Source organism: Luteimonas deserti (assembly GCF_013425765.1).
GTDB classification, from domain to species: domain Bacteria; phylum Pseudomonadota; class Gammaproteobacteria; order Xanthomonadales; family Xanthomonadaceae; genus Luteimonas; species Luteimonas deserti.
In genome coordinates this window covers 1-57073 of sequence record NZ_JACCJZ010000014.1, presented here as the reverse complement: position 1 = coordinate 57073, position 57073 = coordinate 1, and the positions used below count along the sequence as shown (strand labels likewise).

The following is a 57073-nucleotide window of genomic DNA, read 5'->3' as shown; positions in this document are numbered from 1 at the left end:
CCGAGCGAGGCGGCGTAGACCTCGGCCCGCTGCTGCGCCTTCTTCAGCGCCGCGGCGCGCGCCTGGTCCTGCATGCCGTCGGCATCGGCGATCTCGAACGTCGGGCCGTTGATCTGGTTGGCGCCACTGGCGACCAGTGCGTCGAGCACGGCGCCCAGACGGGCCAGGTCGCGCACCCGCAGGTTGACCGTGTTGCTGGCCTGGTAACCGGTGATCGTGGGCGGCTGGTTTTCCGCGTAGCGGTATTGCGGATTGAGATTGATGCCGGAGGTCTGCACATCGCGCTCGGCGATGCCCGCGGCGCGGATCGCGGCGGTCAGCCGGGTCATCTGATCCGAATTGGCGCGCATCGCAGCGTTGGCGTCCGCGGCCTGGGTCACGACACCCGCCGACAGGGTGGCGATGTCCGGCGTCCGGCTGGCCTCGGCATTGGCGGAGATCGACAGCAGCGTGCCGTCGCCGGCGGCCGTCAGGGCGTTTGGGGTCTGCGCGACGGCGCTGGTCATGGCGACGAGTCCTGGAACGAGGCAGGTGGCGAGCAGCAGGGGGCGAAGCCGGGTGATGCGCATGGAGGTCTCCGGAAGGTGGCGACGAGGGTCGTCAGGATCCGGTGAACGGGTCGTGAGCCGGAACGGGGTTACGCCGATCGCCGTCCGGGCCGTCCCGGCCGTGCACGGTATCCTTGGACCATGCTGCTTCTGGCTTCGCAATCCCCCCGCCGTCGCGCCCTGCTGGCCCGCCTCGGACTGCCGTTCGAGGTGGTCGACGTGACCGTGCCCGAACAGCGGGAGCCGGGCGAGGCCGCGGCCGAGTATGTGCGCCGGGTCGCGCGCGAGAAGGCGGGCGCCGGCCTGCTCGCGGTCGCCGCGGCGGCCGACGCGGTGGTGCTCGGTGCCGATACCGAAGTCGTGCTCGACGGCGAGGTGTTCGGCAAGCCGCGCGACGACGCCGATGCCGCGCGGATGCTGCGCCGGTTGTCGGGTCGTACCCACGACGTGATCTCGTCGGTGGCGCTGGTCTCGGCCGGGCGCGAGGCCTGGGCGACCGTGATCACCGAGGTGACGTTCGATGCACTGGACGCCGCCACCATCGCCGCCTACGTCGCCAGTGGCGAGCCGCGCGGCAAGGCCGGCGCGTACGCGATCCAGGGCGGCGCGGAACTGTTCGTCAGCCGCATGGCAGGCAGCCATTCGGGCGTGGTCGGACTGCCGCTGCAACAGACCGCCGCGCTGCTGCGCGGCTTCGGATTGGAACCGCGGCCCTTCGCTGCGCATGACGGGGCCTGACAGCGCATGTCCGAGGAGATCCTGATCAACGTGACGCCCCGCGAAACCCGCGTGGCGGTGGTCGAAAACGGCATGCTGCAGGAGCTGCACATCGAGCGCGGCTGGCGCCGGGGCGTGGTCGGCAACATCTACAAGGGCAAGGTGCAGCGGGTGATGCCCGGCATGCAGGCCGCTTTCGTCGACATCGGCCTGGAGCGTGCGGCATTCCTGCACGCCAACGATGTCGTCCGCCCGCCGCAGGCGACGGGCGAGGGGGACCACCTGTTCCCGGCGCCCGCACCGACACTGCCGGTCGCCGAGCTGTTGCGCGACGGCCAGGACATCATCGTGCAGGTGGTCAAGGACCCGATCGGCAGCAAGGGTGCGCGGCTGACCACGCAGATCAGCATTCCCTCGCGCTACCTGGTGCTGTTGCCGCAATCGCGCGCGGTCGGCGTTTCGGCGCGGATCGAGGACGATGCCGAGCGCATGCGGCTCAAGACGCTGGTCTCCGAACTCGCCGCTGCGACCGGAGGCCACGGCTACATCGTGCGCACCAATGCCGAAGGGCAGAGCGCCGAGGCGCTGGCGGAGGACATCGCCTATCTGCAGCGCGCGTGGGCGTTGATCGAGCACACCACCACCGAGGCCCGGGTGGGTGCCCGGGTGTACGAGGACCTGACCCTGCCGATGCGTGCGGTGCGCGACCTGATGCGCCGCGACGTCGACAAGGTCAAGGTCGATTCGCGGGACACCTACGAAAAACTCTGCCAGTTCGCCGCCCAGTACCTGCCGGCGCCCGGCCCGGCCGAGCAGGCACGGCTGGTCGACCGGATCGAGTGCTACACGGGCAACCGGCCGATCTTCGATCTCTACGGGGTCGAGGACGAAATCCAGCGCGCGCTCAACAAGGACGTTCCGCTGAAGTCCGGCGGGTACCTGGTGATCGACCAGACCGAGGCGATGACCACGGTCGACGTCAACACCGGCTCGTTCCTGGGCCAGCGCAACCTGGAAGAGACGGTCTACCGGACCAATCTCGAAGCGGCGCAGGCGGTGGCCCGGCAGCTGCGGCTGCGCAACCTCGGCGGCATCATCATCATCGACTTCATCGACATGGTGGATCCGGAGCACCGCCGGCAGGTGCTGCGGACGCTGGAGAAATCCCTGTCGCGGGACCACGCCAAGACCACGGTCTACGACTTCTCGCCGCTGGGGCTGGTGGAGATGACCCGCAAGCGCACGGTCGAAAGTCTGCAGCGCCAGCTCGGGGAGACCTGCAGTGCCTGCGGCGGGCGTGGCATCGTGAAGACGATCGAGACGGTGACCTACGAGATCTTCCGCGAGATCGTGCGCGCGGTACGCCAGTTCGAGGCGGAACGCCTGCTGGTGATCGCATCGCCGCGGGTGGTGTCGATGATCACCGACGAGGAATCCGCGGCCGTGGTGGAGCTGGAGGAGTTTCTCGGCAAGACCATCCGCTTCCAGGCCGACGAGCAGTATCTGCAGGAGCAGTTCGACGTTGTGCTGCTCTGAGCGCGGCTGCCGGGTGTCGCGATGAGCGCCGCCTGGCCCAGGCGTCTGCGCCGCGTGCATGCGGGGGCCTGGTACACCGTCGCCGCGAGCCTGGTGCTGGTGGCGATCGTCGCCGTCGTGCTGGCGCAGCTGGCCTTGCCGTGGGTGGAGCGCAATCCGCGCGCGGTCGAACGCTGGCTCAGCGAGCGCAGTGGCCGGCCGGTGGCGTTCGACACCCTGGACACACGCTGGACCCGGCGCGGTCCGCTGCTCCAGGTGACCGGGCTGCGGATCGGCGAGGCCGGCGCCGGCGTGCCCGTGGCGCGCGCGGAGATCCAGGTCTCGCCGTACACGGGTCTGTGGCCGGGTCGCTCGCTTACCGAACTCCGCCTGCACGGCCTCGATCTGACGCTCGTACGCGCCGACGACGGCCGCTGGCAGGTGCGGGGCTTGCCCGGCGCCTCGGAGACGGACGACGATCCCCTCGCGGCGCTCGAAGGCCTCGGCGAACTGCAGGTGATCGGCGCGCGACTTGCGATCGATGCGCCCTCGCTGGCGCTCCGGCACACCCTGCCGCGGGTCGACCTGCGGCTGCGCGTGGACCGCCGACGCGCGCGTGCAGCGGCGCGGGCGTGGATCGAGGACGGCGCCGCGCCGCTCGACCTGCGTTTGAACCTGGACCGCCGGGAGGGCACGGCGCGCGCCTACGTCGCGATGCCGCGCAACGATCTCCAGGTCTGGTCGCCCTTGCTCGCGCCCACCGGGGTGGCGATCCACGCGGGGCACGGCCGGGTCGCGGTCTGGCTGGAGCTCGAGGAGCGCCGGGTGGTGGCGGCGACGGCCGACGTCGCGCTGGACACGCTGGTGCTCCAGCGCGCGGACACCGCAGAACCGGCGGCCGCCGACACGGTGGGATTCGACGGGGTGCAGGCGCGCCTGCGCTGGAGCCACGCCGATGGCGACTGGCGCATCGACGCGCCGCGGCTGCGCATCGTGCAGCAGCGACGCGAGCAGGTCCTCGACGGACTGGTGGTCGCGGGTGGTGGCCGCTGGGCGATGCAGGCGGCGCGGGTCGAGATCGCGCCGCTGCTGGCGCTGCTGGGGCTCGGCGATCGCGTGCCGGAGACGCTGCGTGCGTGGCTGAACGACGCCGCCCCGCACGCCGTATTGTCGGACGTCGAGTTCGCCGCCGTGCCCGGCGGGCCGATGCGCCTGTCGGCGCGCGTCGACGCCCTCGGATTCGCGCCGGTCGATACCCGGCCCGGCATCGACGGGCTGGCCGGTACCCTCGCCGGCGACGGGCACGGCCTGGTGTTCCGGCCCGATCCCGCTGCGGCGATCACCTTCGACTGGCCGGTCGGCTTCGGCGATCCGCACCGGGTGCGTCTGCATGGCGATGTGGTCGCCTGGCGCGACGGGGGCGACTGGCAGGTCGCGACTCCGGGCCTGCGCGTCGAAGGTGAGGGCTACGCGGCCGATGCCCGCGGCGGCGTGACCTTCCAGGGCGACGCGTCCCGGCCGCGGATGGACCTGGCGGCGCGGGTCGACACCTCGGCGATACCGGTCGCGCGCCGGTTCTGGGTGCGGCACACGATGCCCGAGGCTGCGCGCGAATGGCTGGACATGGCGCTCGTCTCAGGCGACGTGCAGGGCGGGCGTGCCGTCGTCGCCGGCGATCTCGACGACTGGCCGTTCAGCGCTGCCGATGGCGACGATCGCAAGGGCGTCTTCACCGCCGAGGCGCGCCTGTCCGGCGCATCCATCCGGTTCCAGCCCGACTGGCCGGCGATGGACGCGCTGTCGGGACGGCTGCGTTTCCTCAACGACGGCTTCGTGCTGGACGAGGCGAGCGGGGAGCTCGGCGGGGTGCCGGTGCGCGATATCGAGGCGAGCATGGCGCGCTACTCGACGAGCCCGGTGCTGGTCCGCGCTTCGGCCGGCACCGATGCCACCCGCCTGCTCGGGTTGCTGCGGCGCAGTCCGTTCCACGCGCGGCATGCCGAGATCCTCGACAATCTCGACGTGCGCGGACCGGCGCGCGCCGCCGTGACCGTGACGGTGCCCCATGGTGCGCCGGTCGTGATCGACGGCAGCGTGAGGCTCGATGGCGTCGCGGTGCGCGAGTCGCGCTTCCATCTCGCCTTCGCGGAGGTCCGTGGCGAGGGCCGCTTCGACAACGACGGGTTCGCCGCGGAGCGCCTCGCAGTGCGTCGGGACGGCGAGACCGGCACGCTCGGCCTGCGTGCCGGCGACGGACATGTGCGCGACCGCGCGCAGGCCTTCGAGGCCGAGCTCGACATGCGTCTGTCGGCCTCCGAACTGCTCGCCCGCGCCCCCGATCTCGACTGGCTGCGTCCGCACGTCACCGGCAGCGCGCCGTGGCGGGTGCAGGTGACGGTACCCGACGGCCCCGATGGCGCGCAGCCCGCGCAACTGCTGTTGCGCTCTGACCTCGCCGGCACCGCCCTCGCCCTGCCGGCACCGCTCGACAAGCCGGCCCAGCAGCCCCTGCGCACGACGATCGAGACCGCGCTCCCGTTCGATGCCGGTGACATCTCGGTTGCGTTCGGCGACCGTCTCGCGGTGCGCGCCCGGACCCGGGGCGAACGCACCGGGGTGCGGGTGGCGTTCGGGAGCGGCCGGGTGCTCCAGGCGCCGCCGGCAACCGGGCTGGCCGTGGGCGGGCGCACGCCGGTGCTGGATCTCGTCGACTGGCTGGGCTTGCGCAGGGGCGGAGACGGCGAGGGCCTCACGCTGCAGGCGCTCGACCTGACCGCCGGCGACCTGCGGCTGCCGGGTGCGCGGCTCGGCCAGACCCGCCTGACCGCGGCGCGGCGCGACGGCGGCACGGCACTGCGTCTGGACGGTGCGGCCCTGGCCGGCGACTTGCACCTCCCGGACGCCGACGGCGCGCCGGTGATCGTGGCCCTGCAGCGCCTGCACTGGCCCGCGCCCACGCCGAAGCCCGAGGCCGCCGCAGCGACACCGGCTCGCGTGGCGGAGGCCGGGCCGTCGCCTGCCGACGCGATGGATCCGTCCGCGCTGCCGCCGCTGCAGCTGCGGGTGGACGAGCTGCGCGTGGGCGCGATGGCGCTGGGTTCGGCCACCGCCCGCACGCGGCGCATTCCCGGCGGCCTGCAGGTCGAGACACTGCGGATCCGGGCGCCCCAGCACCGGATCGACGTCGACGGACGCTGGACCGGGCGCGGCGCGTCGGCACGCACCGCGCTGGAAGCGGGCGTGGAGAGCGAGGATTTCGGACGCCTGCTGTCCGGGCTCGGGTTCGCCGGCAGCATCGTCGGTGGGCAGGGCCGGGTCGATCTGCAGGCAGGTTGGGGCGGAGGGCCTGCGGCCTTCGATGTCGCCTCGCTCGAGGGCGTGCTGCAGCTCACCATCAAGGACGGGCAGCTGGTCGAGGTGGAGCCCGGCGCGGGCCGGGTGCTCGGCCTGCTGAGTCTCACCGAACTGCCGCGACGGCTGACCCTCGATTTTCGCGATTTCTTCAACCGCGGCTTCGGCTTCAGCCGGATCGCCGGCGACGTGCGTTTCGCCCGCGGGCAAGCACGCAGCGACGGGCTGACGATTGACGGCCCCGCCGCCGAGATCCGTATCCGCGGCAGCGCCGATCTGGCAGCGCGGACCCACAACCAGACCATCGAGGTGCTGCCCAAGACCGGCAATCTGCTGCCGGCGGTCGGTGCCCTGACCGCAGGGCCCGTGGGCGCGGCCGTCGGCGCAGTGGCCAACGCGGTACTGCGTCGGCCGCTGGCCGAAATGGGCGCGCGCAACTACCACGTCAGCGGTCCCTGGCAGGACCCGAAGGTCGAGGTGGTCGAACGCCGCGACGGCGCGCAGGCCGCGCCCGGCCGGCCACCGGCGCCACGACCGCAGGCGGCGGACTAGCGGCTGACAGCGCGGTTCCGGGCCCCCGCAGGGCCGATGTCGGCGCGTCGCGCCGGGCATCCATTGTGCGGGGGAGACGACGTCGACGATCCGCGTGACCGCGATTCCGCAGCACGTGAGGCGCCTGGCATGGCTCGCGGTCTACCGCGACCACCGCATCCGACGGTGCGGTCGTCATCTGCGGCCGGGGGTGACGACCGTGGATCGATCGGCACCGATGCCGCGTCCCGTTCGACCGATGCGCGGCGCGCGGAGACGCGTTGACGCCATCCGACGCGGCGACGCCGCGAAGACGCGCGGGCTGGCGTCAATGCGGCCCGGCTCCGGCCCGGATCGGCTTGCCATTCGGGCCCATGCCCCCACACTGGACGGATGACCGAATCCCAGATCGCCACCGGTGACGCGCTGACACTCGCGCAGAGCCGCCTGCTGCTGCCCGCCGGCCTCGACGCCGTGAACCTCGACCGCACGTTCTCCGCCCTGCTCGGGCCCGGGATCGATTTCGGCGACCTGTATTTCCAGCATTCGCGACGCGAGAGCTGGTCGGTCGAGGACGGCATCGTCAAGAGCGGCTCGCACGCGATCGAGCAGGGCGTCGGCGTGCGCGCGATCAGCGGCGAGAAGACCGGCTTCGCGTATTCCGACGACATCGATGCGGTCGCGCTGCTGGGCGCGGCGCAGTCGGCGCGTGCGATCGCGCGCGACGGCCGCGCGCATGCACCGCAGGCGCTGGCACGCGGCCGCACGCACGACCTGTATCCCGCGAGCGACCCGATCGACGCGCTGGGCAGCGCCGAGAAGGTCGAGGCGCTGCGCCGCATCGACCGCCTGCTGCGCGCCGCCGATCCGCGCGTGCAGCAAGTGATGGTGAGCCTGTCGGGCGGCGTGGACACGGTGCTGGTCGCGCGCAGCGACGGCGTGCTGGCCGGCGACGTGCGCCCGCTGGTGCGGCTCAACATCCAGGTGCTGGTCGAACAGGGCGGCCGCCGCGAATCCGGCTATTCCGGCTACGGCGGGCGCTATTCCTACGCCGAACTGCTCGGCGACGGGCGTCCGGAGCATTTCGCGCGCGAAGCGCTGCGACAGGCGCTGGTGAACCTGGACGCGATCGATGCGCCCGCCGGCGTAATGCCCGTGGTGCTCGGGGCCGGCTGGCCCGGCGTGCTGCTGCACGAGGCGGTCGGACATGGGCTGGAAGGCGACTTCAATCGCAAGGGCACCAGCACCTACGCCGGTCGCCTCGGCCAGCGCGTGGCCTCGCCCGGCGTGACCATCGTCGACGACGGCACGCTCGACGGCCGCCGCGGCTCGCTCAACGTCGACGACGAGGGCACGCCCACGCAGTGCACCACGCTGATCGAGGACGGCGTGCTCACCGGCTACATGCAGGACACGCTCAACGCGCGGCTGTCCGGGGTTGCGCCCACCGGCAACGGCCGCCGGGAATCCTTCGCGCATCTGGTGATGCCGCGCATGACCAATACCTACATGCTGGCCGGCCAGGACGATCCGCAGGACATGATCCGCTCGGTCAAGAAGGGCCTGTACGCGGTCAATTTCGGGGGCGGCCAGGTCGACATCACCAGCGGGAAATACGTGTTCTCGGCGACCGAGGCCTATCTGATCGAGGACGGGAAAATCACCGCGCCGGTCAAGGGCGCGACGCTGATCGGCAACGGCCCGGAGACGATGCAGCGCGTGCGGATGATCGGCCACGACATGGCGCTCGACGACGGTGTCGGCGTCTGCGGCAAGGACGGACAGAGCGTGCCGGTCGGCGTCGGCCAGCCATCGCTGCTGATCGATCAGCTCACCGTCGGCGGCACGCAGGCTTGAGAGCCGGCGTGCGGGATTCGGGCGCCGCGACCCGGCGTGGCGTGATGCTGCGAGCGGTCAGGTCCATCGCTCCCGCCTGTGCGGCCAGGACGGGGCGTGACACTCAACGCTGGTCGGCGTCCGCGTCGTCGGGGCTGTCGTCGACGCCGCCGTCGTTGTACGCATCGTCGGCAACGGCGTCGTCCGGCACAGACGATGCCCCGGCGAACACGTCGCGCAACTCGCGGAACAGCTCGCGGAAGCTCGCAGGTGGCTTGTTCTTCGCGCGCTCGGCCAGCGTGTTGCGGACCAGCTGGCGCAGGCGCTGGCGGTCGGCATTGGGATATTCGTCCAGCAGCGCGGCCAGCGCGGTGTCGCCCCCGTCGAGCAGGCGCAGGCGCCACTGCTCGGCGCGGTGCAGGCGCGCGGTGTCGACACGAGCCGCTTCGCCGCCGGCATCGAGCGCATCGCGCAGCGCATGCAGGGTCTCGTCGTCCTCGCGGCGCATCTGCTTGGCCAGGAACGCCATCTGCCGCTTGCGCGCGATGTGGGAGGTGATGCGCCGGGTGTCGGCGATGTGCGGCATCAGGGTGTCGGGCACCGGCAGCCTGGCCAGCCGGCCGTCGGGTAGATCCACCAGGGCCTCGGCCAGGGCCAGCACTTCCAGGGCTTCGCGCCGGTTCTGCTTGCGGCTGGGGCCCAGGTACTCGCCGCTGTCTTCGTCTACGCCTCTCATTGCAACAGGATAAGCCATTGACCACTTCGATATTTCCCGAGATGGCGCCGGCCGCCGACGATTCGGCCGCCCGGCTCGACGCGCTCGCCGAGGTGTCCCAGCGCCTGCTGGCGCATTGCCGCGCGCAGGGTGCGAGCCAGGCGGAAGTCTCGTGCTCGGAAGACGCGGGCCTCAGCGTGAACGTGCGCATGGGCGAGGTGGAGACGGTGGAATCCACTCGCGACCGCGGGCTCTCGGTGACGGTGTACTTCGGCCAGCGCAAGGGCAGCGCAAGCACCGCGGACCTGCGCGAGGCCAGCCTGGCTGCAACCGTGGAGCAGGCCTGCGCGATCGCGCGCTTCACCGAGGACGATGCGGCGTCCGGCCTGGCGGATGCGGCGCTCATGGCGCGGCCTGGTCCCGACGGCCGCTTCCCCGAGTTCGACGGCTGGCATCCCTGGGCGCTCGAGGCCGATACCGCGGTGGACCTCGCGCTCGCCTGCGAAGCCGCCGGCCGGGACGGCGACGCGCGGATCCGCAATTCCGACGGCGCCTCGGTGTCGACCTCGCGCTCGCTCGCCGTGTATGCCAACAGCCACGGCTTCGTCGGTGTCGAGCGCGGCGCCTACCACAGCCTCGGTTGCGCGCTGATCGCCGGCGAAGGTGACGCGATGCAGCGCGATGGCTGGTACAGCATCGCACTGGCGCCGGGCGACCTCGAATCTCCGGCCTCGATCGGCCGGCGCGCGGCCCAGCGCACGCTGGCCCGGCTCGATCCGCGGCCGATCCCCACCGGCCGGTACCCGGTGCTGTTCCAGGCCGAGGTGGCGCGCTCGCTGATCGGTCACCTGCTGGGCGCCGTGTCGGGCGGGGCCCTGTACCGGCGTGCGTCGTTCCTGCTCAACAGCGTCGGCACCACGCTTTTTCCGGACTGGTTCTCGATCCACGAGCGTCCGTTCCTGCCCCGCGGCTTCCAGTCCGCGGCGTTCGACGCCGAGGGTGTGGCGACGCGCGAATCCCCGCTGGTCGAGGCCGGCGTGCTGCGTCGCTACGTGCTCGGCAGCTACTCCGCGCGCCGGCTCGGCCTGGAGACCACCGGCAACGCCGGCGGCGTACACAACCTCGAGATCGCGGCCAATGCCGGCAGTCTCGACGACATGGTCCGAACGATGGGGCGCGGGCTGCTGGTCACCGAGCTGATGGGCCAGGGCGTCAACGCGGTCACCGGCGATTATTCGCGGGGCGCGGCCGGATTCTGGGTGGAAGGCGGCGAGATCCGGCACGCCGTGGACGGCATCACCATCGCGGGAAACCTGCGGCAGATGTTCGCCGACATCCAGGCCGTGGGCGACGACGTCGACCTCCGTTCGCACGTGCGCACCGGCTCGATCCTGCTCGGCGGCATGACCGTTGCCGGCACGGATTGACGGTATCCTCGACGGGCGCCGCGAGAGCGGCGATCGACTGCCATCATCAAACCGGGGAAAGTTCCATGAACGAGTTCAACGAAGCACCCGTCGTCGGCGTCAGCCAGGACGACCGCACGCTGGCGATGCTGACCCACCTGTCGTGCATCCTGTTCAATTTCGTGGTGCCGCTGATCGTCTGGCTGGTGCACAAGGACAAGGCCGACAAGGCGTTTCTGGTCGACCAGTCGAAGGAAGCACTGAACTTCTGCATCACCACGATGATCGTCTACGTCGGTCTCTTCATCCTGACCATCCTGACCCTCGGCCTGGCCAGCCCGTTGTCGTTCCTGTTCTGGATCGTCACCATCGTGTTCTTCGTGATGGCCGGCCTGAAAGCCAATGCCGGCGAGACCTACCGCTATCCCTTCGCGTTGCGCCTGATCAAGTAAGCGCAGGCGGTGCTCCCACGGGCCCCGGCGTTCGCGCCGGGGCCCGTCGCGTTTGGGGGGGCGCGTCCGGACACCGCGGCCCCTGTCTTCGGTTGGGTTGCATGCGTCGGCGGGGGCGCCATAGTGGACCGGTCGCCACACGATCCGTCCCGAGGAGGCTGCCATGTCCACCACGCCCGTCCCGTTGCACACCGTCTCCGACAGCGAGCGCCAGTGGGCGGCCGGGGTCCACGTCGGCGCCTTGGTCCTGGCGTTGCTGACGAGCTGGGTATCGGGGGCCGCCGGAGCGGCGGTGGCCGGTGTCGTCTACCTGGTCAAGCGCGACCACAGTCGGTTCGCCGCAGCGCATGCGCGCGAGGCGCTGAACTTCAACATCAGCATGTTTCTTTACGCCTGCGCGCTGGGTGTGCTCGGCGTGGTCCTGCTCGGCGCCACCGTGCTCACCCTCGGGCTCGGCGTCCTGGTGACCCTGCCGCTCGGCCTGGTGCTGGTGGCCGCGGCCTGTGCGCTGGCGCTCGCCTGGCTGGTCTGCAGCATCGTTGCCGCGATCCGCGCCTGGCATGGCGAGATGTACCGCTATCCGTTGACGATCCGCCTGATCCGCGGCTGAGTCGTACGCCGGGCGCGCTGCCCGGGTTCAGTGATCGCGTTCGATCGCCCGCCGGCCGAGTTCGGCAAGGGGGGCGGCGGCTTCGCCGAAGGGCGCGAGTGCCTCGCGCATGCGCAGCGCGAGCGTCTCGAGCCGGGCGCGCGATGCGTCCAGGCCGAGCAGCGCCGGGAAGGTGGCCTTGTCCTGGGCAGCGTCCTTGCCGGGGGTCTTGCCCAGCGTGTCCCGATCGCCTTCGACATCGAGCAGGTCGTCGCGGATCTGGAACGCGAGTCCGAGCGCCGCGGCGAAGTCGTCCAGGCGCGCCCGGGTGGGCGTGTCCACGCCGGCTGCCAGCGCGCCCAGCGCCACCGCCGCGCGCAACAGGGCGCCGGTCTTCAGCGCGTGCAGACGTTCGAGGGCGGCGACGTCGCGGATGCTGCCGTTGCCCGTCGCCGCGAGATCGAGCGCCTGTCCACCACACATGCCGCCGGCGCCGGATGCGCGCGCCAGCACCTCGACCATTGCCAGGCGTGTGAGTGGCGGCACCGGGGTCGCCTCCGCCGAGGTCGCCGCGAGCAGCGAAAACGCCAGTGTCTGCAGGGCGTCACCGGCGAGGACCGCCGTCGCCTCGTCGAAGGCGACGTGCACCGTCGGCTGGCCACGGCGCAGGGCGTCGTCGTCCATCGCGGGCAGGTCGTCGTGGACCAGCGAATAGGCATGGACCAGTTCCACTGCTGCCGCGGGTGCGTCGGCAACGCCCGCAGCCGCGCCGAAGGCCTCGGCGGTGGCGTGCACCAGCAGCGGGCGCATGCGTTTGCCGCCCAGCAGCACGGCGTGGCGCATGGCGGCCAGCAGCCGCGGCTCGCTGTCGCGGCAGCCGTCCAGTGCGCGCTGGAGCGCGTCGTCGGTGCGTACGCGCCAGGAATCGATCCGCTCCGCGATTGCCCGGGCGTCCACTGCGGGGGCGGCCTCAGGCATCGGCGGGATCGACATCAGCTGCGCCGAAGGGCTGCGCGCGTTCCGGAGTCGACGGATCGCTGAGCAGGCGCACGCGCAGTTCCGCATCCTCCAGCGCCTGCTGGCAGCGCCGGTAGAGGCCGACGCCGCGCTCGTAGGCGCCCAGCGAGTCCTCGAGTGTCATCTCGCCGCCCTCCATGGTCTCGACCAGGGCTTCGAGCTGGCCGAGGGCGCTTTCGAAATCGGCGACCGGGGACGGGGGTTTCGCAGGTGTCTTGGGCATGCCCCGATTCTAAGCGATCGTCCGCTCACCGGGCCGTGGCGCCATCTCCCAGACCAGGCGCCGCCCGCCTGCGCGCAGCCAGGCGTCGAAGTCGCGATCGAAGACGAGGTCCCCGGCCGCGAGCAGACGCCCTTGCGGGTCGGACAGCAGCGGCAGTCGGGTGCGCACCCACGGCGGAATCTCCAGCACCTGCAGCACGTGTTTGAGCGCATGCGTGTGCGCACGGCCGGGCAGGGCGATACGCTCGCCACCCCGGCGGGCATGCACGCGCCATGCAGGCGCCGCATCCACCGGGCCGTCGAGGAGCAGCCGGTCGCCGCCCGGCAGCACGAGCGGCGCGCTCGCGGTCCACGCCAGCGCGAGCCCGGCGGGCAGCGGCGCGCGGATCGGCGCCGCATGCAGCAGGTCACGCCAGCGCTGCAGCCGGCAGCCCGCCCAGTCGAACCTGGGCGCACGATCGAGCCGGGCTTCGAGCGCGCTGTCCAGCCAGCGCACGCCCTCGCGCGGCAGCGGTGGCAGTCCGAGCGCGGCCAACCAGCGACGCAGCACGCGCGCGCGTCGGGCGGCCGGTTCCGCGCACAGTCGATCGAGCCGCAGCACGTCGGCCTGCAGCGTGCGCGCATCCGCCAGCGCCGTCGCGTCCGCGCCCTCGAGCAGATCGACGGTCTCGCGCTGCAGGGCAGCGGTGGTCGACAGGGCCGCATCCGCGCCGGGCCAGCGCGTGCGCAGCAGGGGCAGCACCCGGTTGCGCAGGAAATTGCGGTCGGCCGCATCGCAGTCGTTGCTCGGGTCGTCGATCCAGCGCAGGTCGTGCACCTGTGCGTAGGCGCGCAGCGCGGCGCGCGGCGTGTCGAGGAAGGGGCGCCACAGCCAGCCACGGCCGAAGCGCCGTGTGGCCGGCATCCCGGCGAGGCCATCCGGGCCCGAGGCCCGCAACGCGCGCAGCAGGACCGTCTCGGCCTGGTCGTCGCGATGGTGGCCGAGCGCGAGGCAGCCCGCGGCAGGCACCCGCGGCGCGAAAACGCCGTACCGGGCCTCGCGGGCGGCGGCCTCGGGCCCGTGCCCACGGTCCTCGACGGTGACGCGCACGATGTCCAGCGGCACGCCGAGCGCATCGCAGACGGCGGCGCAATGCTTGGCCCATGCGTCGGCATCCGCGTGCAGGCCATGGTTGACGTGCACCGCGCGCAGGCCGTGCGCGCCGGATTCCCCAGCACGCAGCAACCGGTGGAGCAGGACGGTGGAATCGAGTCCGCCGCTGAAGCCGACCAGCACGGGCCCGTCCGAAGGCGGTGGGATCAACAGGGGAACGGGCGGTGCGGCGGACATCGGGGCATGGTGCCATGCGGCGGATGCTGCGATCCGGTGGCGGCATCGCGGACGCGGCCGCCCGCGCCTACAGTCGTCGCTCCTGCGTCTCCGGTGTCCTGCATGTCCGCCCTGTTCTCGCCCTTGTCCCAGCGCGGTCTCGTGTTGCGCAACCGCATCTCGGTGTCGCCGATGTGTCAGTACAGCTCGGTCGACGGCCTGCCCGACACCTGGCACCTCGTGCATCTGGGCAGCCGCGCGGTCGGCGGCGCCGGCGTGGTGATGACCGAGGCCGCGGCAGTGTCCGCGGCCGGGCGGATCTCGCCCGACGATGCCGGCATCTGGAACAGCGCCCAGGCCGAGGCCTGGGCGCCGATCGCGCGATTCATCCGCGCGCAGGGCGCGGTACCGGCCATCCAGCTCGCGCACGCCGGTCGCAAGGCGAGCACTTGGGCGCCGTGGCGCGGACGCGGCGCCGTCCCGGTCGGGAACGGCGGCTGGCAGGTCGTGGGCCCGTCGACACGGGCCTACGACGCGCATCATCCGTCGCCACGCCCGCTCGACGCCGCGGGTATCGCGGACGTGGTCGACGCGTTCCGTGCGGGGGCGGTGCGCGCCCGCGAAGCCGGGTTCGAGCTCGCGGAAATCCACGCGGCCCACGGGTACCTGCTGCACCAGTTCCTGTCGCCGCTGGCGAACGATCGCGACGACGCCTGGGGCGGCAGTTTCGACAACCGGGTGCGGCTGCTGCTCGACGTCGTCGACGCGGTGCGCGGTGTCTGGCCCGAGCGCCTGCCACTGTGGGTGCGCGTCTCGGCGACGGACTGGGTGGACGGCGGCTGGGACCTCGCGCAGACCCTCCGACTGGCGCACCTGCTGAAGGCCCGCGGCGTGGATCTCATCGACACCTCGAGCGGTGGCCTCTCGCCGCTGCAGTCGATCGACGTGGCCCCCGGCTACCAGGTGCCGTTCGCGCGGCGTCTCCGTGAGGGGGCGGGAATCGCCACGGGTGCAGTCGGATTGATCACCACGGCCGCCCAGGCCGAAGGCATCGTCGCGAACGGGGACGCCGACATCGTGCTGCTGGCACGCGAGCTGCTGCGTGATCCGTATTTCCCGCGCCGCGCCGCGCGCGAACTCGGCGCGGACATCGTCACGCCGGACCCCTACCGCCGCGCGTGGTGAACCGGCTCGGCGCGCCAGTGCTTCGGCGGTGCGCCGATCGGTGTCGGTGACGTCGAAGGACACCTCGCGCGGGCCGGCGTCGGCCATCGTCAGGATCAGCGCGTCGTCGTGACGATCGCCCACGCGCAGCAGGGGCGGTCGCGTGACGTCGCGCGCACCCGGCACCTGCGGTACGAATGCGTATCCGGTGCCGACGGGGGGCGGGCGTCGCGCCGTCGCCGCTGGCGTCGATCAGACGCAGCCAGGGCGACCGCGAACGCGCGGCCTTCAATCACGCGCGCGGTGTCGCCCGCGCCGTGCACGGGCGGACTGCGCAGCATCTGCAGCGACACAGCAGGCACCGTGTCGAGATCGCCGATGCGTCCGGCCGGGGCGGCCAGCATCGGGGCGGTCGCCGACGCGGTCGCGTCCGACACCCCGGCCCGGCTCGCGGCCGCGTGCATTCGACGGATCTCGTGTTCGAGTTCGACGAGGACGGGCGCGTTGCACGCGGCCTGCGCGGCCGCGGCGAACGCAGGTGCGCGTATCGCCACCTCCCGCTTCAGATCATCAGCGGCCACGAACACGCCGGCGGACGCGAGCGCCGGGCCGACGGTCAGGGCGGGAGCCGGGCAGTGGAGGGGATGCGGCGCGGGATCGACCTCAGCGAGCCATCCATTCGTCGAGGCGGCCACGCGTCTGCCGTGAGGCAGGAACCGCCACCGTCGCCCGAGCCCCGAAGCGCTGTCGTGGGCCTTGCTACGCCGCCTCGTAGGCGCCGTAGCTGCGCAGCCGCTCGTAGCGCCGTTGCAGCAGGCTGTCCACCGGCAGCTGCTCGAGCTGGTCGAGTTCGTTCATCAGCACGGCCTTGAGGCGCGTGGCCGTCTGGCGGGGATTGCGGTGGGCACCGCCGATCGGCTCGCGCACCACCTTGTCGATCAGGCCGAGCGACTTCAGACGCTTGGCGGTGAGCCCCAACTGCTCGGCCGCATCGCGCGCCTTGGCCGCGTCCTTCCACAGGATCGAGGCGCAGCCTTCCGGCGAGATCACCGAGTAGGTGCTGTACTCGAGCATCAGCGTGCGGTCGCCGACGCCGATCGCCAGCGCGCCGCCCGAGCCGCCTTCACCGATCACGGTGCAGATGATCGGGGTCCGCAGCTCGGCCATCTCCAGCAGGTTGCGTGCGATGGCTTCGGACTGGCCGCGTTCCTCGGCGCCGATGCCCGGATAGGCGCCGGGGGTGTCGATGAAGGTCAGCAGCGGCAGCTTGAAGCGCTCGGCCATCTTCATCAGGCGCAGCGCCTTGCGGTAGCCCTCCGGGCGCGGCATGCCGAAGTTGCGACGCACCTTGGTCTTGGTGTCGCGGCCCTTCTGGTGGCCGATGATCACCACGCTGCGGCCATCGATGCGCCCGAGGCCGCCGACGATCGCGGCATCGTCGGAATAGGCCCGGTCGCCGGCCAGCTCCTCGAATTCGTCGCAGAAGACCTTGATGTAGTCCAGGGTGTAGGGCCGCTGCGGGTGGCGCGCGAGCTGCGAGACCTGCCACGGGGTGAGATCGCGGAAGATGTGCGCGGTGCGCTTGCGCAGCTTGTCGCGCAAGGTGGCGAGTTCGGCGTCGATGTTGACCGCGGGGCCGTCGCTGGCCTTGCGCAGTTCCTGGATCTTGGCTTCCAGGTCGGCGATGGGCTGCTCGAAATCGAGGTAGTTCGGATTCATGCGTGGGACTGCCGGGATGGGGCGGTGGCGCGTCCGCGGTGCGCGGATCGGGCCTGGCCGAAAGGGCGACAGTCTAGCCGACCGGGCCGGGGGGCGCCGTACGTGGGCGTCTGGACTGGAGATCGCAGCACGTTGACGGATGTTGCAGACCGCGCTCCGTCGCGCTCAGTGCGCCCAGGGCTTGGCCATGTCGAGCCGCGCGATGCGCACGCCCGGCTGGGCGCGCAGGGTGCCCGGCAGCTCGGCATCGGCCCGGATTGATTGCGTGCCGTTGACGTCCAGCGTGCCTGCAGCGCCTGCCGGCAGCAGCAGATCGAGCCGCAGGGCGGTCTTGCCCGGCCGGTGCTGGGCCAGCACCTGCTCGACCCGGGCGAGGGTGCCGGGCACCCCCAGATCGAGCCGCAGCGACAGCCGCCGCGCATGCTCGGGACACACCGCGTGGAAGTCCCAGCAGCGCTTCACGCGCAGCGCGAAGCCGCCGCTGAACTCGTCCTCGCGCAGGCCGCCCTCGACGATGAGGATGCGATCGCGGGTGAGCAGGTGGGCGTATTCGTTGGACGCCTCGGCGAAGAAGCCGCATTCCAGCCGGCCCCGGCCGTCCTCCAGCAGGACGAACGCCTGCGAGTCGCCGCGCTTGCGCAGGGAGGTCACCTGCCCGGCGATGATCACCTGGGTCTCGGGGCGCCAGCTGTTGCCGCCACCCTTGGTGTCGCGCGCGGCCCACAGACTGTCGAGCTGGCTGAGGTCGGTGCCGACCAGCGCCTGCAGCTCTTCGCGGTAGGGATCGAGCGGATGGCCACTGAGGTAATGGCCGAGGGTCTCGCGCTCGCCTTCGAGCTTCTGCCGCAGCGGCCACTCCTCGCATTCGGGCAGGTCGATGTGCAGGCCGTCGTCGCCGCCGGCACTGCTGCCGAACATGTCGACGATGCCTGCGCTGCGGTTGCGCGCCAGCTGGTCGGTGGCCTTCAGCGCTTCGGGCAGCTGCAACATGAGCGAGGCGCGGTTACGTCCCAGGCCATCCAGCGCGCCGGCGTTGATCAGGGCTTCGAGCGTACGCTTGTTCATCCGCGCCGAATCCACCCGTCGGCAGAAATCCAGGATGTCGGTGTAGGGGCCGCCCTGGCGGCGTGCCTCGACGATGTTCTCGCAGGCGCCGCGGCCGACGCCCTTCACCGCACCGAGCCCATAGCGGATCGTCTGCCCGCGGTTCGCGTCCGGACCGGATCCGGACCCGCCGATGGCCTCGAACATGAAGGCCGACGCATTGACGTCCGGCGGCAGCACCTCCAGGCCCATCGTCCGCGCCTCGGTCAGAAAGCCGGTGACCTTGTCGGTGTTGTCCATGTCCGACGACAGCACCGCGGCCATGAACTCGGCCGGGTAGTGCACCTTGAGCCACGCGGTCTGGTAGGCCACCAGCGCATAGGCGGCCGAGTGCGACTTGTTGAAGCCGTACTCGGCGAACTTCTCCATCAGGTCGAAGATCTGTGTCGCGACCTTCGGATCCACGCCGTTGGCCGCCGAGCCCGCCTCGAACTTGGCGCGCTCCTTGGCCATTTCCTCGGCCTTCTTCTTGCCCATCGCGCGACGCAGCAGATCCGCGCCGCCCAGCGAATAGCCGGCCAGGACCTGGGCGATCTGCATCACCTGTTCCTGGTAGACGATGACGCCGTAGGTCGGGGAGAGCACCGGCTCGAGCGAGGGATGCGGGTAGGTGACGTCCGTGCGGCCGTGCTTGCGGTCCACCCATTCCTTGTCCATCCCCGAGCCCAGCGGGCCCGGCCGGAACAGCGCGGCGAGCGCGATGATGTCCTCGAAGGTGTCGGGCTGGGCGCGCTTGAGCAGCTCGCGCATGCCGCGCGATTCGAACTGGAACACCGCGACCGTGTCGCCGCGCGCGAACAGCTTGTAGCTCTCGACGTCGTCGAGCGGCAGCGCGGCGATGTCCAGCGGCGCCTCGCCGGCGGCCGCGCGGCGCGCGTTGATCGCCTTGACCGCCCAGTCGATGATGGTGAGCGTGCGCAGGCCGAGGAAGTCGAACTTCACCAGGCCCACCGATTCGACGTCGTCCTTGTCGAGCTGGGTGACCGGGTTGCGGCCGAGGCCGCCCTCGTCGTGTTCGGCGAACAGCGGGCAGAAATCGCTGAGCGGCGACGGCGCGATGACCACGCCGCCGGCGTGCTTGCCGGCGTTGCGGGTCAGGTCCTCGAGCTGCAGCGCGAGATCGAGCAGGTCGCGGACGTCGTCCTCGTCGTTGTAGCGCGCGATCAGTTCGTCCGAACGCCAGGCATCGTCGCTGCGCGACTTCTCGGTGCGGCCGAGCGCATCGTCGAGGCCGATGCCGAGCGTCATCGGCACCAGCTTGGCGACGCCGTCCACGAAGCCGTAGGGAAAGCCGAGCACGCGTCCGGTGTCGCGCACCACGGCCTTCGCGGCCATGGTGCCGTAGGTGATGATCTGGCTGACGCGGTCGCGGCCGTACTTCGCGGCGACGTAGTCGATGACCTCGTCGCGCCGGTCCATGCAGAAGTCGATGTCGAAGTCGGGCATCGACACGCGTTCGGGATTGAGGAAGCGCTCGAACAGCAGGTCGTAGGGCAGCGGATCGATGTCGGTGATCTTCAGCGCCCAGGCGACCAGCGAGCCCGCACCGGAACCGCGGCCGGGACCGACCGGAATGTCGTGTTCCTTGGCCCACTTGATGAAGTCCGAGACGATCAGAAAGTAGCCCGGAAACCCCATCTTGGTGATGACGTCGAGCTCGACGTCGAGGCGCTCGATGTAGCTCTCGCGCGTGTGGCCGGGCGCCAGCGGGTATTTCGCCAGGCGCTCCTCCAGGCCCTCGTGCGCCTGGGCGCGGATCCAAGTGTCGAGCGTGTGTTCGCTGGGCACCGGATACGCGGGCAGGTAGTACGTGCCCAGCCGCAGTTCGAGATTGCAGCGCTGGGCGAGCGCGAGCGTGTTGTCGATCGCGTCGGGCACGTCGTTGAACAGCGCGGCCATCTCGTCGCCGGACTTCAGGTACTGCTCGCGCGTGTAGAGCTTCGGCCGACGCGGATCGTCGAGTACGCGGCCGGTGGCGATGCACACGCGCGCCTCGTGGGCGTCGAAGCCTTCGGCGTCGAGGAAGCGCGCGTCGTTGCCGGCGACCACAGGCAGCGACAGGTCCGACGAGACCTGCAGCGCCAGCGCGTTGTGCACGGCCTCGTCGTCGAAGCCGCAGCGCGTGAGCTGCAGGAACAGCCGGTCGTCGAACACGGCGCGCCAGTCCGCGTACCACTGCCGCGCCAGATCGTCGCGGCCGCCGCCGAGCAGCTTCGCGGCCGGCCCGTGGCGCCCGGCGATCGCGAACAGGCCGGCATTGGCCTCGCGCAGCCATTCGGGCCGCACCACCACGCCGTCGGTACGGTGGCCTTCCATCCACGCGCGCGTCAACAGCCGCGACAGCGACAGGTAGCCGTCGTGGTCGCGGCACAGCAGGGTCAGCGTGGACGCAGGCCCGTCGCCGTCGGCCAGCGCGATGTCCGCACCCATCACCGGCTTGATGCCGGCGCCTTCCGCGGCCCGGTAGAACTTCACCAGCGCGAACAGGTTGTTGCGGTCGGTCAGCGCGACAGACGGCTGGCCCAGCGCCGCGCACCGTTTGACCAGCCCCTTGATCCGGATCGTCGAATCGGAGAGCGAGTACTCGCTGTGGACATTGAGATGGACGAAGCGCGCGGGCATTGCAGCGGAATCGGAGCCTGTCGGCAGAGGGGCGAGGTGCCGGGTCGCGCCGGCGCGCGCGCCATGCCGGTTCGGCATGGAGGGCAGGTGCGGGGCGGAGGCTCAGGTTAGGGCGGCGCGCAGGCGGGAACAAGGCTTGACAGGCCGGGCTGCGCAGGCGGATGGCTCAGCGGGACAGATGGCCCCGGCGCTCGCGCCAGATCGTGAACGGCACCGGCTCGCCCTCCCCGAGCTGGACGGTTTCGATCCGCAGCGGCAGCGTCCGCACTCGGAGCCGCGCACGGACCGACTGCCCGTCGGCATCGAGCAGCTCGACCAGCGCGAAGGGTGGATCCGGAAGCTCGCACCGGGCATCCGCCCCGCAGCCGTCGTGTGGAACCGCCTGGACCCGGATGGCGGCCGCGCCCGGAGCACGGAGTTCCGGCACCGACTCGACATGGGCACGCACTGCATCGAAATCGGCGTGGACCGCATACGGCGCGACGGCCGATGGCGTGTAGTCGACCAGGGCGTACGCGTCGAAGCGGCTGCCGTCACCGGCTTCCTCGAACGTCTGCGCCTGCCAGCGCGCGGTGAGCATCGCACCGGTCGCGGGCTCCGGCGCATGGGCGGTCATCAACAGCCGCAGGATCGTGCCGTCGGCGGCCAGCAGCTCGTCATAGTGGTAGTCGAAGTTGGACTCCCGGTACAGGAACTGCAGCACCGCGGTCTGGAGCGTATCGGGCGCAGGCGGGTCGGCGGGCGCGGCAGGCAGCGCCGCCGGGTCGGCTGGGGCCGTCTGCACGGACGTCGGCGCGGACACGGCCTGCGCGGCCGGTGGGGCGCCCGGTGCCGCGACGGGCCCGGGTTCGCGTCCGCAGCCCGGCAGAGCGAGCGCGCACAGCACAGCGACCGTCGCGCGCCATGCGCGCCCGTTCACGCGAGCTCCGTGAACAGGTCGGGCATGGCCATCCGCACCGGCGCGAAGCTGCGCCGGTGGTGTTCGCAAGGACCATGGGCCAGCAGCGCCGCGAAGTGCGAAGGCGCGCTGTACCCCTTGTGGCGATCGAATCCGTACGCGGGGAACTGCGCATGCAGCGCGACCATCGCCCGGTCGCGCGCGACCTTGGCGAGGATGGACGCGGCCATGATCGCCTGCTCGCTGGCATCACCGCCGACGATCGCCCGCGCCGGACAGGGCAGGCCGGGAGGCACGCGATTGCCGTCGACCAGCACGCGCTCGGCCGCCGGTGCCAGCGCCTCGACCGCGCGCCGCATGCCGGCGAGGGTGGCGTGGTAGATGTTGACGCGGTCGATCTCCTCGACGCCGACGAATTCGATCCGCCAGGCGAGGGCGCGATCGACGATCTGCGGATAGAGCGCCTCGCGGCGCTTCTCGCTGAGTTTCTTCGAGTCGTCCAGGCCGTCGATCGGCCGGCGGGGATGCAGGACCACCGCGGCGACCACGACCGGGCCGGCCAGCGGTCCACGACCCGCCTCGTCGACGCCGGCCGTGCGCAGGGGCCGCGTCACGACCTGGACTCCGATGTCGTGGGCAGGGGCAGCGCGGGCACGGCCAGACCCGCGACCGCCTCGGCCGCGGTCGCCGATGCGCCCTGGCGCAGTTGCAGGTGCAGGTCCCGGTACACGGGCTGCAGCGCGGCCGCGGCGTCCGGGTCGCGGAGCCAGCGCAGCACCGCCGCCGACAGGTTGTCGGGCGTGCACGCCTCCTGCATGAACTCAGGCACGATCGTGCGCCCGGCCAGCACGTTGGGCAGCGAGAAGCGATCGACCTTCATCAGCTTGAACAGACGCACGAGGAACGCGGTGCTCGGCGCGATGCGGTAGCCGACGACCATCGGCCGCTTCGCGAGCAGCGCTTCCAGCGTCGCCGTGCCGGAGGCGAGCAGCACGACATCGCTGGCGACCATCGCGGTGCGCGCCTGGCCATCGATCACCTGCACGTCCATCGCGGCGAAACGCGGCTGCGCGAGCAGGGCGTCGATCGCGGCGCGGCAGGCGGCGTTCGCGGCCGGAACGACGATGCGCAAGCCCGGCAGGGCGGCGGCGACACGCGCGGCGGCGTCGAGAAAGACCTCGCCGAGCCGCCCGATCTCGCCCAGGCGCGAGCCCGGCAGGACTGCGAGCACCGGTGCATCGTGCGCGAGTCCAAGCGCGTCGCGCGCAGCGGCGCGATCGGGTTCGAGCGCAAGCATCTCCGCCAGCGGGTGGCCGACGAAACGTGCATCGACGTCGTGTGCGGCGTAGATCGGCGGCTCCATCGGGAACAGGCACAGCACCAGGTCGGCGCTGCGCCCGATCTTCGCCGCGCGCCCCTCGCGCCAGGCCCAGATCGAGGGACTCACGTAGTGCACGGTGCGGATCCCGCGGTCTTTCAGCGTGCGCTCGAGGCCGAGATTGAAGTCGGGCGCGTCGATGCCGATGAAGACATCCGGTCGCCAGTCGATCAGACGTGCGCGCAGACCGCGGCGCAAGCCGAGCAGGCGCGGCAGGTGGCGCAGCACTTCCGACAATCCCATCACCGCAAGCGCCGACGCGTCGTGCCAGGTGTCCATGCCCGCGGCGCGCATCGCGTCGCCGCCAACGCCGGCGAATTCGACGTCGGGATGACGCGCCCGCAGTTGCTCGATCAGGCCGGCGCCGAGCAGGTCGCCGGAGGCTTCGCCGGCGACCAGGGCGACGCGAAGCGTGGCGCCGGGAGCGCGATTCGTGGTGGGAGACGGATTCGACAAGGCGGGGTCGTGCTGCAGCCGTTCGCTATGCGCATTCTGCGCCTGCCGGCCGTTGATCACCAATCGCGGACCTAGCGCAGCAGCGGCCGTTCGCCGGCATCGATGAACGCGAGCATCGCGCGCACGTCGTCGCTTTCGCCCGCCAGTTCCGCGAGGCGCGCGCGCGCGGTGTCGAGCGGGTCGCCGGACACGTAGAGCGCGCGGTACGCGCGCTTGATCGCGGCGGTGCGCGCGCTGTCGAAGCCGCGCCGCTTCAGGCCCTCGGCGTTGATCCCGCGCGGCCGGCCGTAACCGTCCTGGGCCACCATCACGAACGGCGGCACGTCGCCGTTGACGAAAGCGCCCATGCCGATGAAGGCGTGGGCGCCGATGCGGCAAAACTGGTGGATGCCGGTGAAGCCGCTGAGGATGACGTGATCGCCGACCTCGACATGACCGGCCAGCGTGGCGTTGTTGGAGAACACGCAGTGGTTGCCGACGATGCAGTCGTGGGCCACGTGGGTGTAGGCGAGGAACCAGTTGTCGTCACCGATGCGGGTGACGCCGCCGCCGTCGCCGGTGCCGCGGTTGAGGGTCACGAACTCGCGGATGGTATTGCGGTCGCCGATGACCAGTTCGACCCGCTCCCCCGTGAACTTCTTGTCCTGCGGCTCGCCGCCGATCGCGGCATGGCCGTGGATGCGGTTGTCCCGGCCGATGCGCGTCGGGCCCTGGATGCTGCAGTGCGGGCCGACCGAGGTGCCGGCGCCGATCTCGACCCCGGCGCCGACCAGCGTGAAGGCGCCGATGCGCACGTCCTCGCCCAGGCTCGCGCCGGGATCGACGACAGCGCTGGGATGGATGGACGGCGCGCCCACGTCAGCGCTTCACTTCGGCGCAGACGATGTCCGCGCACGCCGCCTGCTCGCCGTCGACACGCGCGACGCCCGAATACATCGTCATATTGCGGATCTCGCGCCGGATCGTGACCTCGAGATCGAGGCGGTCGCCCGGCTCGACCATGCGCGAGAACTTGGCCGCATCCACCTTCACCAGATACGACAGCGTGCCGTCGTAGCAGATGCCGCGACTCAGGTGGCTGAGGATGCCGCCGGCCTGGGCCAGCGCCTCGATGACGAGCACGCCCGGCATCACCGGATGATCCGGGAAATGGCCCTGGAAGAAGTGCTCGTTCACCGACACGTTCTTGTAGCAGAGCACGCGCTTGCCGGCCTCGAACTCGACCACCCGGTCGACCAGCAGAAACGGATAGCGGTGCGGCAACAGCTTGTGGATGCCGGCGATGTCGATCGGCAGCGTCACGTCCAACGTCATTCCTCCCCCTTTGCACGGGCGCCGATGCGGCGCGCGAGCGAATCGAGCTGGCGGATCCGCACGGCATTCTTGCGCCATTCCCGGGTGGGCTGGGCGGGAATGCCGGCCGAATACTCGCCGGGCTCGGTAATCGATGCCGACACCATCGTCATCGCATGGACGACGACGCGATCGCAGATCTCCAGATGACCCGCCACGCCGACCTTGCCGGCGAGCAGGCAGTAACGCCCGATGCGCGTGCTGCCGGCGATGCCGACGCAGCCCGCCACCGCGGTGTGCGCCCCGATGCGCACGTTGTGGCCGACCTGGATCAGGTTGTCCAGGCGCACGTCCTCCTCGATCACGGTGTCGTCGAGCGCGCCGCGGTCGATGGTGGTGTTGGCACCGATGTCGCAGTCGTCGCCGATCACGACGCCGCCGAGCTGCGGCACGTTGATCCAGTGGCCATCGACCATCGCCAGGCCGAAGCCGTCGGCGCCGAGCACCGCGCCCGGATGCAGGGTCACGCGCTGACCGAGCCGCACACGGGTGACGAGCGTCACGCGCGCCACCAGCCGGCAGCCCGCGCCGATCACGCAGTCCTCGCCGACCACGCAGCCCGGACCCACGGTGACCCCGGCGCCGATGCGGCTGCGCGCACCGATGCTGACGTGCGGCCCGATCGAAGCGGTGGGATCGACCTCGGCGGATGCGTCGACGACCGCCGACGGATGGATCCCCGCGGGTGCGGCGGCACGGACCTCGAACAGGGCCGCGATCCGCGCATAGGCGACGTAGGGGTCGCGCGCGACCAGGGCCGTGCCGCCGTAGGCTGCGGCATCCGCCTCGCGCAACACCACGATGCCGGCGCGGGTCTGCGCCAGCTGCGGGCGATAGCGCGGATTGGACAGGAACGCCAGCTGGTCGGGACCGGCGCCGGCCAGGGTCGCCACGCCGGCGACCTCGGTCTCGCCGGCGCCGTGCACGCTCAGGCCGAAACGTTCGGCCAGTGCGCTGGCAGTGAAGCAGGTCTGGGACGGGGCGGCCATCGGATCGGCGGTTCCGGCGGTCAGAACGCGCCGCCGAAGGTGAACTGCAGCCGCTCGACCTCGTCGGCCTGCTTGATCAGTTCACCCGAACCGCCGCGCACCTCGTTCTGCTGGCGCAGCGGATACGCGTAGCTGATCGAGATCGGACCGACCGGCGCGCGCCACATCAAGGCCACGCCGGCCGAAGCGCGCAGTTCCTTGGCATCCCAGCTGTCGACGTCCTTGTAGACGTTGCCGAAATCGACGAACGCCGAAATGCGCGCGGCCGGCGACTTGATCAGCTGCGGGAAGAACATCTCCACCGAACCGATCGTCTTCACCGCGCCGCCGATCGGCTGCAGGAAGCTGCTGCCGAAGGCGGTCTCGCGCGGGCCGAGGGTGTTGTCGCGGAAACCGCGCACCGAACGCGGGCCACCGGCGTAGAAGTTCTCGAAGAACGGCAGGCCGTTGGCGGTCAACGTGTTGAGGTAATCCGGGGACGAGGGATCGCACGGGTCGCTCGGCGCCGGACCGGGCACCGCCGTGTCGACGACGCCGTCGCCGTTGCTGTCGACGAACGTGGGCCCGGTGAAGCAGACGTTGCGCACCACGTCGCTGCCGTAACTGTCGCCGTAGCCGAGCTCGGCGCGGGTGTTGAGGACCAGGTGACGGTTGATCGGCCAGTACTTCGAGATCTCGTAGTTGAGCTTGTAATACTCGGCCGTGGAGCCGGGCAGGGTGGTCTCCAGCGAGACGCGCTGCATCATGCCGCGGGTGGGCTGCAGGAAGTCGTTCCGGGTGTCGCGGGCCCAGGCCAGCTCCGCGCGCCAGGCGTGGAAGGTGCGCGAGCCGAACGCGTCGATGTAGTCGACGATCGACTCCGGCGACGAGCCCCGGAACGCGAAGATCTGGTTGCGGTCGACGCCGAACAGCAGCGAGATCGAGTCGTTCTCGGTCAACGGAATGCCGAGGATCGCCTGGCCCGCGGCGCTGGTCGAGGAGTACTGGGCGGTATTGAACTCGGAGTTGTCGAATTCGCGCCACCACAGGTTGTAGCCCAGCGACATGCCGCCGTCGGTGAAGTACGGGTTCATGAAGGAGAACGAGTAGCGCTGCAGGTAGACGTTGCGCTGCGCCTCCACCGACACGCGGTTGCCGCTGCCGAGGAAGTTGTTCTGCGACAGCTGCACCGAGGTGGTCACGCCGGCCAGCTGCGAATAACCCAGGCCGAAGGTGAAACTGCCCGAGGTGGTCTCGGTGACGCTGAACACCACGTCGACCTCGTCGTTGCTGCCCGGAACCGGCTGGGTCTCGACGTTGACGCTGCCCGATTCGAAGTAACCCAGGCGCTGCAGACGGACCTTGGAGCGGTCGACCGCGGCCTGCGAATACCAGCTGCCCTCGAACTGGCGCATCTCGCGGCGCATCACCTCGTCGGAGGTGCGGTTGTTGCCCTTGAACTGCAGTCGGCGCACCTGCACGCGCGGGCCCGGGACCACCTGCAGATTGATCGCCACGGTGCGGTTCTCGCGGTCGACCTCGGGCACCGGATTGACCTGGGCGAAGGCGTAGCCGATGTTGCCGAGGGTCGCGGTGATCGCATCGGAGCTCAGCTCGAGCAGGGCGCGCGAGAACACCTGGTCCTTCTGCACGAACACCCGCTTTTCGATCTCGTCCTTGGGCAGCACCGTGTTGCCGGTGATCTGCACGTCGGACACCTTGTAGATCTCGCCCTCGGTGATGCCGGCGGTGATGAACATGTCCGCCTTGTCGGGGCTGATCGCGACCTGGATGCTGTCCTCGCTGAAGTCGATGTAGCCGCGGTCGAGGTAGAAGTTGTGCAGCTTCTCCCGGTCGCCCTCGAGCTTCTCGCGCGAGTACTGGTCGTCGCGGCGGTACCAGCTGAGCCAGTTGGACTCGCCCGATTCCCAGTTGTCGGTCAGCGTGTCGAGGTCGTAGACCTCGTTGCCGATGATGTTGATGTGGCGGATCTTGGCCGCCTTGCCTTCCTCGATGTTGATCGCGATGTCGACGCGGTTGCGGTCCAGGCGCGACACCGTCGGCGTGATGCGCACGTTGTACTTGCCGCGGTTGTTGTACTGGCGCACCAGTTCCTGGGTCACGCGGTCGAGATCGAGCCGGTCGAAGGTCTCGCCCTCCGACAGGCCGATGTCGTTCAGTCCCTTGGTCAGGTCTTCGGTCTTGATGTCCTTGTTGCCGGTCAGGGTCAGGCGGTTGATCGCCGGACGCTCGGTGACCGTGAACACCAGGATGTCGCCCTGGCGTGCGACCTGGATGTCCTCGAAGAACCCCGTGCGGTACAGCGCGCGGACCGAATCCGAGATCCGCGACGGGGTCACACTGTCCCCGCGCTCGATCGGCAGGTAGGTGAACACCGTGCCGGCGCCGATGCGCTGCAGGCCGTCCACGCGGATGTCGCTGACGGTGAACACGCTGGCCGATGCGGGCGCCAGTGGCGCGAGGGCGGGCGCGGACGCGTTGGCTGCCGTCTGGGCCCAGGCCGGTGTGGCGATCGCCGTGGCGAGGGCAAGGGCAAGCAGTCGGCGGTCGGGGATTCGCGTCATTCGTCGGGTCCGTCAGGGGAAGGGGTTCCGGCGCGATCTGGCGCGGGAATCCGGGTCGGTAGCAGGCTCAGCGCACCAGTTGCAGGATGTCGTTGTAGAACGCCAGGCCCATCAGGCTGGCCAGCAGGACCAGTCCGACGTATTGCCCGGCGGCCATCGTGCGCTCGCTCACGGGGCTGCCTTTGACCAACTCGATAAGGTAATACAACAGGTGCCCCCCATCCAGCAGCGGGATCGGCAGGAGGTTCAGGATCGCCAGGCTCAGCGACAGCAGCGCGAGGATGGTCAGATACCAGGCCGGGCCCTGCTGGGCGTAGGTATTCGCGGCGCGTGCGATGGTGATCGGTCCCGCGACGGTGTTTTCGATCGCCACACGCCCGGTGAACGCGCGACCGATCATTCCCACCAGCTGTGACGTCAGATGGCCGACCTCGCGCACCGCGACCGGCACCGCCTCGAGCGGACCGTGGCGCTGCATGGCGTCCTTGGGCGGCAGCGGCAGGTTGCGCGGCGGCGCGATCCCGAGGGCCCAGTAGCGGCCGTTGCCGTCCGGCCGGTCGACCTGGCGCGGAGCGATCTCCAGGGCCAGCCGCTCGCCGTCGCGGCGCACTTCGATCATCGCCGGACCGCCACGCGCACCGAGCGCCTGCACCAGCGGGCCGATGTCGTCGAACGACCGCACCGGACTGCCGTCCACCGCGGTCACCTGGTCGCCCTCGGCGAGAATCCCCCAGGCAGCGCTCTCCGGCGCGACGCGGCCGATCAGCGGCGGCGCGAGGAAATGCCGCGGGAGCAGCCCGATCGCCTGTGCGATGCGCCGCTGGTCGAAATCGTCGGGCAGCTGCGACAGGGGCAGGGCGCGTACGCTCTCGCGCTCACGCGCGTCGACCACCTCCAGGCGGACGTCGCGATGATCGAGTGCCGCCGGCATCAGGGCCAGCTGCAGCTCGTTCCAGGTCGGCGTGCGGCGGTCGTCGACGGCCGCGATGCGGTCCCCTGCGCGCAGGCCGGCGGCTTCGGCGATGCCGGTGGCCTGGCCGATGACCGGCGCGTAATCCGGCCGGCCGATCACGAACATCGCCCACAGCAGCGCCACGCACAGCACCAGATTCGCGATCGGCCCGGCGGCGACGATCGCGATGCGCTTCCAGACCGACGCCCGGTTGAAGGCCTGCGCGGCCTCGGCCGGCGGGACCGCGCCTTCACGCTCGTCGAGCATCTTGACGTAGCCGCCCAGCGGGATCATGGCGACCTGGTAGACGGTGCCGTCCCTGCCGCGGCGCGACCACAGCGCCCGCCCGAACCCGACCGAGAACCGAAGCACCTTCACCCCGCACCGGCGGGCCACCCAGTAGTGGCCGAACTCGTGGAAGGTGACCAGCACGCCGAGGCTGACGATCAGCCACCAGACCGAGCCCAGGAAATCAGACATCACGCATGCTCAGGCCACGGTTCCGGAATCGATCGCCCGCCCGGCGACGCGACGGGCGTGCTGGTCGGCATCGCGCAACGCATCCAGCGAGGCGGCGGGGCCGGAGGGGAGCGCGTCGAGGACGTGTTCGACCAGCGCGGGAATCGCTAGAAAACCGATCCGCCCCTGAAGAAAGGCTGAAACGGCGATCTCGTTGGCGGCATTGAGCAGGGCCGGTGCGGTGCCGCCGGCGACGAGCGCCGCCCGCGCCAGCGCCAGACACGGGAAGGCGTCGGTATCGGGCGCCTCGAAGTCGAGCCTGCCGTGCTGCAGCAGATCCAGTCCCGAGACGCCCGATGCGATGCGCGCCGGACTCCCCAGGCCCACCGCCAGCGCAGTGCGCATGTCGGGCAATCCCAACTGGGCGAGGGTGGAACCGTCGATGAACTCCACCAGCGAGTGCACGAGGCTCTGTGGATGGACCAGCACGTCCAGCCGGTCCGACGGCATGGCGAAGAGATGGTGCGCCTCGATCAGCTCGAGGCCCTTGTTCATCAAGGTCGCCGAATCGACCGAGATCTTCGGCCCCATGGACCACTTCGGATGCGCCACCGCCTGCGCCGGGGTCACCTCGGCGAGGGATTCCCGCCCACGGCCACGGAACGGGCCGCCGGACGCGGTGAGCACGATCCGCGCCACGCCACTGCAGTCCCCGTCCGCGGGCAGGCACTGGTGGATCGCATTGTGCTCGCTGTCGATCGGTACGATGGTCGCGCCGGCATCGCGCGCGGCGCGCATCATCAACGCGCCTGCGAGCACCAGCGATTCCTTGTTGGCCAGCAGCACCCGCTTGCCGGCGCGCAGCGCGGCGAGGGTGGAATCCAGCCCGGCCGCGCCGACGATCGCGGCGACCACCGTGTCGCAGGCCCCAGGGTCCGCCGCCAGTGCATCCAGCGCAGCCGTGCCGGCGTGGGCCACGGTCGCCAGACCGGCAGCCTGCAGGCCCGCGCGCAGGTCGAGCAGCGCATCGTCGCGTGCGATCACCGCGTGGTCCGGGCGATGCCTGATGCACAGCGCCACCAGTGCGTCGACGTCGCGCCCGGCCGCGAGCACGCTGGCGCGCAAGCGCCCGGGATGGCGCGCGATGACGTCGAGCGCCGAACCGCCGATCGAGCCCGTGGCGCCGAAGACCGCGACGCTGCGGATCATGCCGATGTCTCCGGCCGGCGGGCGTCCCGCGCCCGTATCGGATGGCGGTCCATGTGCGGGCTCAGAACCCGAGCCAGATCTTGCCGAACGCGAAGACCGGCAGCGCGGCCAGCACGCTGTCGATACGGTCCAGGACACCCCCGTGCCCGGGAATCAGGGTGCCCGAATCCTTGGCGCCGGCGTGTCGCTTGAGCAGGCTCTCGAACAGGTCGCCGACCACCGAGGCCAGCACCGTCAGTACGGCGACCAGCGCCACCAGTGGCAGCTGGGCGACGGTCGCCCCGGCCAGCGGCGCGAAGGCGACCGCCACCAGCACGCCGGCCGCCACGCCACCCATCAGACCCTCGACCGTCTTATTCGGGCTGATCCGCGGCGCGAGCTTGCGTCGGCCGAAACGCCGGCCTGCGAAATAGGCCCCGGTATCGGTGGCCCAGACGATCGCGAGCGCGAGCAGCAACCAGCGGTTGCCGTGGCCGCCGTCCTCGCTGGCGTGGATGACGCACAACGCCGCCCAGGCGGGGATCACCGCCAGCGTGCCGGCCATCAGCTTGACGATGCGCGAGCGTGCATCGGGCGCGGACGCGAAGTCGTAGTGACGCAACCACAGCATCGCTGCGAGCCACCACGCGACGCCCACCATCGCCAGCATCTTCAGCAGGACCAGGGAGCCGCCGCCGGTGGCCGAGGCCCAGACGATCGCCACCATCAGCAGCAGGTTGAGCACCAGCAGCGCCGAGCGCGCCAGGGTGTCCTCGACGTCCGACAGGCGCAGCCATTCCCACAAGGCGGCGAGGAACACGATGGCCGATACCGCCGCCATCCAGGGGGTGTTGAGCATCAGCACCGCGGCGATCGCCACGGGTGCCATCAGCAGGGCCGCGAGAATGCGGGTGCGGGTCATCGGATGCTCTCCTGGAGGGGGCCGTCACCGGCCGCGATCTGCGCGCCGGTGAGCCCGAAGCGGCGCTCGCGCGACGCATAGGACCGCAGTGCGCGCTCCAGTTCGTCCACGCCCAGTTCCGGCCACAGGGTGTCGGTGAACCAAAGTTCGGTGTAGGCGAGCTGCCACAGCAGGAAATTGCTGATGCGCAGATCGCCGCCGGTGCGGATGAACAGATCGGGCTCGGGCAGGTCCGCCAGCGCCATGTGGGCGCCCACGGTGGTTTCGTCGATGTCCTCGACGCGCAGCCGGCCGGACGCGACCTCGGCCGCGACCGCGCGCGTGGCCGCCGCGATGTCCTGGCGACCGCCGTAGCTCGCGGCGACGCTGAGCGTCAGCGCGGTATTGCCCGCGGTGACGGCCTCGGCCGCGGTCATGCGCTGACGCAGATTTTCGCCGAAGCGGTCGCGCTCGCCGATGAAGCGCAGGCGCACGCCACGCCGGTGCAGTTCGCCCACCTCGCGGTCCAGCGCGGCCAGGAACAACCGCATCAGCGCGCCCACCTCGTCCTCGGGACGGCCCCAGTTCTCGCTCGAGAAGGCGAACAGGGTCAGCGCCTCGATACCCCGTTCGAGGCAGAAATCGATGCACAGGTTCACGGTGCGCGCACCGGCGCGATGGCCGATGACCCGGGGTCGCCGCCGGCGTGCGGCCCAGCGGCCGTTGCCGTCCATGATCACCGCCAGATGCCGGGGCACCTCGCGCATCGCAGCGGACGGGCCAGGCCCGGCCGGCGCCAGCGGGTCGGAGATCTCAGCCAACGCGCAGGCCTCCCCGGCACCGGCCCCAGGGGCAATCGGAGTCGTACATGACGACGCCTCAGACCGCCATCAATTCCTGCTCTTTGGCCTTGACCACCTCGTCGACGTCCTTGATCGCGGCATCGGTGATCTTCTGGATCTCGTCCTCGGTGCGGCGCTCGTCGTCCTCGGAGATGAGCTTCTCCTTGAGAAGTTCCTTGATCTGCTGGTTGGCGTCGCGGCGGATGTTGCGGATGGCGACCTTGCTGTCCTCGCCCTCGCCATGCACCACCTTCGACAGCTCCTTGCGGCGCTCCTCGGTCAGAGCGGGGAGATTGAGCCGGATCGTGGTGCCGGCGGTATTCGGAGTCAGGCCGAGATCGGAGGCGAGGATCGCCTTCTCGACCGCGCCGACCATCTGCTTCTCCCACGGCGTGATCACCAGCGAGCGCGCATCACTCACCGAGACGCTGGCCACCTGGCTGAGCGGCATGTCGGACCCGTAGTAATTGACCTTCAGGTGTTCCACCAGCGCGGTCGAGGCGCGACCGGTGCGCACCTTGACCAGCGTGTGCCTGAGCGCCTCGACGCTCTTGGCCATGCGCGTCTGGGTATCTTTCTTGATGTCGTTGAGCATGATCGGGCCCGATCCGTGTGCGGAATCGGCCGATTATAAGCGGCGGCGGGCGGCGACGGGTCCCGGCCCGCGGGCAGGCACCGCAGCGCCGGTGCGCAGGCTCAGCTGCGGCCCTGGACCAGGGTGCCGATCGCCTCGCCGCGCAGGATGCGCAGCAGCACGCCGGGCTGGCTCATGTCGAAAATGCGCAGCGGCAGGTCGGAATCGCGCGCGAGCGCGAACGCGGCCGTGTCCATCACCTCCAGGCCCTGGCCCAGCACCTCGTCGTAGGTGAGTCGCTCGTAACGGGTGGCGCCCGGGACCTTCTTCGGGTCGGCGTCGTACACCCCGTCCACCTTGGTCGCCTTGAGCAGCAGATCCGCGCCGATCTCGATCGCACGCAGCGCCGCGCCGGAGTCGGTGGTGAAGAACGGATTGCCGGTGCCCGCGGCGAAGATGCCGATGCGGCCTTTCTCCATGTGGCGGATCGCGCGGCGCCGGATGTAGTCCTCGCAGACGTCGTTGATCTTGATCGCGCTCATCACCCGGACGCGGGCGCCGCGCTTTTCCAGTGCATCCTGCATCGCGAGCGCGTTGATCACCGTCGCCAGCATGCCCATCTGGTCACCGGTCACCCGGTCCATGCCCCCTGCCGCGAGGCCTGCGCCACGGAAGATGTTGCCGCCGCCGATCACCAGGCCCATCTCCGCGCCGGCCTTCTGCGCCTCGATCACCTCGTCGGCCAGGCGGCCGATGATCTTCGGATCGATGCCGTAGTCCTCGTCACCCATCAACGCCTCGCCGGAGAGTTTGAGCAGGACGCGGCGGTAGGCGAGGGGTGCGGTCATGGGAAACTCCAGGGCGGGGGCGCGTGGATTCTAGAAGATCGACGCCGGACGCGCTCGCGGCGGCGCGCCGCGCACCGTGGTGCGACGCGCGCCGGGGCAGCACTCCGGACGCGTGCGCCGTGCGGTCCCATGCCACCGAGCGTGGCGGTCACCGCGTTCCTGTCCGCCCCGGGGCGCCGGCGGCACGTCCCTGCGGGCACGACACGTCGCGTGCGGACGCGCGGTGCATCCGGGCGTCGACTAGCGCTGGTGCTCCGGCGCCGGGGCCGCCGCCTTGCCGGCTCTGGCGGATTCGTCCTCGCCCTGTTCCTCGCCGGTGTCCACGGGGGCGGGGACCGCCTCGACCGTCCCGTCGGCATTGACCCGGCGCACGAAGCTTGGGCCGGCGATCAGCGCCGCATCGTTGCCCTCGGCGGAATCGTTGTCGTCGCGCTCGTAATCGGCGCCGCGCGCGGCGATCCGGTCGTTGACCGCGACATTGTCGGGCTGCTGCGGCTGGTCGGGGTTGAAGGCGGAATCGGAACGATGCTTGGGGCTCACGGCGCTGTCTCCTCGAGGGGCAGGGACCACGATGGCCTCTGTGCGGCCCAGACCACGTGAATCCCGCCGCCCCGCGCCCGTGCGCGCGACGGCTTCGACGCCACACGCCCCGTTCACGCGCGGAAGGCTCGTTCGATGCGCTATCGTCGGACAGGACGTTGCGGGTGGGGGACCAGGGAATGGGTGCACAGTTGGCACGGCAATGGCAGCGACGGCGTCTGGCGTCGGCGCGGGTGATGCGGATCGCCGGCATCTGGCTCGGCATCGTGATCACCGCGGGCCTTGCGGTACTGGTGGGAATCGACCGCCAGGCGCGTCTGGCGGCCGCGGAGCGGCAGAGCCTCGCCCTCGCCAGTGGCGTCGACCGCCTGCTCCATGTCCAGCTGCGCAACATCGAACGCGCTTTGCGCGGCGTGCTGGCCGACTCCGACGCGGACGCCCAGCTCCCACCCGAGGCGGCGGCGCGCAGGCGCGAGGTCTCCATCGCGGGTGTCGTGGACCGCCACGAGGAAATCGCGCGGATCGACTTCCATCCCGCGCCCGGCGCGGACCCGGGCCTGTCGAGCCCGCCGCCGTCCTGGCTCGCGCGCGTGGACGGCCCCGCCGGGCGTCTCGTGGTCGGGCCCCTCGAGGCCGATGACGCGGGATGGCACCTGCCGATGGCGGTGCAGGGGCGCGACGGTGCCGCCGTGGTGGCGATGTTCCGCGCGGCGGGTTTCGCCGACATGATTTCCGGGCTCGACGTCGGCCGGGAGGGGAGCGTCGCGATCCTCGAGCCCGACGGCACCGTGATCATCCGGCTCGGCCCGAGTGGCGCCCATGCCGGGCGCCAGATCGCGCTGCCGGCCGAACTGGCCAGCAACGGCCAGCACACCCTGACCATCGTCAGCGTGCTCGACCAGGTGCAACGCCTGGCCAGTTTCAGCGCCACCAGCGGATATCCGCTTGTCGTCGGCACGGGACTGGGATTGCGCGAGGCGCTCCGGCCCTGGTGGATCAACGTCGCCTGCGCGGGCCTGCTGGCCCTGTTGTACTGGGTGGTGCTCACGCTCGTGGTGCTGCGCCTGCGCGCGGAAGAACGCCGGCGGGACGCGATGCTCGACGAGATCGCGACCCAGAGCGACTGGCTGCAGCAGGCCCAGCTGGCATCCGGCACAGGCGTCTGGCGCGTCGACGTGGACGCGGGCGACGCACGCGTCTCCGACGAGCTGGCCTCGCTGTACGGGCTGGAACTCGAGCCGGGAGACGACTCGGTTCCGCTGGAGACACTGTTCGCCTGCATCCATCCGGAGGATTCTCCGGCCGTGCGCAGCGCCTTCGATGCGATGCGCGCCGGTGAGGGCCCGCTGCTCGCGGAGTACCGGGTGGCGCTTCCCGATGGCCGCATGCGCTGGTTGAAGGTGCGGGGGGATGCCGTGCCCGACGCCGGCCGGGGTGCCCTGACCGGGACCGTCATCGACATCACCGACCGGCGTGCGACGCAGCTGCGCGTGGAGCGCGCGGAAACCCAGTTCCGCCAGCTGTTCGAACGGAATCCGCTGCCCTCGTGGGTGTACGACACCGAATCCCTGCGCATGCTCGCGGTCAACGACGCGGCGCTCGACGCCTACGGCTACTCCCGTGAGGCCTTTCTGGGGCTGACGATCACCGAGCTGATTCCGCCTGCCTCGCCGCCGCCCGACGAGCCGCTGCCGACGGCCGAGACGCCCCAGAGGCGCGAACGCCTGTGGACGGTGTCGACCCGGGACGGCGGACGGGTCGACGTGCGCGTGCATGCGCGCGACATCGAACTGCGCGGACGGCCCGCGCGTCTGATGCTGGCCGAGGACGTCGGTGCACGCCTGGCCTACGAGCGCGACCTCGCCTGGCGGGCGACCCACGACGCCACGACCGGAATGATGACCCTGCCGGCGCTTGCCGAGCGGCTCGACGCGCGCTGCGCCACCGAGGAGGGCGCGGGGTTCGGCGTGGCTTGCGTGCGCCTGCGCGACATCGAGCTGATCGCGCCCACGCTCGGCCGGGACACGGGCGAGCGGCTGCTCCAGGAGGCGGCGGCGCGCTTCGCCGACGTGGCCCGGCGGTTCGGTCTCGCGGCCTACGCGCCCGCGGAGACCTTCGTCGTCGTGACCCTCGAACCCGAACGCTTGCAGGACCTGGTACGGGCGCTGGGCGAGGCGGTCGAAGCACCGGTGCAACTGGGCGGGGGCACCTTTCCACTGGAGGCCTGGCTCGGACTGGCCTGCGGACCCTGCGAGGACGGGGGTGCCGAGCAGGTGATCGCCCACGCGGCGCTCGCGGCGCTGCGCGCGCGCGCCGAGAAGGTCCCGCTCGTCGTCTACGACCGGCAGATGTCCACGCAGGCGGCGGAGCGGCTCGCCCTGGTGCAGCGCCTGCGCGATGCGTTGGAACGCGGCGAATTCGAGCTGGCGTACCAGCCGATCCACCGCCTGTCCGACCTGGGCGTGGTCTCGGTCGAAGCCCTGATCCGCTGGCGCCGGCCTGACGGACGCTGCGTGTCGCCGCTCGACTTCATCCCCCTCGCGGAGGAGTCCGGTCTGATCGTGCCGATCGGCGCCTGGGTGCTGGAAGAAGCGGCCCGTGCCTACCGCCGCCTGGCCGATGCCGGTCGCGGCGATGTGTCGATCGCGGTCAACGTGTCGGCGGTGCAGTTCGAATCGGGGATCTCCCGCGACGGCCTGCGCGCGCTGCGTGCCGGGGCCGGCCTCCCGGTGCGCGCCCTCCACCTGGAACTCACCGAGAGCGTGCTGTTGCGCAATCCCGATGCCGCCCGTGTGCTGATGCTGCAGTTGCACGAGGACGGTGTCTGCCTGTCGATCGACGACTTCGGTACCGGGTTCTCCAGCATGGCGTACCTGCGCGACCTGCCACTGGACCACCTCAAGATCGATCGCGGGTTCGTGCGTGACGTGGCATCCGATCCGCGTTCGGCGGCGATCTGCCGCACCCTGATCGGGCTCGGTCACGGGCTGGGCCTGTCGGTCGTGGCCGAAGGCGTGGAAGACGCGGCCCAGCTCGACTGGCTGCGCGCCGAGGGCTGCGATCTCGTGCAGGGATACCATCTCGGCCGCCCCATGCCGCTCGACGCACTGCTCGCCAGACTCGCCGGGCTCGAGTCCAGCGCCGCGCGTTGACGCGCGCGCGGCGCACGTCGCGCAGCCTTCATCCGGGGCTGCCGATAGTCGCGGCCATGCTCCCGACTCCCTCGCCGGCCGCATCGGCCTCCGGTTCCCCGCGCCCCCTTCACGTGACCACCGGCGACGTCGACCCGCTGGCGGCGGCCGCACGCAATGCCGTCGCCATGGCGCCTCGCCTGGCCTTGCCGGGACGAGGCGGCACCCTGGTCCGCTGGCGCGCCCTCGCGGCCCTGGCGGCAGACGATGTCTGCCTCGCGAAGGTGGTGGAAGCCCATTACGACGCCCAGGCGATCCTGGCCGACATCGAGGACGGCGACACGGCGCCCGGATGCCTGTACGCCGTCTGGGCGGCCGAGCCGCCTGACGCGCAGACGGTCTTCGTCACCGACGCCGGACGGGACGGCACCGGACGTCTCGACGGAACCAAGGCCTGGTGCTCGGGCGCCGATCTGGTGGACCGCGCGCTCGTCACCGCGGTCGCGGACGGACGGCGGGTCCTCGTCGAGGTCGGACTCGCGCAGCCTGGCGTGTCTCCGAGTGACGACGACTGGCACGCGGTCGGCATGGCGCGGGTGCGCAGCGGGCGCGTGCGCTTCGACGGCGCCAGGGCCCGGCAGGTCGGCCCGGCAGGTGCCTATCTCGAACGGCCGGGCTTCTGGCATGGCGGTGCCGGCATCGCCGCGTGCTGGTACGGCGCGGCGGCCGCCATCGGTGAGCACCTGCGCACGCATCCACGGATCCCGACCGATGCGCACGCCGCCGCGCACCTGGGCGCGATCGACATCGGTCTGTCGGCCGCGGCCGCGCTGATGCGCGAGACGGCCGCCGCGATCGATGCCGAGCCCGGGGCGCCGCACGTACATGCCGTGCTCCGGCTGCGCTCGCTGCTCGAGCGCCTGGCCACCGAAGTGATCGACCGGGTGGGACGCGCGCTGGGCCCGGGCCCGCTGTGCGAGGACGCGGCGCGCGCACGGCGCTGCGCGGACCTCACCACGTTCGTACGCCAGTGCCATGCGGAGCGCGACTGGGCGGCGCTCGGGACCGCAGCGGGCAGCCGCGCATCCGGGTGGCCGCTGTGACGGCGGCCGCGCGACGCATCCATGGGCCCGGTCCCGCGGAATCCGAATGGCAGGGCTCGGGCTGGTTCGAACGGCTGGACTGCGCGCCCGCCCAGACCTGGCTCGCGCGCGTCGTGCGGCTCGTGGTGGTCTCGCCGCATCCCGACGACGAAACCCTCGGCTGTGGTGGGCTGATGGCCGAGGCCACGCGGATGGGAATTCCGGTCCACGTCGTTTCGGTCACCGATGGCGAGGCCTGCTATGCCGACGATCCCGCCTGGCCGGCGACGCGAGCGCGTCACGTCCGCCGCGCCGAGCTGGACGGCGCGCTGTCCGCGCTGGGTGTCGACGTCTCCGGGCTGGTCCGGCTGGATCTCGGGGACGGCCGGGTGCGCGACCGCGAAGCGGAGCTCGAGGCCCGGCTCGCCGTACATCTGCAGCGCGAGGACACGGTGCTCACCACCTGGCGGTTCGACGGCCATCCCGACCACGAAGCGTGCGGACGCGCGGTCCGGCGGGTGGCCGCCGCCATCGGCGCGCACCATGTCGAGTATCCGGTCTGGGCCTGGCACTGGATCGACCCGGCGCACGGCGATGCGCGCCTGCGCGGCGCGTCCGGGCTGGTGCTGTCGCCGGGCGCACGCGCGGCGAAGTGCCGCGCCCTCGATGCGTTCGTGTCGCAGCGCGCCCGCGACCGCGGCGAGCCCATCCTGACGCCGCGCATCCTCGCCCGGTTCGAACGCGGGATCGAGGTGCTGCTTCCGTGAGCGCATCGTCCGCGGCCACCACCGATGCGGCGTACTTCTCCGCGCTGTACCGCGAGGACGATCCTTTCGGCTATCGGACGCGCTGGTACGAGGCCCGCAAGCGCGCGCTGCTGCTCGCCATGCTGCCGCGCGCCGAATTCGCCTCCGCGTGGGAACTGGGTTGTTCGAACGGCGAGCTCACCGTGGCGCTCGCCGGACGATGCGCCCGTTTGCTGGCGACCGACCTGGCGCCACGCGCAGTGGCCCTTGCGCAGCGTCGCAGCGCGGAGCTCGCCCATGTGCGGGTGGCGTGCATGCAGCACCCGGCGCAGTGGCCGGCCGGGCGCTTCGATCTGATCGTCTTCAGCGAAGTCGGGTATTACCTGGGCGCGTCCGAGCTGGCGGATGCGGGGCGCCGTCTCCGCGACAGCCTCGATCCGGACGGCGTGCTGGTGGCAGCGCACTGGCTGCATCCGTTCGCGGAGGCGCCACTGGATGGCCGGCAGGTGCATGCCGGGCTCGCGTGCGTGTTCGGCGCGCCGGACTGCCGCTACGTCGACGACGATGTCCTGATCGAGCTCTGGTCGACGACGCGCCGCTCGGTCGCCCAGCGCGAGGCGCTGCGGTGATCGGTGTCGTGGTGCCCGCCCGCAACGAGGAAGCGTCGGTCGCGCAGTGCATCGCAGCGATCGAGGTCGCTGCCGCCTGTCCCCGCCTGGACGGGGAGATGGTGCGCGTGTTCGTCTCGATCGACCGCTGCACCGACCGTACGGCGCACGTCGCGGCCGCCGCCGGGGCGAGTGTCGTGCGTGGGCCGGGCGGCAACGTGGGCCTCGCGCGCGCGGCCGGCATGGATGCCGCCATCGCCGCCGGCGCACGCTGGCTCGCCTGCACGGATGCCGACTCCATCGTGCCCGCGGACTGGCTGTCGGCCCAGGTTCGCTGCGGTGCGGATGCGTTCTGCGGCATGGTGACGGTGCGCGACTGGGGTGCATACGCGGACGCCGTGCGCGCGGTGTTCGAACGCGGGCATCCGCGCCGCATCGGGCATCCCCATGTCCACGGCGCGAATCTCGGTGTCTCGACTCCGGCCTACCTCGCCTGCGGCGGATTCCGGGCCGGCCGCGCGCACGAGGATGTCGCGCTCGTCGATGCCCTGGTCGAATCCGGGGCGCGCATCGCACGTCTGCCGACGCCAATCGTGCACACCAGTGCGCGGCGGTGTGCACGCGCCCGCGACGGGTTCGCTGATTACCTGCTCGCGCTCGAAGCCCGTCTGGGGCCGGGCGCCCCGGCCGGCGAAGGCGTACTCACGATGGAAGCGGACTATGGGACCTGAACTCGTCGGCTGGAGCGCATCGGCGATCCTCCTCGCCACCCTGGTGCGGCAGATCGTCACCCAGGTCCGCGACGACAGCGCCCGGGGCGTGTCCTCGTGGCTGTTCCTGGGCCAGATCGCGGCCTCGACCGGCTTCGTGACCTACAGTGCGCTGGTCGGCGACTGGGTGTTCATCGTCACCAACGTCTGCATCCTGGCGACCGCGGTCGTCGGCCAGATCGTCACCTGGCGCAAGCGGCGACGCGCGGCAGGCTGACGTCGTCGGCGCGGCCGGGCTTCGCCGGAGAATCAGAAGCGCGCCGCGGCGTCGTCGGCCGCGACCGGCCGGCCGAGGTGGTAGCCCTGCAGCGAGGTGCAGCCCAGTTCGGTCAGCAGCCGCTGCTGCGATTCGGTTTCCACGCCCTCGGCGATCACCGAGAGGTTCAAGGTGCGGCCGAGCGCGATGATCGCCGAGACGATCGCGGCATCCTCGCCGCCGGGGACCAGGTCGCGCACGAAGGCGCGGTCGATCTTGAGCTCGCTGGCGGGCAGGCGCTTGAGATACAGCAGGCTCGAATAGCCGGTGCCGAAGTCGTCGATGGAAATGCGCACGCCGAGCGACGCGAGGCGCTGGAGGATCGCCAGGCTCGTGTCGGAGTCCTGCATCGCGGTCGATTCGGTGATCTCCAGCACCAGTGACGACGGCGGCACGCCATAGCGTGTCAGCGCGTCCTCGATCTTGGCCGGCAAGCCCGGCGAGCGGAACTGGGCCGGCGACAGGTTCACCGATATCGAGGGCACGGTGTGGCCGGCCTCGCGCCAGGCCATCAGCTGGCGGCAGGCCTCGTTGATCACCCAGCGTCCGATCTCGATGATCAGCCCGGTCTTCTCCGCCAGCGGGATGAAGCGGTCGGGCATCACCGTGCCGTGTTCGGGGTGGTGCCAGCGCAGCAGGGCCTCGACGCCTTCGAGCGGCCCGGACGGTGCGATCATCTTCGGCTGGTAATGCAGCGAGAACTGCGCCAGCGACAGGGCCCGGCGCAGGTCCTGGATCATCGCCAGTTGCTGGTGCGCGCCCTGGTTCATCGAGGGCTCGAAGAAGCAGTAGGCGTTGCGGCCCTGGTCCTTGGCCGAATACATCGCCGCGTCCGCGTTGGCCAGCAGCTCGCGCTCGCTGGTGCCGTCGGGCCCGAAGATGGCGATGCCGATGCTGGTGGTGACGTGCAGCTCGATGCGGTCGAGCGCGACCGGCTGCGCGACCGATTCCATGATGCGCTCGGCCAGCGAGGCCGCGTCGTCGGGCTCGGCGATCTCCATCAGCACCACGAATTCGTCGCCGCCCAGCCGTGCCAGGGTGTCGTCGGCCTCGCCGTCCAGCGCTTCGGACAGGCGCCGCGCGATCTGCAGCAGCAGGCGGTCGCCGGTGGCGTGACCGTAGACGTCGTTGATGGCCTTGAAGCCGTCGAGGTCGACGAACAGCACCGCGAACCGCCGCCCGTGGCGCACCGCGCGCCGGATCGCGTTCTCCATCCGGTCGCGCAGCAACAGACGGTTCGGCAGCTTGGTCAGGGTGTCGTGCAGGGCGAGATAGGTCAGCTCCTGGTTCGCCTTCTGCAGCGATTCGCCCAGTTGCGCGGTCCGCTCCTGCAGGCGGCGGTCGAGGATCGAGGTCACCATCGCCAGGCCGAGGATGGCGAACGTGGTCGCGCCGACCAGGCTCGCGAGCCACGTCGAGGAAATGCCGCCGGCGATCGCCGCGCCGCAGATGCTGCCTTCGGGAAAGCGCGCCGCCGCCATGCCGGTGTAATGCATGCCGACCACGGCAATGCCCATCACGCCGGCCGCGAGCAGGCGGGCATAGGGCACGCCGCGTCCTTCACTGCGCAGCGCGAACGCGATCCACAGCGCAGCGCCGGCGGCGGCCACGGCGATGGCCACCGACAGCAGCAGCCAGCCCACGTGGTAGTCGATGCCCGGCTGCATCTGCATCGCAGCCATGCCGACGTAGTGCATCGCGGCGATGCCGCTGCCGAGGATCAGCGCGCCCACGGCCAGCCGTGCGGCCGGCAGACGCTCGCCGGAGGCCAGGTTCAGCGCGTACGCCGAGCTGCAGATCGCGATCAACAGCGAGTAGAGGGTGATCGCGAGATCGTAGCCCTGCGGAATCGGCAGCTTGAAGGCCAGCATGCCGACGAAGTGCATCGACCAGATGCCGAAGCCCATCGCGACTGCGCCGCCGGCCAGCCAGCCGTGCGCGGCGGCGCCGCGGCTCGCGGTGATCCGACCGGCCATGTCCAGCGCGACATACGATGCGAACGCCGCGATGAGATAGGACACCGCGACCAGAACGAGGTTGTAGCTGCCGACGAGCATGCGGGCGGGGCGTGAAGTGAGAGACCTCGATCCAGCAAGCGACGTGCCACCGCGCGCAGGCGCGCGGTTGGCGGCCCCGGCCTGAACGGACGGGCGTCGACCACGACCCGCCACGCACGTGCGGGCTGAAGCGCGTCCGAAGCTGACGCGCCGGAATTCCGTCACCCCGGCGCGATCGCCGCGCCGGGGGCGGGGTCAGACCACGTCCGGTTCGCTGAAGGCCTCGGGCGCGTCCTCGGCCGAGCCGACTGGAATGCAGCTGCAGAACACGTTCTTGTCGCCGTGCACGTTGTCCACGCGCGCGACCGGCGGCCAGTACTTGGTGTGCCGCAGCGTCGCCAGCGGGAACGCGGCCAGCTCGCGCGGATAGGCGTGGGTCCACTCGCTGGCGGTGACCTGCATCGCGGTGTGCGGCGCGTGCTTGAGCGGGTTGTCCTCGCGGTCCAGGCGGCCGTCCTCGATCGCCTGGATCTCGCCGCGGATCTGGATCATGGCGTCGATGAAGCGGTCGAGCTCGTGCAGCGATTCGCTCTCGGTCGGTTCCACCATCAGCGTGCCCGACACCGGGAAGCTCAGCGTCGGCGCGTGGAAGCCGAAGTCGATCAGGCGCTTGGCCACGTCCTCGGCGCTGATGCCGGTGGCGTCCTTGATCGGGCGCAGATCGAGGATGCACTCGTGCGCGACGAGATCGTTGCGGCCGGTGTAGAGGGTGGGGTAGTGCGGCGCCAGGCGCTTGGCCACGTAGTTGGCGTTGAGCAGCGCGACCTGGGTGGCGCGGCGCAGGCCGTCGGCGCCCATCATCGCGATGTACATCCAGCTGATCGGCAGGATCGAGGCCGAGCCGAACGTCGCCGCTGACACCATGCCGACCGCGCCGTCGCCGCCGAGCGCGCGCGGCAGGTAGGGCGCGAGGTGCGACTTCACCGCGCACGGCCCGACGCCCGGGCCGCCGCCGCCGTGCGGAATGCAGAAGGTCTTGTGCAAATTCAGGTGGCTGACGTCCGAGCCCCACTTGCCGGGCTTGGCCACGCCGACGAGGGCGTTCATGTTGGCGCCGTCGGTGTACACCTGGCCGCCGTGCTGGTGGACGATGTCGCAGATCGCGACGACGTCTTCTTCGAACACGCCGTGCGTGGACGGGTAGGTGATCATCAGCGCGGCCAGGCGATCGGAGTACTTCTCCGCCTTGGCGCGGATGTCGTCGATGTCGACGTTGCCGTCCTTGTCGCAGCGGGTCACGACCACGGTCATGCCGACCATCTGCGCCGATGCGGGATTGGTGCCGTGCGCGGATTCCGGGATGAGGCAGATGTCGCGATGGCCCTGGCCCTGCGCCTGCTGGTAGGCGCGGATCGCGAGCAGGCCGGCGAACTCGCCCTGCGCGCCGGAGTTCGGCTGGAAGCTCACCGCGTCGTAGCCGGTGATCTCGACCAGCATCGTCTCCAGCCCATCGATCAGCTCGGTGTAGCCCGCGGTCTGGTCGGCCGGCGCCAGCGGGTGGATGTTGGCGAACTCGGGCCACGTGACCGGGATCATCTCGGCGGTCGCGTTGAGCTTCATCGTGCACGAGCCCAGCGGGATCATCGTGCGGTCCATCGCCAGGTCGCGATCGGCCAGCGTGCGCATGTAGCGCAGCAGTTCGTGTTCGCTGTGGTGGGTGTTGAACACCGGGTGGGTCATGAACTGCGTGTCACGCGCGAGCGCGGTCGGCAACGCATCGGCGGTCGCGGCGTCCAGCGCCTCGATGTCGACATCGGTGCCGAACAGCTTCGCCAGCGCGAGCACTTCATCGCGGGTCGTGGTCTCGTCGAGGCTGATGCCGACCGACGAGGCATCGATCGCGCGCAGGTTGAAGCCGGCATCGCGCGCCTTGGCGTGTAGCGCATCGGCGTCGACGCCGGTGATGTGCAGTGTGTCGAAGAACGCATCGCCGACGGTGACGCCGGCCTTGCCGAGCGCGGCCGCGAGGATCGATGCGAAGCGGTGCGTGCGACGCGCGATGCGGGTCAGGCCGTCGGGGCCGTGGTAGACGGCATACATCGACGCCATCACCGCCAGCAGCACCTGCGCGGTGCAGATGTTCGAGGTCGCCTTCTCGCGGCGGATGTGCTGCTCGCGCGTCTGCAGCGTCAGGCGATAGGCCTGGTTGCCGGCCGCGTCCACCGACACGCCGATCAGGCGGCCCGGCATCGAGCGCTTGTAGGCATCGCGGCAGGCCATGAAACCGGCATGCGGGCCGCCGAAGCCGAACGGCACGCCGAAGCGCTGCGAGTTGCCGACGACGATGTCGGCGCCCCAGCGGCCCGGCGCCTGGATCAGGGTCAGGGCCAGCAGGTCGGTCGCGACCGCGACGACGCCGCCGCGCGCGTGCACGGCCTCGGCCACGGCGGCATGGTCGTCGATGCGGCCAAAGGTGTTCGGGTACTGCAGGAGCACGCCGTAGGTGTCGGCGTCTTTCGCATCGCCAGCGGGGCCGATCAGCAGCTCGATGCCGAGGCCGTCGGCGCGGGTGCGCAGCACGTCGAGCGTCTGCGGGTGCACGTCGTCGGCCACGAAGAACACGTTGGACTTCGACTTGGCCGAACGCTTGGCCAGGGTCATCGCCTCGGCCGCGGCGGTCGCCTCGTCGAGCAGCGAGGCATTCGCGATATCCATGCCGGTCAGGTCGGTGACCATGGTCTGGAAATTGATCAGCGCTTCCATACGGCCCTGCGAGATCTCCGCCTGGTAGGGCGTGTACGCGGTGTACCAAGCCGGATTCTCGAGGATGTTGCGCAGGATGACGTTCGGCGTGTGGGTGCCGTAGTAGCCCTGGCCGATCACGCTGCGCAACACGGTGTTCTTCTTCGCTACGCCGCGGATCTTCGCCAGCGCGTCGACTTCGGTCATCGCGCCCGGAAGGGCGAGCGGGGCACGCGATGCGATGCCGCCCGGCACGATCGCGTCGGTCATCGCATCGAGCGAGTCGTGTCCGACCACACCGAGCATGTGGGCGATCTCGGCGTCGTTCGGACCGATGTGGCGGTCGACGAAGGCCGAGGGGTGTTCGAGGTCGCGCAGGGTCGAAGCGGTCATGGCGGGCATCCGGGAGAGAGCGGAGCAGGCGGGTATGGACGACCGGCACGCCGCGGTCGCACCCCGAAGGAGCGCGACGGCGGAAGGCGCCGGCCTTCCCCGTGCCCCTCTGTCCTTTTGCCTGAGAGTTCGGGGCGGAAGCCCCATGCACCTTCGGCGCCGGATCGAACCGGTCTCTCCAGAGTTTTTCCCACCGGTGGTACGGGTGCCTGAGCGATTACGGGCGTTTGCGCCTTCGGCAGCGGGGCGGACCCGCTTCTCCCACCGGCTGGTTGCAGCCGGTGGCCATTATAGCCGAGCGGCGGCCCGCCGCCTGCGCGCTGCGGTGAATGCGCGCCGACACGGCTGCCGGCCGCGAGACCGGGGACGGACGTCCCGTCGGTTGCGCCGGCGCCCTCAGCGTGTCGAGGGATCCGCCTCCGCCTCCACGACACCCGGAATCGGCACCGCATCGGGGAACGCCGTACGCAGCGCATCCACGCCCGACTGCGGGCGGGCCAGCGACCTGAGCTCGTCACGGGCCAACCGCCGCTGCGTGCTGTCCACTCCCAGGCGGGCATCACGTTCGGCCAGCAAGGCAGGGTCGACCTCGCCGTCGCGGTTAAAGGACCACGCCAGCAGCGCCGGTCCGGTCGGCATGGAGTCCCCGGGGCGGGTGCCGTGACGGGAGTGCCAGGTATGCCAGGTCTTGCCGTAGCTGTTGATCTTCTGCCGCATCAGCGCGCGTTCCGCCGGCTCCGGAATACCCGGCGCGATCAGCTGGCCGGAGAGGATCTCGCCATTGTGCGGATGCCACAGCGCGCGCTCGTCCGCCGGCAGGTCGGCGAACAGGCGCGCGGAGATGATGTACTCCACGCCGGTGAGGTTGGCGCCCATGCCGTCGCCGTCGAACAAGGCGCATTGGGCGAAGTCCTCGTTGACCTGGTGGCAGTAGTGGTGCGCTTCCATCTGCATCGTCGGGTCGTCCTTCATCGGGTGGAAGCCCACGATGTGCATGTCGAAGCCGCGCAGCGGCGCCCGGTCCTGGAGCACGCGGGCGCCGGCTTCGAGCAGCCGGGTCGAGGTCTCGCGGGGGGCGCCCGGGGGCTCGACGGGCGGTGCGGCCTCGCGTGTGCATGCGCCCAGCGCCAGGAGAGCGAGGCAGGGCCAGATCGGGCATCGGGCGGACAGACGTGGAAGGCGAATCGGCATAGGACCACCGTCGGCGCCGCCCCGTGCAGGGGCGGTCGAGACGCGGCCTGCCGCGGCATCGCCACCGTGCACATGACGGCACCTGCGAACCAGCCGCCACGGCGTCTTTGCGCCCGGTTGCTATGCTGCGCCGCCCTCGCGACCTGTCCGTCCATGCGTCCTTTGCTGCCCGCGGTGCACCGGTGACGGCGGCCCGTGCCCCAGGTTCCACCCGCACGCTGACCCTGCTGCTCGCGGGCCTCGCGATGTTCGGGCCGTTCTCGATCGATACCATCTTCCCGGCGTTTCCGGCCATCGGCGCCGACCTCGGCGCCGACGCGACTGCGATGCAGCAGACGATCTCGGTGTATCTGGTGGCGTATGCGCTGATGAGCATCGTGCACGGGCCGCTGTCGGATGCCATCGGCCGGCGCCGGGTGATTCTCGGCGGCTTGGTGGTCTTCGTGCTGGCGTCGGTCGGTTGCGCGCTGTCCACCGATCTCGTCACCCTGCTGGTGTTCCGCGCGTTGCAGGGGCTGTCGGCCGGTGTCGGCCTGATCGTCGGCCGTGCGGTGATCCGCGACGTCCTGCACGGGGATGACGCCCAGCGCCTGATGAGCCAGGTGTCGATGATCTTCGGCATCGCGCCCGCCATCGCGCCGATCATCGGCGGCTGGCTGCTCGGCTGGGGCCGGTGGCCGCTGATCTTCTGGTTCCTGGTCGCGTTCTCCCTGGTGCTGCTGGTGGTGTGCTGGTTCCGGCTGCCGGAGACGCACCCGCGGGAGGCACGCAGCTCGCTGCGGCCCTCGCGCCTGCTGGGCGACTACGCGGCGATCGCGCTCAATCCGCGGTTCCAGCGCGTGGCCGCGGCGGGCGCGTTCAATTTCTCCGCGCTGTTTCTGTACATCGCATCCACGCCGGTGTTCGTACTCGAAGTGCTGCGTCTGGACGAACGGCAGTTCGCCTGGTTCTTCGTGCCGATGATCGGCGGCATGATGCTCGGCGCCTGGTGTTCGGGTCGCGCCGCGGGGCGGATCAGCGGCACGCGGCTGGCCAACATCGGCTTCGCCTGCAGCGGCCTGGCGATGGCCGCCAACCTCCTCTACAACCTGGCCATCGACCAGCCCAGCGTGCCGTGGGCGGTCCTGCCGATGGCGCTGAACTCCTTCGGTATCGCGCTGGTGTTTCCCATCCTCACCCTGCGCGTGCTCGACATGTATCCGCGCCAGCGCGGGTCGGCGTCTTCACTGCAGGCCTTCACCGGGCTGGTGCTCAACGCCCTGGCCGCGGGTGTGCTGTCGCCGCTCGTCAGCCATCACCCGATGCGTCTGGCGATGGCATCGGCCGGTTTCATGCTGGTCGGCTGGATGTTCTGGCGCTGGGAGTGCGCGCGCGGTGGCCCGACGCCGTCACCCGTGCCGCATCCCGCCCGGCTCGAGCCGACCGACCAGATGTAGGCCCGCGCGTGCGGGCCGGCCCGACGACCGGTCCGCGGGCAGTGACGCTCAGCGCGACGCGGTGGGCGTTGCGGTCTGCACTGCCGCCGGGGCCGTCCAGCCGCAGCTTCGGCCCTCGTTCTGGCGGCTCAGCCAGGTCTGCAGCGGCGCGAAGTACTCGAGCACCGGCGCGGCATCCATCTGCTCGCCGCCGGTGAGCTCCCGCAAGGTCTGCTGCCACGGCTGGCTGCTGCCCTTCTCCAGCATCGCCCAGAACCGCTCGCCCGCGGCCTTGTTGCCGTAGAAACTGCACTCGTACAACGGGCCGGTATGGCCGGAGGCGTCGCACAGGGCCTTGTAGAACTGGAACTGCAGCACGTGCGAGAGGAAGTAGCGCGTGTACGGCGTATTGCCCGGGACGTGGTACTTGGCGCCGGCATCGAAGAATTCCTCGCCGCGCGCGGTCGCCGGGGCGACGCCCTGGTACTGCGCCTTCAGCGACCACCATGCGGCGTTGTAGTTCTGCGGGGTGATCGAGCCGTCGAACACACCCCAGCGCCAGCGGTCGATCATCAGGCCGAAGGGCATGAACGCCACCTTGGCCAGCGCCATGCGCATCTGCGAATTGACCAGCGACTCCTGCGTCTGCGTCTGCTCGCCGACCAGACCGATCGACTGCAGGTACTGCGGGGTCATCGCCAGCACGATGGTGTCGCCGATCGCCTCGTGGAAGCCGTCGTGCGCGCCGTTCTGGAACAACGGCGGACGGCCGTTGTAGGCCAGGTAGTAATAAACGTGGCCGAGCTCGTGGTAGATCGTGGTGAAGTCTTCCTCGTTCGCCCTGGTGCACATCTTGGTGCGCACGTCGGGCTGGCCGTCGATGGAGACACTCATGTCCCATGCGCTTGCGTGGCAGACCACGTTGCGGTCGCGCGGCTTGATGAACTGGCTCTTCTGCCAATAGCTTGGAGGCAGTGCGGGCATGCCGAGGGAGACGTAGAAGTCCTGGGCGCGCTCGTTCATGCGCTTGGCGTTGTCGAGTTGCGCCGCCTGCGCGACGTCGGCGCGGCGATCGGAATCGATCAGCGCGTTCTCCCTCACCATCCGCTCGTTGAGCGCGGCCTGGTAGTTCTTCTCCAGAGCCCCGGTGATGTCGAGATCGCCGGCGTTGGGATAGGGCTGCAACACGTCCCAGAGGTTGCCCCAGTCCTGCTGCCACATGTTGCCCATGAGATGGGCGGGCAGCAGGCCGCCATCGACCGTGCCACGGCCGGGGTAGCGCGCCTCCATGCGTGCACGGGTGTAGCAGTGCAGCTGTTCGTACAGCGGCTTGACCTGGCCCCACAGGCGATCGGTTTCCGCGGCGAGCTCGGCCGCAGGCATGTCGTAGCCCGATCGCCAGGCTTCGCCCGCATCGGCGAAACCGAGGTCGCGTGCGCCCTCGTTGACCAGTTCGACGAAGCGCGTGTAGTCGGTCCGCATCGGCTGGGCGATCGTGTGCCAGCCCTGCCAGGCGTCGAGTTGCGCGTCGTAGTCGCGACTCGTGCGCAGGACGTCCTCGAGCGCGCCCAGCTGGCGGCAGCGGCGCGTGTCGCCTTCGCCGGTGCAGTACTGGCCCGCGCCGTAGGTGCCTTCCATCTTCGAGGCGATGCGGGTGAGTTCGGCAAGATGTTCGGGATTGCGTGGCGGCGGCATCGATGCGCCGAGCTTGAGCAGGTTGATCGCGCGCGCGGTCTCGGCCGACATCTGCTGGCCCTCGAAGCGGCGGGCCTGCTCGATCCAGCTGTTGAGCTGGGCGAGGTAGCGCTCGTTGTACTTGGCCGCGAGCAGCTGGCTGTCGTCCGTGATGTAGGTCGACGAGAGCCACTGCGCGGCGCTGACCTCGGGCTGCATCGCGCGCAGCTCGGCATTGACCCGTGCGATGAACTGGTCGGCGGTCTCGCCGGCCGGGGTCGCTGCGCCCGGCGCCGACGCACCCTCCGGAGACGGAGCGCGGTTGCAGCCTGCGAGCGTGAGGCCCGCGGCGACGGCGATGGCGAGCAGGGCGGCGCGAGGCTTGTTCACAGCTGAGGTCCGGTGGCTCGGGAACCGGGAGGCTAGTGCGGGCGATGCGGGCCCGCAAGTGGGCGGGGGCGAGGACGACGGCACGGGCCGGCGCCGGCCCGGCGGGTTCACGACGAGACCTCGCCGGGCGCGTAGAAGCGGAACCCGGTGATGCCCTCTCGCTCGGGTGCCTGCTTGAGTTCTGCGCTCGCCACCAGCGACGGCAGGGAGTCGTCCAGGCGGAACAGGTGGCCGTGGGTGCGGGTGGACAAGGGCACGAAGGCGAATCGATGAACTGCACGTCCCCGTCGTCATCGCACGACAGCGTGCAGCGTGGCCGATCGAGGCAGGCGAAGCGGCGGGTCACTTGGCGATCCACCACGGCCCCTCGACCGGACCGGTGCGCCCGCCCACGAGGCGCGCGCGCATCGTCCACCGCGTCGCCGGCGATCGCGTCGAAGACCGCCCCGGCACCCGTGCCTCCACCAGCAGCCCGCGGCAGCCGAAGGCGGGCACGTTGGCGGTCGGGAGCTCCCGGGCTGCATGTCCAGCGGCACCTCGATGGACGCACACGGGATCGCGACCGGCGGACCGGTGTCAAAGCGCGGAGCGGAGGACGCGAGCTGCGCCGGTGTCGCATCGATGGACACCTCCTGCTCGTCGCTCCGTTCGCTGGGCATCACCCAGTACACGCGGCGCACCGATGCGGGATGGCCGAGGGGTCCGGCCCGTGGCTCCGCACATGGACCCGCCCGCCTGCGTTGCATCCGGCAGTCCCGCCGGCAAGTGACCAAGGGAGGCTGCCTGCTTCAGCGACCGGACTCTGGCGGGGCGGCCTTTACGCGGACGTGGCCGCCGCGCTGCACGCGTCGTCGCCGCTGAGCGTCGCGTCCGGCAGCCGCGCCGCGCCGCACGCGGTCAGCAGGCCCCGGCCGTGCAGCCAGGCGCGCACCTCGTCCGCGTCCCGTTCGAACCACGCGCGCGCACTGCCGAGGCGGAAGGTGTAGCCCCAGGCATCCATGTCGGACATCAGCCGATCGCGACCCACCCCGGGGAGGGCGTCGGCGAGCACGATCTGCAGATAACAGGTGGCGTCTTCTTCCTCGATCGAATCGGTGGCATCGGTGTGGACCGCGCCGCGCCGCGCCGGGGGCAGCACGATCAGGTGCCCGGCCTCGTGCAGCAGCGAATGCACCGGCGTGTCGCGGCGGGCATACACGTCGCAGCCGATGATGCCGGCTTCGTTCTCGCCCCAGTAGCTACCGGGGATGTCGGCGCCGTCGTCGACGCGGTGCAGCCGCAGCCCGAAACGGGCCAGAAGAGCACCCGGCGCGTCGAAGCCGATGTCGTCGAGGCGCAGCACCGCGGCGATCTGCGCCGGGGCGTCATCTGCAACCACGGCTCAGACCGCCGCGGTGCGCTCGTCGGGCAGCGCGACCGAGATGTCCAGCACGTCGTGGTCGCCGTCCTTGACCAGATCCACCTTGACCGCCTCGACGTCGATGCTGACGTACTTGCGGATCACCTCGAGCAACTCGCGCTGCAGCAACGGCAGATAGTCCGGCGCGCCGCGATTGGTGCGCTCCTGGGCCACGATGATGCGCAGCCGGTCCTTGGCGATCGAGGCGGTGTTCTTTTTCGGCTTGAGGAAATCGAACATGCCCATGTCAGCCTCCGAACAGCTTGCTGAAGAAGCCCTTCTTCTCGTTGGTGGTGAAGCGCATCGGACGCTCCTGGCCGAGCAGGCGGGCCACCGCGTCGTCGTAGGCCTGGCCGGCGCTCGATTCGGCCGACAGGATCACCGGCTCGCCCTTGTTGGACGCGTTGAGCACGTCGCCGGACTCGGGAATCACGCCCAGTGTCTTCAGGCCGAGCACTTCCTCCACGTCGGCGATCGACAGCATCTCGCCGGTCTCCACCCGCGCCGGGCTGTAGCGGGTGAGCAGCAGGTATTCCTGCACGCGCTCGCCGTTTTCGGCGCGGCGGGTCTTGGACTGCAGCAGGCCGATGATGCGGTCTGAATCGCGCACCGACGACACTTCCGGATTCACCACCACGATCGCGCGGTCGGCGAAGTACATCGCCAGGAACGCGCCCTTTTCGATGCCGGCAGGCGAGTCGCAGATGATGTATTCGAAGCCGTCGTCGGCCAGCTCCTTGAGCACGCGTTCGACGCCGTCGCGGGTGAGTGCGTCCTTGTCGCGGGTCTGCGATGCGGCCAGCACGTAGAGGTTGTCAAAACGCTTGTCCTTGATCAGGGCCTGCTTCAGCGAGGCCTCGCCCTGGACCACGTTGACCAGGTCGTACACCACACGGCGCTCGCAGCCCATGATCAGGTCGAGGTTGCGCAGGCCCACGTCGAAATCGACGACCGCGGTGCGCTTGCCCATGCGGGCCAGTCCGCTGGCGATGCTGGCACTGCTGGTGGTCTTGCCGACGCCGCCCTTGCCAGAGGTGACTACGATGATCTCAGCCAAAACACGTCTCCTGGTATGTCGCCGTCACTCGAGTGCGGCGATCTTCAATTCGTCATGCTCCAGCCAGACCTGGACGGCCTTGCCATGGAGCTCGCGGGGGATGTCGTCGAGCACCTTGTAGTGGCCCGCCACGGCCACCAGTTCGGCATGGAAACTGCGGCAGAAGATGCGCGCATCGGCATTGCCCTTGGCTCCGGCCAGCGCGCGGCCGCGCAGCGGGCCGTAGATGTGGATCGAACCGTCGGCGATGACCTCCGCGCCCGCACCGACCTGTGACAGCACGGTCAGGTCGCGGCTCTGCGCATAGAGCTGCTGGCCCGAGCGAACGGCGGTGGTCTGGATCAGGCCGGGTTCGCTCGAGGCGGGCGCGGCCTTCGCGGGCGCCGGTGCGGGCTCGGACACCGGCGCCGTACGCGGCGGAGCCGGCGCGACGCCCGCCTCGGCGCTCTCGTACTGGGCCCGGAACTTCGACAGCACGGGCAGGCCGAGTGCCTCGGCGAGCGCGGCGTTCTCGTTGCTGCCCCAGGCCAGCGCGACCGGCATCGCACCCGCATCGCGCAGCACGTCGATCAGGGCCTGGGCCGTGGACGCGTCGGGCGATACCGGCAGGCCGCCGAAGTCGAGGATCACCGCCGCACGTTCGAACAGCTTCGGTGCGCGGGCGACCCGGTCGCGCATCTCGGCGCCCAGGCGTTCGACATCCAGTGTGCGGATGCGCAGGTTGGCGATGCCCACCTGGCCGATCTTCAGTTCGCCGGCCTGCTCGAACTGGGCGGCGGGAGCCGCGCGCCCGGCCATCAGGCGCGCGCTCCGGCGGTCCGGCGTGCCACGCGCGGCCTGCCCAGCCACGGCGCGTCGGGAAGACGGCCGCCGTAGGTCTCGCGCACCCAGGCGTAGCTGCACATGTCCTTGACCAGCATCGAGGCACGGATCCCGCTGCCCGGCATCACGTGCTGGCCGACCTCGCGGAAGCCGAAGCTGCCGTGGAACAGGCGGACCGGATCATTGTCGTGCTCGAGGAAGACCTCGCAGGTCAGCAGCGGATAACGCACCTCGGCATAACTCTGCACGTCGGCGTAGAACGCGCGGCCGACACCGCCGCCGCGCCGCCGGCTGGCGACGACGATGCGGTCGATGTAGAAGAAATCCGCATGCTGCGCGCTGAACCATGCGTAGTTGCTGCTGTCGTGCTCGGTGCCCGAGCCGAAGCCGATCAGGAAGCCGGCCATCGCGCCTTCGCGCTCGGCGATGCGGAAATACTCCGCGGTGTCGTACAGGCGGCGCAGGCGGGCTCCGTCCAGCGGCAGGATCGACGGCCCGGCGGCATTGTTGAGTTCGAGGATGGAATCCAGCTCGTGCTCGCGCACGTCGCGGACGACGATCGACATTCCAGACTCCATGAAGCGGACTTGGGACGCGGGCCGGGCCGGAGAGGCCGGGTGCGTCGCAGCGGGGGATTATTGCATGGCATCCGGGGCGGGCGGCGTGGCATGACTTCAGGCCCTCGGCGTCATGGGCGTCGCGCGCCTACCATGCGGCCATGATCCGGCATCTGAACCACAACCGCCTGCTGCGCATCGCCGGCCTCTTCACCTGGGCGGTGATCGGCTTGCCCCTGCTGATGGTGACGATGGCGCCGGCCGAACAGCTGGGGGAGGGCGGCCAGCGCGCCGTTCTCGACAGCTGGCCCACGTGGACGGCCTGGGCGCTGTTCGGACTCAGCTACGGCTGGTTGACCCGCGGCCTGGGCGAGCGCCGAATCGGACGGTTCGACCAATTGCTCGTATTGCTGTTGGCAGGCAGTGCGATCGGGATCAGCTACTACAGCCAGACCGGCCTCGGCAGCATTCTGTTGATGGTGGTCGCCTGCGTGCTGCCCTGGCTGCTGCCGGTGTGGATGGGGGTGGCGCTGCTGGTGGCCTGCGAGTTCGTGATCGTGCCGGTGTACGTGCGCGGTCTGGATTTCACGGTCGCCGAGGCGGTGCTGCAGGCCGCTCTGTACGTGGGGTTCACCGGGTTCGTCTTCGTCACCGGCCTGGTGGCGCGCCAGCAGGCCCAGGCCCGGGAGGATCAGCGCCGGCTCAACGCGGAGTTGCGCGCCACCCGCGCCCTGCTCGCCGAGAGCGTGCGCGCCAACGAGCGCGTCCGCATCTCGCGTGAGCTGCACGACCTGCTGGGCCACCATCTCACCGCGCTGAGCCTCAATCTGGAGATCGCGAGCCACCTCACGTCCGGCCAGGCACAGGAGCATGTGGGCCAGGCCCAGACCCTGGCCAAGCTGCTGCTCAGCGACGTGCGCGAAGCCGTGAGCCAGCTGCGCGACGACGACGCCATCGACATGCGCGCCACCCTGCTGCCGCTCGCCGAACACGTGCCAAGCCTGCGCGTGGACATGGACATGCCGGTGCATTTCATGGTCGACGATCCCGAGCGTGCGCACGTGCTGCTGCGTTGCACCCAGGAGATCATCACCAATGCCGTGCGCCACTCGGGCGCGGCACTGCTGCGGCTGCGCTATACCCGAGACGCGCATGCGATCCATCTCGATGCCCGCGACGACGGCCGCGGCGCCGACACCGCGCGCGCCGGCAACGGCCTCAACGGGATCCGCGAACGCCTGGCCGCCTATGGCGGCGCGCTGCAGGTGGAAACCGCTCCGGATCACGGTTTCGTCCTGCGCCTCGAATTGCCGCTGGCGGAGGACGGGCGCGTGCGCGATGCTGCGCCCGGGATCGCGGCTGGGGGCATGACCGCGGACCCGACGCCATGAACCCGCCCGACCCCGTGGGAGCCACCATGATCCGAGTCTGCCTGGTCGACGACCAGACCCTTGTCCGCCAGGGCATCCGCTCGCTGCTGGCACTCGACGGGGGTATCGAAGTCGTGGGCGAGGCGTCCGACGGCCGCCAGGCGGTCGATCTGATCCCCGGACTGAAGCCCGACGTGGTGCTGATGGACATGCGCATGCCGGCGATGTCCGGGCTGGAGGCGCTGCAGGCACTGGCCAGCGCCGGCGCACTGCCGCCCACGATCATCCTGACCACCTTCGACGACGACCAGCTGGTCCTGGCCGGGCTCAAGGCGGGAGCCAAGGGCTATCTGCTCAAGGACGTGTCGCTGGACCAGCTGGTCGGCGCGATCCGCACCGTGGCTGGCGGCGGTTCGCTGGTGCAGCCGGCGGTCACGCAGCGGTTGCTGACCGGGCTGGAACAGATGCGCAACGAGTTCGTCAGCCTCGAGCGGCCGGACCCGTTGACCGACCGCGAGACCGAGATCCTGCGACTGATGGCGGGCGGATTCTCCAACAAGGAGATCGCCAACTCGCTCGGCGTGGCCGAAGGCACGATCAAGAATCACGTGTCGAACATCCTGTCCAAGCTCGGCGTACGCGACCGCACCCGGGCCGTCCTCAAGGCCTTCGAGCTGCAACTGGTCTGACCGCAGGATGCCCGGCCCGCCGCAG

48 protein-coding genes, 1 pseudogene and 1 riboswitch (1 of these 50 cut by a window edge) are annotated in these 57073 nt (G+C 70.7%); of the genes and pseudogenes, 17 read left to right on the top strand and 32 right to left on the bottom strand.

Going from position 1 to position 57073, the window contains the following annotated elements; all coding sequences use genetic code 11:
- A protein-coding gene (locus H0E82_RS07595) for an SIMPL domain-containing protein (RefSeq protein ID WP_180544862.1) crosses the window boundary here: on the bottom strand, window positions 1-569 show its 5' portion. It extends 166 nt beyond the left edge of the window; 569 of the gene's 735 nt are visible here — the first part of the coding sequence; the start codon lies at window positions 567-569; the stop codon falls past the left edge of the window.
- A gap of 120 nt (window positions 570-689) precedes the next feature.
- Between H0E82_RS07595 and H0E82_RS07590 the strand changes: the two genes are divergently transcribed.
- From H0E82_RS07590 to tldD, 4 genes are all read left to right on the top strand, one after another.
- Complete coding sequence (locus tag H0E82_RS07590; RefSeq protein ID WP_180544861.1) at window positions 690-1286, top strand: Maf family protein; 597 nt, start codon at window positions 690-692, stop codon at window positions 1284-1286.
- Between the two features lie 6 nt (window positions 1287-1292).
- Window positions 1293-2801: a ribonuclease G gene (gene rng, locus H0E82_RS07585; RefSeq protein WP_180544860.1), complete on the top strand. Its 1509-nt coding sequence runs from the start codon at window positions 1293-1295 to the stop codon at window positions 2799-2801.
- A gap of 21 nt (window positions 2802-2822) precedes the next feature.
- A complete protein-coding gene (locus H0E82_RS07580; RefSeq protein WP_180544859.1) occupies window positions 2823-6683 on the top strand; it encodes a YhdP family protein in 3861 nt (1286 codons plus the stop codon).
- Window positions 6684-7055: 372 nt separating this feature from the next.
- Complete coding sequence (tldD, locus tag H0E82_RS07575; protein WP_180544858.1) at window positions 7056-8519, top strand: metalloprotease TldD; 1464 nt, start codon at window positions 7056-7058, stop codon at window positions 8517-8519.
- 103 nt (window positions 8520-8622) lie between these two features.
- On the opposite strand, the gene yjgA is transcribed toward tldD, so the two are convergent.
- Entirely contained in the window at window positions 8623-9234 is a 612-nt protein-coding gene (yjgA, locus tag H0E82_RS07570; protein WP_180544857.1) for a ribosome biogenesis factor YjgA, read from the bottom strand.
- A gap of 41 nt (window positions 9235-9275) precedes the next feature.
- Here yjgA and pmbA point away from each other — a divergent pair, with 41 nt between their 5' ends.
- From pmbA to H0E82_RS07555, 3 genes are all read left to right on the top strand, one after another.
- Window positions 9276-10640 carry a metalloprotease PmbA gene (gene pmbA, locus H0E82_RS07565; protein ID WP_180544898.1) on the top strand — a complete coding sequence of 455 codons (1365 nt, stop codon included), beginning with the start codon at window positions 9276-9278 and terminating at the stop codon, window positions 10638-10640.
- 65 nt (window positions 10641-10705) lie between these two features.
- Complete coding sequence (locus H0E82_RS07560; protein WP_180544856.1) at window positions 10706-11071, top strand: DUF4870 domain-containing protein; 366 nt, start codon at window positions 10706-10708, stop codon at window positions 11069-11071.
- Window positions 11072-11234: 163 nt separating this feature from the next.
- Window positions 11235-11681: a DUF4870 domain-containing protein gene (locus H0E82_RS07555; RefSeq protein WP_180544855.1), complete on the top strand. Its 447-nt coding sequence runs from the start codon at window positions 11235-11237 to the stop codon at window positions 11679-11681.
- Window positions 11682-11708: 27 nt separating this feature from the next.
- Here the strand turns inward: H0E82_RS07555 and H0E82_RS07550 are convergent, their stop codons facing one another.
- Genes H0E82_RS07550 through tilS form a run of 3 tightly spaced genes read right to left on the bottom strand, consistent with a single transcriptional unit; the run spans window position 11709 to window position 14229 of the window.
- Complete coding sequence (locus H0E82_RS07550; protein WP_180544854.1) at window positions 11709-12638, bottom strand: farnesyl diphosphate synthase; 930 nt, start codon at window positions 12636-12638, stop codon at window positions 11709-11711.
- Window positions 12631-12900 carry an exodeoxyribonuclease VII small subunit gene (locus H0E82_RS07545; protein WP_180544853.1) on the bottom strand — a complete coding sequence of 90 codons (270 nt, stop codon included), beginning with the start codon at window positions 12898-12900 and terminating at the stop codon, window positions 12631-12633. Before H0E82_RS07545 ends, H0E82_RS07550 begins: the two co-directional genes overlap by 8 nt.
- A gap of 9 nt (window positions 12901-12909) precedes the next feature.
- On the bottom strand, window positions 12910-14229 hold the full coding sequence (gene tilS, locus H0E82_RS07540) for a tRNA lysidine(34) synthetase TilS (protein ID WP_180544852.1): 1320 nt from the start codon (window positions 14227-14229) through the stop codon (window positions 12910-12912).
- Window positions 14230-14331: 102 nt separating this feature from the next.
- Here tilS and H0E82_RS07535 point away from each other — a divergent pair, with 102 nt between their 5' ends.
- A complete protein-coding gene (locus H0E82_RS07535; protein WP_180544851.1) occupies window positions 14332-15393 on the top strand; it encodes an NADH:flavin oxidoreductase/NADH oxidase in 1062 nt (353 codons plus the stop codon).
- A gap of 95 nt (window positions 15394-15488) precedes the next feature.
- On the opposite strand, the gene H0E82_RS07530 is transcribed toward H0E82_RS07535, so the two are convergent.
- The 17 genes from H0E82_RS07530 to H0E82_RS07450 form a co-directional block, all read right to left on the bottom strand.
- Window positions 15489-16067 (bottom strand): hypothetical protein, encoded by a 579-nt coding sequence (locus H0E82_RS07530; RefSeq protein WP_180544850.1) that lies wholly within the window; start codon window positions 16065-16067, stop codon window positions 15489-15491.
- Window positions 16068-16131: 64 nt separating this feature from the next.
- Complete coding sequence (locus H0E82_RS07525; RefSeq protein WP_180544849.1) at window positions 16132-17091, bottom strand: acetyl-CoA carboxylase carboxyltransferase subunit alpha; 960 nt, start codon at window positions 17089-17091, stop codon at window positions 16132-16134.
- Between the two features lie 165 nt (window positions 17092-17256).
- On the bottom strand, window positions 17257-20817 hold the full coding sequence (gene dnaE, locus H0E82_RS07520; RefSeq protein ID WP_180544848.1) for a DNA polymerase III subunit alpha: 3561 nt from the start codon (window positions 20815-20817) through the stop codon (window positions 17257-17259).
- Between the two features lie 166 nt (window positions 20818-20983).
- Window positions 20984-21601 (bottom strand): hypothetical protein, encoded by a 618-nt coding sequence (locus H0E82_RS07515; RefSeq protein ID WP_180544847.1) that lies wholly within the window; start codon window positions 21599-21601, stop codon window positions 20984-20986.
- Between the two features lie 131 nt (window positions 21602-21732).
- The gene (gene rnhB, locus H0E82_RS07510; RefSeq protein WP_180544846.1) at window positions 21733-22329 is read right to left on the bottom strand and encodes a ribonuclease HII; all 597 of its coding nucleotides are present in this window, start codon (window positions 22327-22329) and stop codon (window positions 21733-21735) included.
- Window positions 22326-23549 (bottom strand): lipid-A-disaccharide synthase, encoded by a 1224-nt coding sequence (lpxB, locus tag H0E82_RS07505; RefSeq protein ID WP_235974228.1) that lies wholly within the window; start codon window positions 23547-23549, stop codon window positions 22326-22328. Before lpxB ends, rnhB begins: the two co-directional genes overlap by 4 nt.
- A gap of 71 nt (window positions 23550-23620) precedes the next feature.
- Entirely contained in the window at window positions 23621-24406 is a 786-nt protein-coding gene (lpxA, locus tag H0E82_RS07500) for an acyl-ACP--UDP-N-acetylglucosamine O-acyltransferase (RefSeq protein ID WP_180544845.1), read from the bottom strand.
- 1 nt (window position 24407) lies between these two features.
- The gene (fabZ, locus tag H0E82_RS07495; protein ID WP_180544844.1) at window positions 24408-24863 is read right to left on the bottom strand and encodes a 3-hydroxyacyl-ACP dehydratase FabZ; all 456 of its coding nucleotides are present in this window, start codon (window positions 24861-24863) and stop codon (window positions 24408-24410) included.
- Window positions 24860-25891, bottom strand: coding sequence for a UDP-3-O-(3-hydroxymyristoyl)glucosamine N-acyltransferase (gene lpxD, locus H0E82_RS07490; protein WP_180544843.1), 1032 nt, complete (start codon window positions 25889-25891; stop codon window positions 24860-24862). The genes fabZ and lpxD overlap by 4 nt, the downstream gene beginning before the upstream one ends.
- A gap of 20 nt (window positions 25892-25911) precedes the next feature.
- Window positions 25912-28455 (bottom strand): outer membrane protein assembly factor BamA, encoded by a 2544-nt coding sequence (gene bamA / locus H0E82_RS07485; RefSeq protein WP_180544842.1) that lies wholly within the window; start codon window positions 28453-28455, stop codon window positions 25912-25914.
- Between the two features lie 67 nt (window positions 28456-28522).
- Window positions 28523-29887 (bottom strand): RIP metalloprotease RseP, encoded by a 1365-nt coding sequence (rseP, locus tag H0E82_RS07480; protein ID WP_180544841.1) that lies wholly within the window; start codon window positions 29885-29887, stop codon window positions 28523-28525.
- Between the two features lie 9 nt (window positions 29888-29896).
- Complete coding sequence (gene dxr, locus H0E82_RS07475) at window positions 29897-31075, bottom strand: 1-deoxy-D-xylulose-5-phosphate reductoisomerase (protein WP_180544840.1); 1179 nt, start codon at window positions 31073-31075, stop codon at window positions 29897-29899.
- Between the two features lie 61 nt (window positions 31076-31136).
- Window positions 31137-31976 (bottom strand): phosphatidate cytidylyltransferase, encoded by an 840-nt coding sequence (locus H0E82_RS07470; RefSeq protein ID WP_180544839.1) that lies wholly within the window; start codon window positions 31974-31976, stop codon window positions 31137-31139.
- Window positions 31973-32722, bottom strand: coding sequence for a polyprenyl diphosphate synthase (gene uppS, locus H0E82_RS07465; protein WP_180544896.1), 750 nt, complete (start codon window positions 32720-32722; stop codon window positions 31973-31975). Before uppS ends, H0E82_RS07470 begins: the two co-directional genes overlap by 4 nt.
- 112 nt (window positions 32723-32834) lie before the next feature.
- The gene (gene frr / locus H0E82_RS07460) at window positions 32835-33392 is read right to left on the bottom strand and encodes a ribosome recycling factor (RefSeq protein WP_180544838.1); all 558 of its coding nucleotides are present in this window, start codon (window positions 33390-33392) and stop codon (window positions 32835-32837) included.
- 101 nt (window positions 33393-33493) lie between these two features.
- A complete protein-coding gene (gene pyrH, locus H0E82_RS07455; protein ID WP_180544837.1) occupies window positions 33494-34219 on the bottom strand; it encodes a UMP kinase in 726 nt (241 codons plus the stop codon).
- Between the two features lie 240 nt (window positions 34220-34459).
- Entirely contained in the window at window positions 34460-34759 is a 300-nt protein-coding gene (locus H0E82_RS07450; protein WP_180544836.1) for a hypothetical protein, read from the bottom strand.
- Window positions 34760-34938: 179 nt separating this feature from the next.
- Here H0E82_RS07450 and H0E82_RS07445 point away from each other — a divergent pair, with 179 nt between their 5' ends.
- From H0E82_RS07445 to H0E82_RS07420, 6 genes are all read left to right on the top strand, one after another.
- A complete protein-coding gene (locus tag H0E82_RS07445; protein ID WP_180544835.1) occupies window positions 34939-37911 on the top strand; it encodes a bifunctional diguanylate cyclase/phosphodiesterase in 2973 nt (990 codons plus the stop codon).
- Window positions 37912-38024: 113 nt separating this feature from the next.
- Window positions 38025-38993 carry an acyl-CoA dehydrogenase family protein gene (locus tag H0E82_RS07440; protein ID WP_328796982.1) on the top strand — a complete coding sequence of 323 codons (969 nt, stop codon included), beginning with the start codon at window positions 38025-38027 and terminating at the stop codon, window positions 38991-38993.
- Window positions 38981-39739, top strand: coding sequence for a PIG-L deacetylase family protein (locus tag H0E82_RS07435; RefSeq protein WP_180544834.1), 759 nt, complete (start codon window positions 38981-38983; stop codon window positions 39737-39739). The genes H0E82_RS07440 and H0E82_RS07435 overlap by 13 nt, the downstream gene beginning before the upstream one ends.
- On the top strand, window positions 39736-40347 hold the full coding sequence (locus H0E82_RS07430) for an SAM-dependent methyltransferase (protein WP_180544833.1): 612 nt from the start codon (window positions 39736-39738) through the stop codon (window positions 40345-40347). The genes H0E82_RS07435 and H0E82_RS07430 overlap by 4 nt, the downstream gene beginning before the upstream one ends.
- Window positions 40344-41057, top strand: a complete 714-nt coding sequence (locus tag H0E82_RS07425) for a glycosyltransferase family 2 protein (RefSeq protein WP_180544832.1) — start codon at window positions 40344-40346, stop codon at window positions 41055-41057. Before H0E82_RS07430 ends, H0E82_RS07425 begins: the two co-directional genes overlap by 4 nt.
- Entirely contained in the window at window positions 41047-41313 is a 267-nt protein-coding gene (locus H0E82_RS07420) for a hypothetical protein (protein WP_180544831.1), read from the top strand. Before H0E82_RS07425 ends, H0E82_RS07420 begins: the two co-directional genes overlap by 11 nt.
- A 32-nt stretch (window positions 41314-41345) precedes the next feature.
- On the opposite strand, the gene H0E82_RS07415 is transcribed toward H0E82_RS07420, so the two are convergent.
- The 3 genes from H0E82_RS07415 to H0E82_RS07405 all read right to left on the bottom strand — a co-directional run bounded on the left by H0E82_RS07415 (window position 41346) and on the right by H0E82_RS07405 (window position 47675).
- Entirely contained in the window at window positions 41346-43409 is a 2064-nt protein-coding gene (locus H0E82_RS07415; RefSeq protein ID WP_180544830.1) for a putative bifunctional diguanylate cyclase/phosphodiesterase, read from the bottom strand.
- A gap of 195 nt (window positions 43410-43604) precedes the next feature.
- Entirely contained in the window at window positions 43605-46493 is a 2889-nt protein-coding gene (gene gcvP / locus H0E82_RS07410; protein ID WP_180544829.1) for an aminomethyl-transferring glycine dehydrogenase, read from the bottom strand.
- Between the two features lie 90 nt (window positions 46494-46583).
- A riboswitch (glycine riboswitch) is annotated at window positions 46584-46676 on the bottom strand.
- A gap of 204 nt (window positions 46677-46880) precedes the next feature.
- Complete coding sequence (locus H0E82_RS07405; protein ID WP_180544828.1) at window positions 46881-47675, bottom strand: OBAP family protein; 795 nt, start codon at window positions 47673-47675, stop codon at window positions 46881-46883.
- Window positions 47676-47920: 245 nt separating this feature from the next.
- Between H0E82_RS07405 and H0E82_RS07400 the strand changes: the two genes are divergently transcribed.
- Window positions 47921-49111, top strand: coding sequence for a multidrug effflux MFS transporter (locus H0E82_RS07400; protein WP_328796983.1), 1191 nt, complete (start codon window positions 47921-47923; stop codon window positions 49109-49111).
- Window positions 49112-49159: 48 nt separating this feature from the next.
- Here H0E82_RS07400 and H0E82_RS07395 read toward each other — a convergent pair whose 3' ends face one another.
- The 7 genes and pseudogenes from H0E82_RS07395 to H0E82_RS07370 form a co-directional block, all read right to left on the bottom strand.
- On the bottom strand, window positions 49160-51154 hold the full coding sequence (locus H0E82_RS07395; RefSeq protein ID WP_328796981.1) for a M2 family metallopeptidase: 1995 nt from the start codon (window positions 51152-51154) through the stop codon (window positions 49160-49162).
- Window positions 51155-51261: 107 nt separating this feature from the next.
- Window positions 51262-51411 carry a hypothetical protein gene (locus H0E82_RS16790; RefSeq protein ID WP_235974227.1) on the bottom strand — a complete coding sequence of 50 codons (150 nt, stop codon included), beginning with the start codon at window positions 51409-51411 and terminating at the stop codon, window positions 51262-51264.
- Window positions 51412-52046: 635 nt separating this feature from the next.
- Window positions 52047-52532: pseudogene (locus tag H0E82_RS07390) on the bottom strand (hypothetical protein); the annotation flags it as partial.
- Window positions 52533-52535: 3 nt separating this feature from the next.
- Window positions 52536-52799, bottom strand: a complete 264-nt coding sequence (minE, locus tag H0E82_RS07385) for a cell division topological specificity factor MinE (RefSeq protein WP_180544825.1) — start codon at window positions 52797-52799, stop codon at window positions 52536-52538.
- Between the two features lies 1 nt (window position 52800).
- The gene (gene minD / locus H0E82_RS07380) at window positions 52801-53610 is read right to left on the bottom strand and encodes a septum site-determining protein MinD (RefSeq protein ID WP_180544824.1); all 810 of its coding nucleotides are present in this window, start codon (window positions 53608-53610) and stop codon (window positions 52801-52803) included.
- A 24-nt stretch (window positions 53611-53634) separates the two neighbouring features.
- A complete protein-coding gene (gene minC / locus H0E82_RS07375) occupies window positions 53635-54408 on the bottom strand; it encodes a septum site-determining protein MinC (protein ID WP_180544823.1) in 774 nt (257 codons plus the stop codon).
- Complete coding sequence (locus H0E82_RS07370) at window positions 54408-54998, bottom strand: GNAT family N-acetyltransferase (protein ID WP_180544822.1); 591 nt, start codon at window positions 54996-54998, stop codon at window positions 54408-54410. The genes minC and H0E82_RS07370 overlap by 1 nt, the downstream gene beginning before the upstream one ends.
- A 152-nt stretch (window positions 54999-55150) precedes the next feature.
- Here H0E82_RS07370 and H0E82_RS07365 point away from each other — a divergent pair, with 152 nt between their 5' ends.
- Window positions 55151-56380, top strand: coding sequence for a sensor histidine kinase (locus tag H0E82_RS07365; protein ID WP_180544821.1), 1230 nt, complete (start codon window positions 55151-55153; stop codon window positions 56378-56380).
- 26 nt (window positions 56381-56406) lie between these two features.
- Entirely contained in the window at window positions 56407-57048 is a 642-nt protein-coding gene (locus H0E82_RS07360) for a response regulator (RefSeq protein WP_180544820.1), read from the top strand.
- Window positions 57049-57073: the final 25 nt, after the last annotated feature.

What these genes read in the sequence shown, in the direction of transcription:
- minC (WP_180544823.1), bottom strand. Translation starts at nt 54,408, where the DNA reads ATGGCCGGGCGCGCGGCTCCCGCCGCCCAGTTCGAGCAGGCCGGCGAA.
- dxr (WP_180544840.1), bottom strand. Translation starts at nt 31,075, where the DNA reads ATGATCCGCAGCGTCGCGGTCTTCGGCGCCACGGGCTCGATCGGCGGT.
- frr (WP_180544838.1), bottom strand. Translation starts at nt 33,392, where the DNA reads ATGCTCAACGACATCAAGAAAGATACCCAGACGCGCATGGCCAAGAGC.
- pyrH (WP_180544837.1), bottom strand. Translation starts at nt 34,219, where the DNA reads ATGACCGCACCCCTCGCCTACCGCCGCGTCCTGCTCAAACTCTCCGGC.
- pmbA (WP_180544898.1), top strand. Translation starts at nt 9,276, where the DNA reads ATGGCGCCGGCCGCCGACGATTCGGCCGCCCGGCTCGACGCGCTCGCC.
- rng (WP_180544860.1), top strand. Translation starts at nt 1,293, where the DNA reads ATGTCCGAGGAGATCCTGATCAACGTGACGCCCCGCGAAACCCGCGTG.
- lpxD (WP_180544843.1), bottom strand. Translation starts at nt 25,891, where the DNA reads ATGGCCGCCCCGTCCCAGACCTGCTTCACTGCCAGCGCACTGGCCGAA.
- fabZ (WP_180544844.1), bottom strand. Translation starts at nt 24,863, where the DNA reads ATGACGTTGGACGTGACGCTGCCGATCGACATCGCCGGCATCCACAAG.
- H0E82_RS07365 (WP_180544821.1), top strand. Translation starts at nt 55,151, where the DNA reads ATGATCCGGCATCTGAACCACAACCGCCTGCTGCGCATCGCCGGCCTC.
- H0E82_RS07580 (WP_180544859.1), top strand. Translation starts at nt 2,823, where the DNA reads ATGAGCGCCGCCTGGCCCAGGCGTCTGCGCCGCGTGCATGCGGGGGCC.
- H0E82_RS07370 (WP_180544822.1), bottom strand. Translation starts at nt 54,998, where the DNA reads ATGTCGATCGTCGTCCGCGACGTGCGCGAGCACGAGCTGGATTCCATC.
- H0E82_RS07555 (WP_180544855.1), top strand. Translation starts at nt 11,235, where the DNA reads ATGTCCACCACGCCCGTCCCGTTGCACACCGTCTCCGACAGCGAGCGC.
- H0E82_RS07560 (WP_180544856.1), top strand. Translation starts at nt 10,706, where the DNA reads ATGAACGAGTTCAACGAAGCACCCGTCGTCGGCGTCAGCCAGGACGAC.
- uppS (WP_180544896.1), bottom strand. Translation starts at nt 32,722, where the DNA reads ATGCGCGAGGTGCCCCGGCATCTGGCGGTGATCATGGACGGCAACGGC.
- H0E82_RS07550 (WP_180544854.1), bottom strand. Translation starts at nt 12,638, where the DNA reads ATGCCTGAGGCCGCCCCCGCAGTGGACGCCCGGGCAATCGCGGAGCGG.
- H0E82_RS07445 (WP_180544835.1), top strand. Translation starts at nt 34,939, where the DNA reads ATGGGTGCACAGTTGGCACGGCAATGGCAGCGACGGCGTCTGGCGTCG.
- tldD (WP_180544858.1), top strand. Translation starts at nt 7,056, where the DNA reads ATGACCGAATCCCAGATCGCCACCGGTGACGCGCTGACACTCGCGCAG.
- H0E82_RS07415 (WP_180544830.1), bottom strand. Translation starts at nt 43,409, where the DNA reads ATGCTCGTCGGCAGCTACAACCTCGTTCTGGTCGCGGTGTCCTATCTC.
- H0E82_RS07400 (WP_328796983.1), top strand. Translation starts at nt 47,921, where the DNA reads ATGTTCGGGCCGTTCTCGATCGATACCATCTTCCCGGCGTTTCCGGCC.
- H0E82_RS07420 (WP_180544831.1), top strand. Translation starts at nt 41,047, where the DNA reads ATGGGACCTGAACTCGTCGGCTGGAGCGCATCGGCGATCCTCCTCGCC.
- H0E82_RS07525 (WP_180544849.1), bottom strand. Translation starts at nt 17,091, where the DNA reads ATGAATCCGAACTACCTCGATTTCGAGCAGCCCATCGCCGACCTGGAA.
- bamA (WP_180544842.1), bottom strand. Translation starts at nt 28,455, where the DNA reads ATGACGCGAATCCCCGACCGCCGACTGCTTGCCCTTGCCCTCGCCACG.
- minE (WP_180544825.1), bottom strand. Translation starts at nt 52,799, where the DNA reads ATGGGCATGTTCGATTTCCTCAAGCCGAAAAAGAACACCGCCTCGATC.
- gcvP (WP_180544829.1), bottom strand. Translation starts at nt 46,493, where the DNA reads ATGCCCGCCATGACCGCTTCGACCCTGCGCGACCTCGAACACCCCTCG.
- H0E82_RS07590 (WP_180544861.1), top strand. Translation starts at nt 690, where the DNA reads ATGCTGCTTCTGGCTTCGCAATCCCCCCGCCGTCGCGCCCTGCTGGCC.
- H0E82_RS07360 (WP_180544820.1), top strand. Translation starts at nt 56,407, where the DNA reads ATGATCCGAGTCTGCCTGGTCGACGACCAGACCCTTGTCCGCCAGGGC.
- H0E82_RS07545 (WP_180544853.1), bottom strand. Translation starts at nt 12,900, where the DNA reads ATGCCCAAGACACCTGCGAAACCCCCGTCCCCGGTCGCCGATTTCGAA.
- rseP (WP_180544841.1), bottom strand. Translation starts at nt 29,887, where the DNA reads ATGTCTGATTTCCTGGGCTCGGTCTGGTGGCTGATCGTCAGCCTCGGC.
- dnaE (WP_180544848.1), bottom strand. Translation starts at nt 20,817, where the DNA reads ATGCCCGCGCGCTTCGTCCATCTCAATGTCCACAGCGAGTACTCGCTC.
- H0E82_RS07535 (WP_180544851.1), top strand. Translation starts at nt 14,332, where the DNA reads ATGTCCGCCCTGTTCTCGCCCTTGTCCCAGCGCGGTCTCGTGTTGCGC.
- yjgA (WP_180544857.1), bottom strand. Translation starts at nt 9,234, where the DNA reads ATGAGAGGCGTAGACGAAGACAGCGGCGAGTACCTGGGCCCCAGCCGC.
- tilS (WP_180544852.1), bottom strand. Translation starts at nt 14,229, where the DNA reads ATGTCCGCCGCACCGCCCGTTCCCCTGTTGATCCCACCGCCTTCGGAC.
- H0E82_RS07470 (WP_180544839.1), bottom strand. Translation starts at nt 31,976, where the DNA reads ATGACCCGCACCCGCATTCTCGCGGCCCTGCTGATGGCACCCGTGGCG.
- H0E82_RS07405 (WP_180544828.1), bottom strand. Translation starts at nt 47,675, where the DNA reads ATGCCGATTCGCCTTCCACGTCTGTCCGCCCGATGCCCGATCTGGCCC.